Source organism: Pseudomonas sp. BMW13, from assembly GCF_013357275.1.
Lineage (GTDB): Bacteria > Pseudomonadota > Gammaproteobacteria > Pseudomonadales > Pseudomonadaceae > Aquipseudomonas > Aquipseudomonas khazarica.
Genome location: NZ_SUKD01000021.1, coordinates 1 through 53,761 on the forward strand (window position 1 = coordinate 1; position 53,761 = coordinate 53,761).

At 65.8% G+C, this 53,761-nt stretch carries 48 protein-coding genes; 25 read left to right on the forward strand and 23 right to left on the reverse strand.

Features of this window, described 5'->3' with window-relative positions; genetic code table 11:
- Positions 1 to 287: 287 nt before the first annotated feature.
- The 3 genes from E4487_RS16425 to E4487_RS16435 are packed head-to-tail and all read left to right on the forward strand — an operon-like array spanning position 288 to position 3,829.
- Positions 288 to 932 carry a paraquat-inducible protein A gene (locus tag E4487_RS16425; RefSeq protein WP_037056020.1) on the forward strand — a complete coding sequence of 215 codons (645 nt, stop codon included), beginning with the start codon at positions 288 to 290 and terminating at the stop codon, positions 930 to 932.
- Positions 919 to 1,536: a paraquat-inducible protein A gene (locus tag E4487_RS16430; RefSeq protein WP_037055940.1), complete on the forward strand. Its 618-nt coding sequence runs from the start codon at positions 919 to 921 to the stop codon at positions 1,534 to 1,536. The genes E4487_RS16425 and E4487_RS16430 overlap by 14 nt, the downstream gene beginning before the upstream one ends.
- Complete coding sequence (locus E4487_RS16435) at positions 1,529 to 3,829, forward strand: PqiB family protein (protein ID WP_037055942.1); 2,301 nt, start codon at positions 1,529 to 1,531, stop codon at positions 3,827 to 3,829. Before E4487_RS16430 ends, E4487_RS16435 begins: the two co-directional genes overlap by 8 nt.
- A 201-nt stretch (positions 3,830 to 4,030) precedes the next feature.
- On the opposite strand, the gene mksF is transcribed toward E4487_RS16435, so the two are convergent.
- From mksF to mksB, 3 genes are all read right to left on the reverse strand, one after another.
- Positions 4,031 to 6,862, reverse strand: coding sequence for an Mks condensin complex protein MksF (gene mksF / locus E4487_RS16440; protein ID WP_175253866.1), 2,832 nt, complete (start codon positions 6,860 to 6,862; stop codon positions 4,031 to 4,033).
- The gene (gene mksE / locus E4487_RS16445; protein WP_037055946.1) at positions 6,859 to 7,551 is read right to left on the reverse strand and encodes an Mks condensin complex protein MksE; all 693 of its coding nucleotides are present in this window, start codon (positions 7,549 to 7,551) and stop codon (positions 6,859 to 6,861) included. Before mksE ends, mksF begins: the two co-directional genes overlap by 4 nt.
- 168 nt (positions 7,552 to 7,719) lie before the next feature.
- Positions 7,720 to 8,961, reverse strand: coding sequence for an Mks condensin complex protein MksB (gene mksB / locus E4487_RS16450; RefSeq protein ID WP_175253867.1), 1,242 nt, complete (start codon positions 8,959 to 8,961; stop codon positions 7,720 to 7,722).
- 224 nt (positions 8,962 to 9,185) lie between these two features.
- Here mksB and E4487_RS16455 point away from each other — a divergent pair, with 224 nt between their 5' ends.
- The 7 genes from E4487_RS16455 (at position 9,186) to E4487_RS16485 (ending at position 17,732) form a co-directional block, all read left to right on the forward strand.
- Positions 9,186 to 9,791, forward strand: a complete 606-nt coding sequence (locus tag E4487_RS16455) for a hypothetical protein (protein WP_134678210.1) — start codon at positions 9,186 to 9,188, stop codon at positions 9,789 to 9,791.
- 187 nt (positions 9,792 to 9,978) lie between these two features.
- Complete coding sequence (locus E4487_RS16460) at positions 9,979 to 11,007, forward strand: DUF6160 family protein (RefSeq protein ID WP_175253868.1); 1,029 nt, start codon at positions 9,979 to 9,981, stop codon at positions 11,005 to 11,007.
- A 2-nt stretch (positions 11,008 to 11,009) separates the two neighbouring features.
- Positions 11,010 to 12,065, forward strand: coding sequence for a hypothetical protein (locus E4487_RS16465; protein WP_257229444.1), 1,056 nt, complete (start codon positions 11,010 to 11,012; stop codon positions 12,063 to 12,065).
- Complete coding sequence (locus E4487_RS16470; RefSeq protein ID WP_175253869.1) at positions 12,052 to 12,642, forward strand: DUF6160 family protein; 591 nt, start codon at positions 12,052 to 12,054, stop codon at positions 12,640 to 12,642. The genes E4487_RS16465 and E4487_RS16470 overlap by 14 nt, the downstream gene beginning before the upstream one ends.
- Positions 12,643 to 12,652: 10 nt before the next feature.
- On the forward strand, positions 12,653 to 14,980 hold the full coding sequence (locus E4487_RS16475; RefSeq protein WP_175253870.1) for a DUF6160 family protein: 2,328 nt from the start codon (positions 12,653 to 12,655) through the stop codon (positions 14,978 to 14,980).
- Positions 14,981 to 15,246: 266 nt separating this feature from the next.
- Positions 15,247 to 16,344: a carboxynorspermidine decarboxylase gene (locus E4487_RS16480; RefSeq protein WP_175253871.1), complete on the forward strand. Its 1,098-nt coding sequence runs from the start codon at positions 15,247 to 15,249 to the stop codon at positions 16,342 to 16,344.
- Positions 16,345 to 16,487: 143 nt separating this feature from the next.
- A complete protein-coding gene (locus E4487_RS16485) occupies positions 16,488 to 17,732 on the forward strand; it encodes a saccharopine dehydrogenase family protein (RefSeq protein ID WP_037055960.1) in 1,245 nt (414 codons plus the stop codon).
- A 60-nt stretch (positions 17,733 to 17,792) separates the two neighbouring features.
- Here E4487_RS16485 and E4487_RS16490 read toward each other — a convergent pair whose 3' ends face one another.
- From E4487_RS16490 to E4487_RS16500, 3 genes are read right to left on the reverse strand one after another with little or no spacing between them, the layout of a single operon-like run.
- The gene (locus E4487_RS16490; protein WP_037055962.1) at positions 17,793 to 19,100 is read right to left on the reverse strand and encodes a CitMHS family transporter; all 1,308 of its coding nucleotides are present in this window, start codon (positions 19,098 to 19,100) and stop codon (positions 17,793 to 17,795) included.
- A gap of 50 nt (positions 19,101 to 19,150) precedes the next feature.
- Complete coding sequence (locus E4487_RS16495; protein WP_175253872.1) at positions 19,151 to 19,471, reverse strand: hypothetical protein; 321 nt, start codon at positions 19,469 to 19,471, stop codon at positions 19,151 to 19,153.
- Positions 19,471 to 20,820, reverse strand: a complete 1,350-nt coding sequence (locus E4487_RS16500; RefSeq protein ID WP_134678215.1) for an acyclic terpene utilization AtuA family protein — start codon at positions 20,818 to 20,820, stop codon at positions 19,471 to 19,473. The genes E4487_RS16495 and E4487_RS16500 overlap by 1 nt, the downstream gene beginning before the upstream one ends.
- Before the next feature lie 110 nt (positions 20,821 to 20,930).
- On the opposite strand from E4487_RS16500, the gene E4487_RS16505 reads away from it, so the two are divergent.
- From E4487_RS16505 to rimI, 3 genes are read left to right on the forward strand one after another with little or no spacing between them, the layout of a single operon-like run.
- Positions 20,931 to 21,869, forward strand: coding sequence for a LysR family transcriptional regulator (locus tag E4487_RS16505; RefSeq protein WP_134678216.1), 939 nt, complete (start codon positions 20,931 to 20,933; stop codon positions 21,867 to 21,869).
- A 20-nt stretch (positions 21,870 to 21,889) separates the two neighbouring features.
- Positions 21,890 to 22,681, forward strand: a complete 792-nt coding sequence (locus E4487_RS16510) for an energy transducer TonB (protein ID WP_175253873.1) — start codon at positions 21,890 to 21,892, stop codon at positions 22,679 to 22,681.
- 31 nt (positions 22,682 to 22,712) lie between these two features.
- Complete coding sequence (gene rimI / locus E4487_RS16515; RefSeq protein ID WP_037055967.1) at positions 22,713 to 23,165, forward strand: ribosomal protein S18-alanine N-acetyltransferase; 453 nt, start codon at positions 22,713 to 22,715, stop codon at positions 23,163 to 23,165.
- A gap of 19 nt (positions 23,166 to 23,184) precedes the next feature.
- On the opposite strand, the gene E4487_RS16520 is transcribed toward rimI, so the two are convergent.
- The 3 genes from E4487_RS16520 to hmpA are packed head-to-tail and all read right to left on the reverse strand — an operon-like array spanning position 23,185 to position 25,801.
- Positions 23,185 to 24,363 (reverse strand): NnrS family protein, encoded by a 1,179-nt coding sequence (locus E4487_RS16520; RefSeq protein WP_175253874.1) that lies wholly within the window; start codon positions 24,361 to 24,363, stop codon positions 23,185 to 23,187.
- Complete coding sequence (locus E4487_RS16525) at positions 24,350 to 24,601, reverse strand: transmembrane sensor/regulator PpyR (RefSeq protein ID WP_175253875.1); 252 nt, start codon at positions 24,599 to 24,601, stop codon at positions 24,350 to 24,352. The genes E4487_RS16520 and E4487_RS16525 overlap by 14 nt, the downstream gene beginning before the upstream one ends.
- Positions 24,602 to 24,619: 18 nt before the next feature.
- Positions 24,620 to 25,801, reverse strand: coding sequence for an NO-inducible flavohemoprotein (gene hmpA, locus E4487_RS16530; RefSeq protein WP_175253876.1), 1,182 nt, complete (start codon positions 25,799 to 25,801; stop codon positions 24,620 to 24,622).
- Between the two features lie 193 nt (positions 25,802 to 25,994).
- Between hmpA and norR the strand changes: the two genes are divergently transcribed.
- Positions 25,995 to 27,545: a nitric oxide reductase transcriptional regulator NorR gene (gene norR / locus E4487_RS16535; protein WP_152489486.1), complete on the forward strand. Its 1,551-nt coding sequence runs from the start codon at positions 25,995 to 25,997 to the stop codon at positions 27,543 to 27,545.
- Between the two features lie 74 nt (positions 27,546 to 27,619).
- Here norR and E4487_RS16540 read toward each other — a convergent pair whose 3' ends face one another.
- The 3 genes from E4487_RS16540 to E4487_RS16550 are packed head-to-tail and all read right to left on the reverse strand — an operon-like array spanning position 27,620 to position 29,308.
- The gene (locus tag E4487_RS16540) at positions 27,620 to 28,546 is read right to left on the reverse strand and encodes a class I SAM-dependent methyltransferase (RefSeq protein WP_175253877.1); all 927 of its coding nucleotides are present in this window, start codon (positions 28,544 to 28,546) and stop codon (positions 27,620 to 27,622) included.
- Positions 28,539 to 28,877: an FKBP-type peptidyl-prolyl cis-trans isomerase gene (locus tag E4487_RS16545; RefSeq protein WP_037055976.1), complete on the reverse strand. Its 339-nt coding sequence runs from the start codon at positions 28,875 to 28,877 to the stop codon at positions 28,539 to 28,541. The genes E4487_RS16540 and E4487_RS16545 overlap by 8 nt, the downstream gene beginning before the upstream one ends.
- Positions 28,874 to 29,308, reverse strand: a complete 435-nt coding sequence (locus tag E4487_RS16550; RefSeq protein ID WP_134678224.1) for a group II truncated hemoglobin — start codon at positions 29,306 to 29,308, stop codon at positions 28,874 to 28,876. The genes E4487_RS16545 and E4487_RS16550 overlap by 4 nt, the downstream gene beginning before the upstream one ends.
- Before the next feature lie 163 nt (positions 29,309 to 29,471).
- On the opposite strand from E4487_RS16550, the gene E4487_RS16555 reads away from it, so the two are divergent.
- From E4487_RS16555 to E4487_RS16565, 3 genes are all read left to right on the forward strand, one after another.
- Positions 29,472 to 31,835, forward strand: a complete 2,364-nt coding sequence (locus E4487_RS16555) for a DNA polymerase II (protein WP_175253878.1) — start codon at positions 29,472 to 29,474, stop codon at positions 31,833 to 31,835.
- Between the two features lie 199 nt (positions 31,836 to 32,034).
- Complete coding sequence (locus tag E4487_RS16560; RefSeq protein ID WP_175253879.1) at positions 32,035 to 33,024, forward strand: TerC family protein; 990 nt, start codon at positions 32,035 to 32,037, stop codon at positions 33,022 to 33,024.
- Between the two features lie 60 nt (positions 33,025 to 33,084).
- Complete coding sequence (locus E4487_RS16565; protein ID WP_175253880.1) at positions 33,085 to 33,396, forward strand: hypothetical protein; 312 nt, start codon at positions 33,085 to 33,087, stop codon at positions 33,394 to 33,396.
- A 7-nt stretch (positions 33,397 to 33,403) separates the two neighbouring features.
- Here E4487_RS16565 and E4487_RS16570 read toward each other — a convergent pair whose 3' ends face one another.
- The 6 genes from E4487_RS16570 to E4487_RS16595 form a co-directional block, all read right to left on the reverse strand.
- A complete protein-coding gene (locus tag E4487_RS16570) occupies positions 33,404 to 34,531 on the reverse strand; it encodes an FAD-binding oxidoreductase (RefSeq protein WP_175253881.1) in 1,128 nt (375 codons plus the stop codon).
- Between the two features lie 72 nt (positions 34,532 to 34,603).
- Complete coding sequence (gene rhlB / locus E4487_RS16575; protein WP_175253882.1) at positions 34,604 to 36,046, reverse strand: ATP-dependent RNA helicase RhlB; 1,443 nt, start codon at positions 36,044 to 36,046, stop codon at positions 34,604 to 34,606.
- 110 nt (positions 36,047 to 36,156) lie between these two features.
- Positions 36,157 to 37,320, reverse strand: coding sequence for a dipeptidase (locus E4487_RS16580; protein WP_175253883.1), 1,164 nt, complete (start codon positions 37,318 to 37,320; stop codon positions 36,157 to 36,159).
- A 76-nt stretch (positions 37,321 to 37,396) separates the two neighbouring features.
- Complete coding sequence (locus E4487_RS16585) at positions 37,397 to 38,335, reverse strand: GGDEF domain-containing protein (protein ID WP_037055992.1); 939 nt, start codon at positions 38,333 to 38,335, stop codon at positions 37,397 to 37,399.
- 191 nt (positions 38,336 to 38,526) lie between these two features.
- Complete coding sequence (locus tag E4487_RS16590; RefSeq protein ID WP_175253884.1) at positions 38,527 to 40,428, reverse strand: acyl-CoA synthetase; 1,902 nt, start codon at positions 40,426 to 40,428, stop codon at positions 38,527 to 38,529.
- 24 nt (positions 40,429 to 40,452) lie between these two features.
- Positions 40,453 to 41,112 (reverse strand): alpha/beta hydrolase, encoded by a 660-nt coding sequence (locus E4487_RS16595; protein ID WP_037055996.1) that lies wholly within the window; start codon positions 41,110 to 41,112, stop codon positions 40,453 to 40,455.
- Positions 41,113 to 41,590: 478 nt separating this feature from the next.
- Between E4487_RS16595 and E4487_RS16600 the strand changes: the two genes are divergently transcribed.
- The 4 genes from E4487_RS16600 (at position 41,591) to E4487_RS16615 (ending at position 45,965) form a co-directional block, all read left to right on the forward strand.
- Positions 41,591 to 42,619, forward strand: a complete 1,029-nt coding sequence (locus tag E4487_RS16600) for an amino acid ABC transporter substrate-binding protein (protein WP_037055998.1) — start codon at positions 41,591 to 41,593, stop codon at positions 42,617 to 42,619.
- 139 nt (positions 42,620 to 42,758) lie between these two features.
- Positions 42,759 to 43,943: an amino acid ABC transporter permease gene (locus tag E4487_RS16605; protein ID WP_037056000.1), complete on the forward strand. Its 1,185-nt coding sequence runs from the start codon at positions 42,759 to 42,761 to the stop codon at positions 43,941 to 43,943.
- Between the two features lie 9 nt (positions 43,944 to 43,952).
- Entirely contained in the window at positions 43,953 to 45,050 is a 1,098-nt protein-coding gene (locus tag E4487_RS16610; RefSeq protein ID WP_037056002.1) for an amino acid ABC transporter permease, read from the forward strand.
- A 153-nt stretch (positions 45,051 to 45,203) separates the two neighbouring features.
- Positions 45,204 to 45,965: an amino acid ABC transporter ATP-binding protein gene (locus E4487_RS16615; protein WP_037056004.1), complete on the forward strand. Its 762-nt coding sequence runs from the start codon at positions 45,204 to 45,206 to the stop codon at positions 45,963 to 45,965.
- 66 nt (positions 45,966 to 46,031) lie between these two features.
- On the opposite strand, the gene E4487_RS16620 is transcribed toward E4487_RS16615, so the two are convergent.
- Entirely contained in the window at positions 46,032 to 46,976 is a 945-nt protein-coding gene (locus tag E4487_RS16620; RefSeq protein WP_175253885.1) for a GlxA family transcriptional regulator, read from the reverse strand.
- Positions 46,977 to 47,096: 120 nt separating this feature from the next.
- Between E4487_RS16620 and E4487_RS16625 the strand changes: the two genes are divergently transcribed.
- The 4 genes from E4487_RS16625 to E4487_RS16640 all read left to right on the forward strand — a co-directional run bounded on the left by E4487_RS16625 (position 47,097) and on the right by E4487_RS16640 (position 49,743).
- The gene (locus tag E4487_RS16625) at positions 47,097 to 47,567 is read left to right on the forward strand and encodes a nuclear transport factor 2 family protein (protein WP_150606391.1); all 471 of its coding nucleotides are present in this window, start codon (positions 47,097 to 47,099) and stop codon (positions 47,565 to 47,567) included.
- A gap of 99 nt (positions 47,568 to 47,666) precedes the next feature.
- A complete protein-coding gene (gene pcsA / locus E4487_RS16630; protein WP_134678233.1) occupies positions 47,667 to 48,386 on the forward strand; it encodes a phosphatidylcholine synthase in 720 nt (239 codons plus the stop codon).
- Complete coding sequence (locus E4487_RS16635) at positions 48,383 to 48,700, forward strand: GIY-YIG nuclease family protein (protein WP_037056025.1); 318 nt, start codon at positions 48,383 to 48,385, stop codon at positions 48,698 to 48,700. Before pcsA ends, E4487_RS16635 begins: the two co-directional genes overlap by 4 nt.
- A 107-nt stretch (positions 48,701 to 48,807) precedes the next feature.
- Positions 48,808 to 49,743, forward strand: a complete 936-nt coding sequence (locus E4487_RS16640) for a glutathione S-transferase family protein (RefSeq protein ID WP_047585067.1) — start codon at positions 48,808 to 48,810, stop codon at positions 49,741 to 49,743.
- Between the two features lie 162 nt (positions 49,744 to 49,905).
- Here the strand turns inward: E4487_RS16640 and eutC are convergent, their stop codons facing one another.
- The 4 genes from eutC to E4487_RS24915 form a co-directional block, all read right to left on the reverse strand.
- Positions 49,906 to 50,715 (reverse strand): ethanolamine ammonia-lyase subunit EutC, encoded by an 810-nt coding sequence (gene eutC / locus E4487_RS16645; protein ID WP_037056013.1) that lies wholly within the window; start codon positions 50,713 to 50,715, stop codon positions 49,906 to 49,908.
- 15 nt (positions 50,716 to 50,730) lie between these two features.
- Positions 50,731 to 52,125 carry an ethanolamine ammonia-lyase subunit EutB gene (locus tag E4487_RS16650; RefSeq protein ID WP_175253886.1) on the reverse strand — a complete coding sequence of 465 codons (1,395 nt, stop codon included), beginning with the start codon at positions 52,123 to 52,125 and terminating at the stop codon, positions 50,731 to 50,733.
- A gap of 46 nt (positions 52,126 to 52,171) precedes the next feature.
- The gene (gene eat, locus E4487_RS16655) at positions 52,172 to 53,620 is read right to left on the reverse strand and encodes an ethanolamine permease (RefSeq protein ID WP_037056018.1); all 1,449 of its coding nucleotides are present in this window, start codon (positions 53,618 to 53,620) and stop codon (positions 52,172 to 52,174) included.
- A gap of 63 nt (positions 53,621 to 53,683) precedes the next feature.
- On the reverse strand, positions 53,684 to 53,761 hold a 78-nt coding region (locus tag E4487_RS24915; protein ID WP_369812106.1), incomplete at its 5' end, for a hypothetical protein.

Sequence of the window (53,761 nt, forward strand, 5' to 3'; positions counted from 1 at the left end):
CTATACGAAACCCCAGATCTCTAACGAGGTCTGGGGTTTCTTCTTTGCGCGGCAGAAAGTCGGGCGTGGGCAGCGCCGGGCATGTGGGCGAAGGCTGATCGCCGGCAAGCCGGCTCCTACGCGGCGGCGCCTAAGCCTGAGTGCCACGAAATTCCCGTAGGAGCCCGCTTGCGGGCGATGCGGTAGTCGCCGGCTAGCCAGCTCCTACGGGGGCGGAAAGTTACAACCTTGCCGGATACGGACGAAATGGCTCGGTTAGAATGCGCGCATGCATTCAGGGGACCTTCATGTCTGCTCCGTTATCCTCCTTGCCTGTGCACGAGCTGGTTGCCTGCCATGAGTGCGACCTGCTCATGCGCAAGCCACAGCTTGCCGATGGCGAGAGCGCTCAATGCCCGCGCTGCGGCTACGAACTGTTCAGCCACCGCCATCAGGTAGTGCGCCGCAGCCTGGCTCTGGTGATGGCGGCGTTGCTGCTGTACATCCCGGCGAACTTCCTGCCGATCATGCAGCTCAATCTGCTGGGCCAGACCTCTCAGGATACCGTCTGGAGCGGTGTGCTCGGGTTGTACGACAGTGGCATGCAGGCGATCGCCGTGGTGGTGTTTCTTTGCAGCATGGCGGTGCCGCTGCTCAAGCTGCTGTGCCAGTTGCTGGTGTTGCTGAGCATTCGCCTGGACTTCGGACGCAGCTATGGCCTGCTGCTGTATCGGATTTACCACCACCTGCGCGAGTGGGGCATGCTCGAGGTCTACCTGATGGGCATCCTGGTGGCGATGGTCAAGCTGATGGACCTGGCAGATCTCAGCCTGGGCCTGGGCCTGTTCTGCTTCATTGCGCTCCTGTTGATACAGATCTGGCTGGAGGTGACGATGTCGCCACAGCAGATCTGGCAGGCGCTGTCCGGGGAAGACGTTCATGCGTGCGATTGATGCCGGCCTGCTGGTCTGTCACGAGTGTCACCAGCTCAATCCGATCGAGCCCGAGGTCGAGCACCAGCACTGCAGCCGCTGTGGTGGTTTGGTGCATGCGCGCAGGCCCAACAGCCTGGTTCGGACCTGGGCGCTGCTGCTGACCTCGGCATTGCTGTACATCCCGGCCAACGTGCTGCCGATCATGACGATCAACAGCCTGGGCAAGGGCGCACCGGCGACGATCATGGAGGGGGTGGTCGAGCTGCTCCAGCACGGCATGCTGCCGATCGCTGCCGTGGTCTTCATCGCCAGCATTCTGGTGCCGACCTTCAAGCTGGTCGGTATCGCCTTGCTGCTGTATTCGGTGCAACGGCACCAGCCGATGTCGGCCCGGCAGCGTATTCTGATGTATCGCTTCATCGAGTGGATCGGGCGCTGGTCGATGCTCGACATCTTCGTCATCGCCATCCTCGTGGCTCTGGTCAACTTCGGCAGCCTGGCCAGTATCGAGGCCGGTGCCGGTGCGGCTGCCTTCGCCAGTGTGGTGATCCTCACCATGCTGGCTGCACTTACTTTCGATCCCCGCCTCATCTGGGACAACACGGAAACCAACCATGACTGATCTTCCTATGGCCAAGACGCGTCCTGCTTCCAACTGGTCGGCCATCTGGGTCCTGCCCCTCATCGCCCTGCTGATCGGCGGTTGGCTGGCCTGGCGCGCCTACAGCGAGGCCGGCATCCAGGTCGAGCTGATCTTTGTCAGCGGCGAAGGCATCCAGGCTGGCAAGACCGAGTTGATGTACAAGGGCATGGCCGTGGGCAAGGTGGTCTCGATCAGTCTTGATCAGACCGGCAAGAATCGTGGTGTGGTGGCGCAGCTCGAGGTCAACAAGGATCTGGAGCAGTACCTGCGCAAGGGCACGAGCTTCTGGCTGGTCAAACCCAATGTCAGCCTGGCCGGGATCAGTGGGCTGGAGACGCTGGTGTCGGGCAACTACATCACCTTCAACCCGGGTGACGGCGAGGCGAGCCGTACCTTCACCGCGCTGACGCAAGAACCGCCGATGGGCGACGACGTGCCAGGCTTGCACCTGACCCTGAAGGCCGATCGGCTGGGGTCGCTCAACCGTGACAGCCCGGTGTTCTACAAGCAGATTCAGGTCGGCCGGGTGAAGAGCTACACCCTGGGGGACGATGAGAGCACCGTCGAGGTCAAGGTCTTCATCGAGCCCGAGTACGCCAGCCTGGTACGCAAGCACACGCGCTTCTGGAACGCCAGCGGCATCAGCATCGATGCCGACCTGTCCGGCTTCAAGCTGCGCAGCGAGTCGCTGGCCAGCATCGTCGCCGGTGGCATCGCCTTCGCCACGCCGGAACATCGCAAGGACAGTCCGCCGACCGATCCGTCGCTGCCTTTCCGCCTGTACGAGAGCTACGACGCCGCACAGGCCGGCATCAAGGTGGTGGTCAAGCTCACCGACTTCGATGGTCTGCAGGAAGGCAGAACGCCGGTCATGTACAAGGGGATCGAGGTCGGCACCCTGAAGACCATGAAGATCGACCGCGACCTCGCCAGCGCCACTGCCGAGCTGACCATCAACCCCTTGGCCGAGGACTATCTGGTCGAAGGCTCCGAGTTCTGGGTGGTCAAGCCTTCCATCTCGCTGGCGGGCATCACCGGGCTGGAGGCACTGGTCAAGGGCAACTACATCGCGGTAAGGCCGGGTGAGAAGGGCAGCCCGCCCGCTCGCAGCTTCGTCGCGCGGAGCAAGGCGCCGCCCCTGGACCTCGGCGCACCGGGGCTGCATCTGGTGCTGTTCAGCGATCAGCTGGGCTCCATCGAGGTTGGCAGCCCGGTGCTCTATCGCCAGATCAAGGTGGGCTCGGTACAGAGCTATCAGCTGTCCAGGGACAATAGCCAGGTGGTGCTCGGCGTGCATATCGAGCCGGACTACGTGCATCTGGTCAACACCTCGACACGCTTCTGGAATGCCAGCGGTATCACCCTCAAGGGCGGGCTCTCCGGGGTGGAGGTGAAGAGCGAATCCCTGCAGACGCTGTTGGCTGGCGGTATCGCCTTCGAGACCCCGAACCCCGAGGCCCCCGCTTCGGGGCGCCAGGTGCAGCGCTTTGCGCTGCATGCGGATCGGAACAGTGCCCTGCAGCCCGGCACGCAGATTCGCATCCGGGTGAACGATGGCGATGGCCTGCAGCCGGGGACCCTGATCCGCTACAAGGGACTGGAAGTCGGCAAGGTGGAAAGCCTGGCCCTGACCGATGACCTGCAGGCGGTGATGCTCGATGTGCGCCTCACCCAGGCGGCAGCGCAGATCGCCCGCGAAGGCTCGCGCTTCTGGGTGGTCAAGCCCGAGCTGAGTCTGACCCGCGCCGCCAACCTCGGCACGCTGGTCAGTGGCCAGTACCTGGAGGTGCTGCCGGCGTTGCAGGGCGGTGCCCAGCGCCTGCAGTTCACGGCACTGGATGGCCCGCCCAATCAGGCGGTACGCGAGCAGGGCCTGCGTCTGGTGCTGAGCGCGCCACGACGCGGCTCGATCAAGCCAGGGGTGGTGGTCAGCTACCGTGAGGTGCCGGTGGGCAAGGTGGTGGATTTCGAGCTGGGGCCGACCTCGGATCGGGTGTTGATCCACGTGCTGATCGAACCGCGCTATGCGCCGCTGGTGCGTTCGGGCAGCCGCTTCTGGAACGCCAGCGGCATCGGTGTGGATGCGGGGCTGTTCAAGGGCGTGAAGGTGCGTACCGAGTCGCTGGAGGCGCTGATCGAAGGCGGTATTGCCTTCGCCACGCCGAACAATCCGGAGATGGGCGGCCCGGCGCAGCCGGGGCAGACCTTCGCGTTGTTCGATGAGCCGCAGGACGCCTGGATGCAGTGGGCGCCGAAGATCGTCCTGGAGTAGGACGGCGCGCGCGGCGGTTGCCGGGAGGGATGTAAGAACGACATCCTCCCTGCGCAGTAACAGGAAGGGCCGCATTGTGCGGCCCTTTCTTTTGGGGGATGTGAACAGCGGCATCCAGCCGGCTGGTAGAGACAAGCTCGCGGCTGAAGCCGCTCCTACGCTCATGTCCCGAGCCGTGGGAGCTGCTTCGGCCGCGACGAGTCAGGCCGGCTCGGCGGTTTCTGTCTGCTCGGGCGCCTGCGCCTTGGCATTCTCGCGGGGCTTGATGAACTTCCAGTCCGCCTCGTCGATGTAGATACCGTTGGGGCCGCTGCCGCCTTCCAGGTCGATGGCCACATGGGCCGAGACCTGCGGCTTGACCGAGGCCAGGATGGGCACGAAGCCCAGCTGCAGGCTGGTCTCGATCAGCGCCTGCTGGTTGCGTTCATCGATGTCCGCCGCCTCGTCGAGGTAGTAGGGCAGGCGCACGCGCCCGGCCTGCTCGCGATCCATCAGGTGCAGCAGCAGGTACATGTTGGTCAGCGCCTTGATGGTCATGGTGGTGCCGTTGCTGGCTGCGCCATCGATGTCGGTGTGAATCACCGGCTGGCCATGCACCTTGGTGATCTCGAAGGCCAGTTCGAACAGGTCCTTCAGGCCCAGCTGGTTGCCGTTGGCGGCCACCAGGCGCGACAGGTAGTCCTTGGCTTCTTCGTTCCTGGCGTCCTGCTCGGCCGACTGCGACAGGTCGAACACCGACAGGGTCTCGCCTTCCTCGTACTGGCCGGCGCTGTGGATGATCTGGTCGATGTGGCGCAGGGCTTCCTTGTTCGGCGCGAGGACGATGCGGAAGCTCTGCAGGTTGGAGACCTGACGCTTGTTGATCTCGCGGTTGAACAGGGCCAGCTGGTGTTCCAGGTTGTCGTAGTCGCTGCGGATATTGCGCAGGGTACGGGCGATATCGGTGACCGCTGCGCGTCTGGCCTTGGCCAGCGTGAGGGCTTCGTCCTGGCGGTGGGCGTAGGCGTTGACCAGCAGTTGCAGGCGGCGCTCGACGTCGTCTTCGCTGTCGAACTTGGCCACGCCCTTGAGGCGAACCTGGGCGTACAGCGCCTCGATCTGGCCGTCGATGCGTTGCAGCGCCTGCCAGGTGTCCTGGTAGTCGTTGAGCAGCGGCAGCAGGTTGTCCAGCGAGTCGTCCACCGGCTCCATGAACGGTGTGCCGAATGGCAGGTCGGCCGGCAGCAGCTGGCGACGGCGCAGGGCGTCCTCCAGGGTGCGTTCCTTGGCTTCCAGATCGGCCAGTTGGCGACCGACCAGCTGCAGCTTGGCGGAGAGCTGCTGCACCCGCTCGGCGAAGGCGTCGCTGGCGCGCTTGAGTTCGTCCTGGGCGCCTTCCAGTTCGGCCAGACGTTCCAGCTTCTGCGGCTCCTCGGCGGCCAGGGTCTGACTCTTGCGGAAGTCTTCCAGGGCTTTCTGCGCGTCCAGCACGGCCTGGTACAGGGTTTCGGCCTGGGCCTTGCTGGCGGCGCGGTCGGCGGCGACCGACTGCTGGGTCTTGAGCTGCTTCAGCTCGCGCTCCAGGCGATCCTTCTGGTCGCGCAGGGCGGCGCGGTCAGCCAGCGCCTGCAGGGCCGGCGGTTCGATATGGCTGAGCTCGATGGACAGGCCGGGCACGGCGAAGGTGTCGCCCTTGAAGCGGTCGAGCACGGCTTCGACCGCCTTGACCCAATCGTCGCCGTCGGCCTGGATGCCTTTCTCGCCCAGCGGCAGGCTGAACAGCTGGCCGTTGAACAGGCGCATCAGGCGGTCGACGTCGGCCTGGCTGAATTCCTCGCGCAGGCGCGAGTAGCTGTTGTTGTCGGCGTGGTCGAGCTGCTGCCGGACCGACTTGAGGCGTTTTTCCAGATCGCGCAGACGCTCGTCGAGGTCCTCGCTGGAGAACTGCCGCGACTGCGCCAGGGCGCCAGCCAGCTCGTCGTGGGTGTCCTTGGCGGCGAGCAGTTGCTCTTCCAGCACCTTGGCGTCTTCGACCAGGGCGAAGCGGTTCTTCAGCACCGCCAGTTCGCCCAGCCAGCGTTGGATTTCGCTGATCTCGCGCTCCAGGCGCATCAGCTCGCTGGTGCCGCCGCGCTGTTCGTTCTGCAGGCCGTCCTGCTCGTTGCGGTAATGCTCGGCCTGGATCACCAGCTCTTCCTTGCGCGCATCGGCGTAGTCGTGCCAGGTGCCCAGCAGGTTGTCGAGCAATGGCGACAGGCGATGCAGCTTGCCGCGCAGGATCTCGCGCTGGCCGACGCCGGTGGCCAGCGCTTCGATCAGCGGGCCGGCAGTGACCAGTGCCTGGTAGTCCTGCTCCATGCGGCGCACGTCGCGGTAGGCTTCCTCGGTGGCGGCGATGTAGTCGACGCTGCCCGAGCGCAGGCTGTGCTCGAAGGCATCGAGGAACAGCTGCTTGAGCTTGGCCGCAGTGATTTCGCGCATGTGCAGCAGGTTGATGAACAGCGCGCGGAAGGTCTTCAGGCTCTGTTCGCTGGTCGAGCGCAGCGGGATCAGGGTCAAGTCCAGCGGGATGCTGGTGTGCCCACCCACCAGCAGGCGGCGCAGTTCGTCGGGCTTCAGCTCGTAGGCGGTGATGCCGGCCTGGCCGAGGTTCTTGAACAGTTCGCGCTGACGCAGGCAGGTGCCGTTCTGCTGGTAGTGCTCCAGGTCCAGCTCGCCGGCGTAGGCGAAGAACTGGTGGCCGAAGCCGCCGCCCGGGCCGCGTCCGGCCACGCCGATGACGTGCGGGCCGTGGGGCAGGGCAACTTCGACGAGGATGTAGCTGGTGTCGCTGGCGAAGTAGAACTTGCGCGAGGCTTCCAGGCTGTACTTGCCGAAGCTCATGTCCGACATGCGCGCCAGGATGGGGAACTGCAGGGCGTTGATCGAAGCGGACTTGCCCAGGTTGTTGGCGCCGTACACCGACAGCGGGTTTTCCAGCGGGAACAGGCCGAGGCTGTAGCCGGCGGTGTTCAGCAGGGCGAAGCGGCGGATGCCGTAGCGTTCCTGGCTCATGCGTCCATCTCCTGTGCAGCGCGTTCTTCTGCCATGGCGCGGGCCAGGGCGTCTTCCTCGGATTCCTCGGTGTCGCTGGCCTCGGCCACTGCGGCATCACCGTCATCGTCCAGCAGCACCGGTGCCGGCAGCGGCAGGTCGCTGCTGTGCAGGCTGGCGGCCAGGTCACGGTCGTGCTGCACCGACAGGCAGACGTCGAGGAAACGGTGCATCGGCGGCAGGAAACGGTACACGCCGTTGCTGTCCTCGGCGAAGCCGAGCTGGGTCAGGCGGCGGATGATCTTGTCTTCCAGCTCCTCGAAGGTGGTCACCTCGGCCTGCAGGAACAGGTCGCGGTACTTCTCCAGCAGAGCCGGCAGTTCGTCACGGCCTATGCTGCCGCCGTCGAGCACGGAGAGCGGGTCGCGGCCCTGGTCGGCCAGGTGCTCGACCAGGATGAAGGTGAACAGCGCCAGGCGCTGGGCGGTCTTGTTCACCTGCGGTGCGACCTGCTCGGGGACGAAGTAGTAGAAGCCGCGCGGGTCGCAGACCAGCTCGAAACCGAGGGCGCGGAACAGGGCACGGTACTGGTCCTGCATGCTCGACAGCTGGGCGTAGCACTCCGGCTCGCTGCGGGAGATGTGGTAGCCCTTGAACAGATCGCGAAACGCGGCTGCCAGCTGGGTCATTTCTTTCAGGTCGATATTCATAGACGGTGCTCACGGGCAAGCATTGGGTCGAGTGCGCCTGGGCGCGCTCCACCTGAGAGTTCGGGGTGGCCGATGGCGGGCAGGCGCAGGGTGGACGACGCTTGATGCCTCCACGGCCCGGCCAGCGGCGAGATGGACAAGCAGAGCGTTGTCCACCCTACGAGGTGCTCATGCATCGGGGTGACCCACCAGGGCGTAGGAGCTGATACTGATTTCATGCTCGCGGGTCAGGTAGGTCTGGCGCTGCAGGCGGTCACGCTGGAAGCGCGATTCGCGCGACAGGCGCGAGAACCAGTAGAGCAGTTCGTCGGTGGCGCCTTCCGGTTCCTGCTCCAGCAGCCAGGTCATCAGGTCCGGCAGCGGCAGGGCCTGTTCGCAGCGTTCGATCATCTCCCGTGCGGTCTTAGGCGCCTTGGGCGCGCCGCCCTTGCGGCTGCTGCTGGCCTTGGGGAAGTGCGCCGGCTTGGCTTCGAAGCGGGCCAGGGCGTAGACATAGGCCTCGACCTGGCTGGCCGAGCCCAGGAAGTTGCTCTGCGGTCGGGTGAACAGTGGCATGGCGGCCTGGGGCACGGCGTCGATGCCCTTCTTGCGGATCACCGACAGGGCCAGCGCCGCGCCACGGGTCACGGCGTTGTGCCGGCGCGCTTCCTCGCGCAGTGGCAGCAGCAGTTCGCGGGCCTTGCGCAGGGTCAGCTGGGCGGTGGTCTGCATTTCCAGGATGCGCGCGTGGGTACGCAGCAGCAGGTCGTCGTCGACCAGTTGGCCGAGGCGCTGCTGGTCGCCGAGCAGGCGCAGCAGCACCTGTTCGACCCGGCGTACCCCTTGCTCGAAGGCGCCATCGGCGGCGACCAGCTGGATCATCGGCTCGACGTATTCGTCCCAGGTCGCCAGTACCTCGGCGTAACGCTGGCGCAGGGGAATCTGCCGGTCGCTGGTCTTGGCCCGGTCGGCCACGCCGACCAGCGCCTGTTCGTCGTTGCCGAGTTTCTTCAGCACGTCGCGCACGCGCATGTCGAGCAGGCGCAGCTGGCGTGCCAGGTCGTTGGCGTCGCGTACCTCGAAGGCGTCCTGGATATAACCGGCCAGGCGCTCCAGATGGCGCAGGTAGGCCTCGATCTCCAGGCACAGGCCCAGGCGGTGCTCGCGGCGCAGATAGGCGAGGAAGTCGTGGATCTGCGCGTTGAGCTCGAAACGGTTGGGGCTCTTCGCCACCGGCACCAGGATGTCCAGGCGAATCCAGGTGTCGAGCAGGGCGGTGGTGTCACTGGGCGTCGCGTCGGGCAACTGGGCCGCGAGCTGGCCGCGCAGCTCGACCAGGCTCAGGGTGCCCGCGTCGAAGCGCTCGCACAGCGGTTCGAGCAACGTCCAGTGTTCGGCGAGGGCGCGCAATACGCGCTTGGGATCGATCATCGAGGCGCCGGGTTCCAGGCAAGTGAAAAGGAGCGATTGTACTGCAAGGCGGATGCCTGTTTTGAGCCCGAATCGATCAGTTGCAGGTGACGTTATTCGGCACATTGGGACGGGCTGCGGTTCGCTGGTAGCTGCAAACCCTTGAAATGCCGCAGAAATCGGCACTCTGGCGGATGGCACGCTTTCTGCCATGTCCCTGAGGAGAACCTGCCAGTGGAGTCACCATGTCCGCCCTTGCCCTAAATGTCGATGCCCGTTGGCACGAGTTGCAGCATCAGCGCGACCTGGATTGGGACCTTCACGCCATCACCGACCGTGCCCAGGCGATCGCGTTCCTGCGGCGTTTCGAAAACCGCCTGTGCATCTACTCCAGCTACGTCGAGAAGCTCTACAGCAACTACAGCTTCGTGGTGCCGCAGGACGAGCAGGGCGGCATCACCATCCTGCCCGACGAGATGGCCTGGCACGACATCTTCCATGACATCCCCGCCGACGCGGTGGAGCCTACCGGCGTGCACGTCCTGCCGGGTGAGGCCATCGGCTGTGACGGGTTATACATCAAGGTTCCGGGGGAGTCGCGGCTGGTGGCCTCGCGCGAGCTGCCGTTCCAGGAAGGATTGCGCCTGCTGATCGAGCGCTACCGCCAGCGCGGCGAGCATTTCCTGCCCGTGCTGGTGAAGGGGGATCTGCGCGAGTACGAGGCGCGCATGCCGTCGTTACACCTGCACCGCATCAACCCGAGCAAGCTCGGGCACTGCTCCCGGCTGAGCATCGACGCCATTCGCAGCGCGATCGCCGAGCACCTGCTGAGCCTGTTCCGCCAGCGTTGACCGGCAGTGGTGTTACGCCGATGTGACAGCTGGTAACACCCGCCTTGCGGTCATTCTCCCGCTGCAGGCCGTTTGCCAGCCTTTTCTCGACTATGGGTCGGGCCGCTTTTGCCGGTGCCCTTCTATAGTGGCTTCAAGAAATCGAGTCGGAGCGCTCGATGCCACCATAAGAAAAAGGGGGTTTGCCATGCGTCGGTCCTTTCGCTTCGCCAGACATGCCCTGGCGCTGGTTTGTGCTGGAGCTCTGAGTGCCCAGGTCCAGGCCAAGATGGTCGAGCTCGAGGACAGCGAGCTGTCGGACATCACCGGGCAGGCCTTCATCAACCTGACCACCGACAGCAATGCCGGCATCAATTACACCCGCGTCAATTTCGGCCTGAACATCGACACCCAGCTGAACGTCAAGAAACTGCAGCTCGGCCAGTACACCCGTCCCGGTGAGGCCGCCGGTTCGTCCGACATTCTGATCAACAACTTCGCGCTGGGAACGGTGGGGCCGAACGACACGATCAACCCGTTCAAGATCTCCAATCCCTTTCTCGAACTGGCTTACGAAGGCGATCGCGTCGTCGGGGTGCGCATCGGCTTCGGCGAGGCCAAGGGTACACTGTCCGGGGATATCCGGAGTCTGACGGGCAATATCCCGGTGCATATCAAGGGTACTGGCGATGCCATCTACGACAAGGCGACCTTCGCCCAGCGCGCAGCGTTGCTGCTCGCCGGGGTGTATCGCAGCAGTACCGTCGAGGCCGACGCCATGTTGGTCAACTCCGGTGGCAAGGCAGACCCGGTCAGGGGCACCATGGCCGGTATCAAGAATGGCGATGGCCTGACCTGCACCTCCGGCTGTGCCGGCGGCTGGACCGATGCCCTGCTGGGGGTCTTCGCCTCGGGCAATTGCAGTATCCTCGGCATCCAGACCTGCTTCAATCTGTCCCAGTTCCAGTCGCTGCCGGTGGGTAACACCAGCGACATGAGCAACATGCAGAACGCCGCCAAGGGCTTCTTCATCTCTCTGCAGACCCAGGACGTCGCCTGGCGAGACATGGACAGCAATGCCTTCATCACCGCGCTGCAGGGCGCGTTCATGAACCTGCCCAAGTACCGTGACGCCAACGGCAACCTGGTGTCGCCGATCAATATCGACTTCGACCAGGCCTTCAACGGTATTCCCCGGCAGGATACCTGCGTCGGTAGCGCCACTGCGGGGTGCTGAACATGCGTAACGGGGTGCTGCTGATGGCGCTGCTCCACGCCGGAACCACGTTGGCGATGGAGCCGCTGAGCGACGCGGAAATGTCCGACGTGCAGGGCGCCGGCCTGGGCTTCGTGTTGGATCAGGTGCTGCTGGATGGTTCCGGTGCGCAGATCGTGATCAACGACATCACCGACGGTCAGGGGCGCAACGTGCCCATCTCCCTGAAGAACCTCTATCTGGGGGCCGCCGGCAGCGACAAGGGCAGCAATCTCAATCCGGTGACCATCGGCAGTCTGGACCATCCCTTCGAGCTGGAGCTGGCCAAGGGGGAGGAGCTGCGCAGCCTGCGTGACGACGGGCAGTGGGTGCAGACCACACCGAACAACATCACCGTGCTGTCACTGAAGTTCCCTGAGCGTCTCGTTTCGGGCGGCAATCCCTGCATCGCCGGCTATGCCGGTGCCGGCTCCAACTGCTCGACCGGCCCCAGCGGGCGTGCTGACCTGGGCATGCGTTTCGATTTTCAGGTATCGGCCGGACGTACCGAGATGCTCGCGCTGGACATCCACCAGTTGGTGATGGACGGCTCCTACCTGCGGCTGTGGGGTGATCCTGGGCAGAATGGCAATGGCGAGCTGGTCGGCGAGGCGCGGATCAACATCTTCGCCAAGACCCTGGAGGTGATGTCCTGCGCCCAGGCCAACTGCGATACCGCTGGCGAAACCGCTGCGCAGCGCGGCGCGCGCACCCTCTATATCACCAACGGTTACGCCAACATTGCCCTGGGCTACGGCAAGTCGCAGCCGCTGCGGTTGCGGGCGAGCGCTGACGGCCAGTTCGTGCTGGAGTTGCAGAACCCGACGGCGACCGGCACCACGGCGGCACAGCGCCAGGCCCTGGCCAGCGACTTCTATGCCAATGCGCCGCGGACCAACCTGGTGTTCGAGAACCTCACCATGGGCGGCACGCGCAGCAGCCCCACGGCGGTTCCCACCGGCGGCTACAACTTTGGCCGCAACGAGATCTCCGGGTTGAGCTTCAACTACCTGAAGGTGAGCAGCTATGACCTGCATTAGTCGAGCGATTGCCGTGCTGGCGCTGCTGCCAAGCCTGGCGCTGGCGGAAATGCAGGCTCTGGATGACGACACCCTGAGCGAGCTGAGCGGCCAGGGTGGTGTCTACCTCTCCGGCGAATTCAGCATCAACAAGAACGGTGGCGTGCTCTGGGATACGCCCGCCAGCAACAACCCCGCGCAGTGGACGGCCAACCAGCGCAGCTGTGCCCTGGTCGGTGCCAGCAGCCCGGAGAGTTGCGGCATGCGGGTGGCAGTGCGCTCCGGTGCCAATGCCGGCTGGTATGTGCTGGACAACATCAAGGGCATCTTCAGTTTCGAGGGCCTGACCCTGGATACCCGTACCCTCACCAGTGCTGGCGGTGAGCGTGAGGTGCTGGCGTTGGGGCTGCCCAACGAGATTCGCTTCAAGGACGGCAACTTCGCCTTTGCCGTGGCCAGCCAGGGCGGTTGGAAGAACAAGGCGCTGAGCGCCGCCAATGGCGGTGACCCGAGCTACCAGCAGACCACGATCTTCTCCGCCAAGATCGATGGCAGCATCCGCATGCAAGGCAGCGTGCTGGTGTTCCCGACCAACTGAGGAGGCCGTTATGCAGCGTTACGGATGGCTTTCTGCGCTGCTGCTCGGCAGCACGCCGGTCTGGTCGATGCAGGCGCTGGACGATGCCGGCCTGGCCAGTGTCAGTGGTCGTGGCGGCATCAGCATCGAAACGAGCGGTGGCGGCTGGTCCGCCGATAGCCTGGAGTACCGCGAGGACGGCCAGAGCCTGCGCGTCGAAGGCATCTCCAGTCGTGCGCAGCAGGCTGGCAGCCGCTCCACGACGCAGATCGACGTGATCGACGACCGCTTGCATGTCGAGCACCAAGGCCGAGCGAACGAACTGGCGGTGAAGGGTATCGGTTTTGCCGGCAGCGACAGGAGCTTTGGCGCCTTCCGGGCCTTCTATACCCTGGGGGCCAGCCTACAGTTGCGCGGTGGCGGCGCCAGCGGTGTCGCCGGGGTCAGCGTCGATGACAGCCGCCTGAGCCTGGATGCGGTGACCTTCTACTACCGCGACAACGGCTTCGACCTGATCGTGCGCAACGCTTCGTTCGATGCCTACCTGAACAACGCCTATCTGGACATCGTCAGCGGCGGCAACGGCTCGGCGGTGCGGCTCGATCTCGGGGACACGCGCTTCGTCGCGCAGATTGGCGGCATCGGTCTGGATCTCGCCCATGGTGACCCTGATCCGGGTGTCGCGGTGACACCGAGTGCGCCGGATACCCGTCATGTCGACCATGCGCGCAGCTTCGGTCAGCTGGATATGGATCTGCGCCTGGGCGGCAGTGTCCGCATCGCCGGCGGCGGCGCGAGTGGCCAGGGCGTGCGCCTGATCCCCCAGATCACCATCGCCAACAGCCTGTTCCAGTACAAGGATGATGGCGTGCTGCGCGCCGAGAATTTCGCCGGAGTGCTCAGCAGCCAGAATGGCATCACCCTCGACCTGGGTGAGGACGGCAGCGGGCGCTATGCCCAGTTGGCCTTCCAGGACCTCAAGCTGAACGCCAGCCTTGGCGGGTTGATCATCGGTAACCCGAGCAATCAGAAGATCGGCAGCCTGGCCCTGGACCTCAACTTCCAGGATCAGGGCGCGCGGCAGAACTGGTTCAAGCTGCGCCCCGGCGGTGACCCCAATTCCGGCTTGCAGGGCATCAGCGCCGATGTGTCGTGGAACATGGTCAGCAGCTCGGTCTCGCTCACCGATAACGGTAACAGCATGTGGTTCAGCGGCCTGCGCACCCATGGTGTCGGTCAGCTCACGCTCGATCTGACCCGTAGCTGTGCCGGCGGCGTCAGCACCGGCTGCTACGCCGGCAGTGTCGACACGCAGCCCGGCAGTGGCGGCTATGACGGACATTTCGACGGCCTGCGCCTGGGGCTGAAGAACGTCAGCGGTGGCTACAGTTTCGATGGCCTGCGGGTCGGCGGGGCCGACGCGCCGTTGCAGGGTGGCACCGAACTGCTGGTTCTGCTGGAGATCTTCCCAGCCTACGATTTCACCCTCAACGGCCAGCTTACGCTGCGTCCCGGCGGCGCCAGTGGCGACGGTGTGCGCTACAACGCCGACTTCTTCGTCACCGATGCCAACGCGGCGATCACCGTCGATGAGACCGGTCGCGGTCTGTGGCTGGCGGGTACGCGCTACGACATGCACTTTCGCGATGGGTCGCTGGACGTGACCCAGGCCGGTGTGCAGTTGAGCAAGGGCACCTACTGGTCGACCCTGGATGTGCACGATGTACGCTGGGGCGACCGAGCCGCTGGACAGAGTCTCGGCCGCATCGTGCTGCGCCGCTACGAACAGGGCTCCACCCTCAGCCTCAGTTCCGGTGGCGCCGGCGCGCTGTGCGTCGGCGGCAGTGGCAGCAACGCTTCGGCGTGTGCCGCCAGCGGCGGGCGCTGGGAGGATCGCGGCAACGAAGGCCTCACCGCCGGGCTGAAGAACGTCTTCGTCCGCGATGCTTCGGGCAACCCGGCGGGGAGCGTGTCGAACAGCGAGAAGCGCAACCAGCTGATCATCGAGACGGACCGGGTGAACGGCGTCGACGGCACCGGTGCGCAACTGGTGGTGGACAACTTCTACACCTCCGATGCCAACCCCGGCGATGCCAATGCCAACAGCTACGGGGTACGGGTCGACCTCAACCTGGATGTGGCGCCGACCAGCGTCTGCGACAAGAGCACCAGCGGCTGCCCCCCGGTGTCGCCGGATCCGTTGGGCTTCGCCGTCAACGGGCGGGTGCATTTCAAGGAGATCAACATCGACCGTATCCAGAACGTTCACCCGAGCGGCGGGGCGGTCACCTCCATGTACGGCATCAAGCTGCAGAACGCCGATATCCGCGCCAACCTCACCGCCACCCCCATGAACTGAAGCGGAGCCTGCAACGCATGGCCCCTGCCGCCATGCGCTCGTCGCGGCCGAAGCCACTCGCACGGGCCAACCGGGCGCCCCGTCATACCGCTGTAACCGCGCTGTCCTAGCGTGCTCGTCCAGGCGGGCCAGCTTCCGGTCATCACCGGTTGTACAAAAAATCTCCAATGCCCTTTCGATATGCGCCGGTTATCGGCACAATTCGCGTCCACTTTTTTCCGGGGGGCAGAATGTCCCTCACTGGCTGACCTTGCTGGGGCGACGAGATGATCCAGACGCCGTACTACCTCATCGACAAACAGAAGCTGCTGGTCAACCTGGAGAAGATCGCCTACGTGCGCGAAAACTCCGGTGCCAAGGCGCTGCTGGCGCTGAAATGCTTCGCCACCTGGTCGGTCTTCGACCTGATGCAGCAGTACATGGACGGCACCACGTCGTCCTCGCTGTACGAGCTGAAACTGGGGCGGCAGAAGTTCGCGGGCGAGACCCATGCCTACAGCGTCGCCTGGGCCGACGACGAGATCGAAGAGATGGTCGCCAACTGCGACAAGATCATCTTCAACTCCATTGGCCAGCTGGAGCGTTTCGCCGAGCGGACCTCGGGCAGCATCCGTGGCCTGCGCGTCAATCCGCAGGTGAGCAGCTCCGACTATCTGCTGGCCGACCCGGCGCGTCCGTTCAGCCGCCTGGGCGAGTGGGACCCGGCCAAGATCGAGACGGTCATGGGGCAGATTTCCGGTTTCATGTTCCACAACAACTGCGAGAACGGCAGTTTCGAGCTGTTCGACAAGATGCTGGGCACCATCGAGGAGCGCTTCGGTCATCTGCTCGCGCAGGTGGAGTGGGTCAGCCTCGGTGGCGGCATCCACTTCACCGGCGAGGGCTACCCGATCGATACCTTCTGTGCGCGACTGAAGGCCTTCTCCGAGAAGTACGGCGTGCAGGTCTACCTGGAGCCGGGCGAAGCGGCGATCACCCTCAGCGCCTCGCTGGAAGTGACCGTGCTCGACACGCTGTACAACGGCAAGAACCTCGCAGTGGTCGACAGTTCCATCGAGGCGCACATGCTCGATCTGCTGATCTACCGCCTCAACGCCAAGATGGCGCCCAACGATGGCGAACACACCTACATGGTGTGCGGCAAGTCCTGCCTGGCTGGCGACATCTTCGGCGAATACCAGTTCGACAAGCCGCTGCAGATCGGTGATCGCCTGTCGTTCATCGACGCCGCCGGTTACACCATGGTCAAGAAGAACTGGTTCAACGGCCTGAAAATGCCGTCCATCGTGGTGAAACAACTCGACGGTAGCGTCGAGGTGGCTCGCCAGTTCGAGTTCGACGACTACCTGTCCAGCCTGTCGTGATATCCCCTGGGGTGGATGAGACTTTGCTCGTCCACCCCGGTGCGGCGGTGAGGTGGACGCTGAAGCGTCGTCCACCCAACGGCCCGCACTTCCCTTGCAACGCAGTACCTATCTAGAAACGCAGTACTCAGGAGGTGAAACAATTGAAGAAGAACGTTCTTATCATTGGTGCAGGAGGTGTCGCCAAGGTGGTGGCCCACAAGTGCGCGCAGCATAACGACGAGCTGGGTCGTATTGCCATCGCGTCACGGAACATCTCCAAATGCCAGGCCATCATCGACAGCGTACAGGCCAAGGGCAGCCTCAAGCAGCCCGGCGAGATCAAGGCCTATGCACTGAACGCCCTGGACGTGGAAGCGACCAAGGCGCTGATTCGTGAAACCGAGTCGCAGATCGTCATCAACGTGGGCTCAGCCTTCCTCAACATGTCCGTGCTGCGCGCCTGTATCGATACCGGCGTGGCCTATCTGGACACCGCGATCCACGAAGACCCGAGCAAGATCTGTGAAACCCCGCCGTGGTATGGCAACTACGAGTGGAAGCACCTGGCCGAATGCCAGGACAAGGGCGTGACCGCCATCCTCGGTGTCGGCTTCGACCCGGGCGTGGTCAATTCCTATGCCGCACTGGCGCAACAGCAGTACTTCGACAAGATCGAGTCGATCGACATCCTCGACGTCAACGCCGGCTCGCACGGCAAGTACTTCGCCACCAATTTCGACCCGGAAATCAATTTCCGCGAATTCACTGGCACGGTCTACAGCTGGCAGAACAGCCAATGGACCAGCAACAGCATGTTCGAAGTCAAACGCACCGACGATCTGCCGGTGGTTGGCGTGCAGAACCTGTACCTGACCGGCCATGACGAGGTGCACTCGCTGTCCAAGCACCTCGACGTGCCGAACGTCCGCTTCTGGATGAGCTTCGGCGACCACTACATCAACGTCTTCACCGTGCTGAAGAACCTCGGCCTGCTCTCCGAGCAACCGGTCAAGACTGCCGAAGGTCTTGAAGTGGTACCGCTGAAGGTGGTCAAGGCCGTGCTGCCGGATCCGTCTTCGCTGGCGCCGGGCTACAGCGGCAAGACCTGCATCGGCGACCTGGTCAAGGGCACCAAGGATGGCCAGCCGCGCGAGCTGTTCATCTACAACGTGGCCGACCACAAGGAAGCCTACGTCGAGACCGACAGCCAGGGCATTTCCTACACCGCCGGTGTACCGCCGGTTGCCGCCGCCCTGCTGGTGGCGCGTGGCGAGTGGGACGTGTCGCGCATGGTCAACGTCGAAGAGCTGCCGGCCGAGCCGTTCCTCAAGCTCCTGGATGTGATGGGCCTGCCCACCCGCATCAAGGACGAGCACGGCGATCGTCCGTGGGACCAGGCCATCTGAGCCCGTCCCCAGCATGAAAAAAGGATCGCCTCGGCGATCCTTTTTCGTTTCAGGCCAGGCTCAGAGCGTGACCACGCCCAGCAGCACGGCGGCGGCCAGCATCACTAGGCTGATTCCCCAGGCCCACAGCAGGGTGTAGCGAATGTGCCGGTACAGTTCGACCCCCGCCAGGCCGATGGCCAGGTACACGCTGGGCACCACCGGGCTGATGCCGAAGCCGGTGTTCTCGCCGATCAGCAGGGCCTTGGCCACCGCCGCCGGGTCGACCCCGGCCGCCACGGCGACGTCGCGGATCACTGGCAGCAGGGCGAAGTAGTAGGCGTCCGGGGAGAACAGCATGCCCAGCGGTACGCCGAAGGCGCCGATGATCAGGTGCAGCCAGTTCGCCGAGCCGTCGGGCAGGATGTTGATCATCCAGTGCGCCATGCCGTCGGACATCCCGGCGCCGGCCAGCACGCCGAGCAGAATGCCGGCCGCGAGCATCACCAGGGCCATCTGCATGGCGTCGCTGGCGTGACGCAGCACGGCCTGGTTCTGCTCTGCCAGGCTCGGGTAGTTGAGCAGTAGCGCGACACCGAGGCCGACCATGAAGCAGGCGAACAGCGGGAAGGCGCCGGTGAACAGGCAGGCGAGGATGATCAGGGTCAGCGCCAGGTTGGCCCAGTAGCGCCAGTGGCCGAGACTCAGCTGGCGGCTGTCGTCGGGCTGTTGCGCGGTCTCCGGCAGCGGCCCGCCGGCCACCCGGCTATCGCCGCTAATGCTGCGTTGGGCTCGCAGGCCGAGAAACGCCGCCAGCGCCAATACCAGGGCCAGACCCACCGCTTGTACCGGAATCAGCGCGATCCACAGTTGCGAGGCGTCGATGCCGGTCACCGCCGAGGCGCGTGCAGTGGTGCCGCCCCAGGGCACCATGTTCATCACCCCGGCGCTGAGCACGACCAGGCACAGGAGCATTTCGCGCGGCATGCCCAGGCGCAGGTACAGCGGCAGCAAGGCGGGAATCACCAGCAGGAAGGTGGCGGCGCCGATGCCATCGAGGTGGGTCACTGCCGTCACCGCGACGGTGACGAGTGCCACGGCCAGCGGCTTGCCGCCCGTGCTGCGCAGCAGGAAGTTGACCAGCGGGGCGAACAGGCCACGCTCGCGCATGACCCCGAAGTAGAGGATGGCGAAGATGAACAGGGTGGCTGTGGGCGCCACGGCCTTGAGCCCGTCGGTGGCGAACTTGCCGATCTCGCTCGGGGTGAAACCGGCCATGGCGCAGGCGATCACCGGCAGGGTGACGAAGGCCACCAGCGGGCTGATGCGGCGCAGCAGAATCAGGGTGACGATGAGGAACATCAGGCCGAAGCCCAGGGCGGTGATCATGATGATCTCTCCGGTGTTGTTATTGTTGGAGACAGGGTGAGAGTGCGCGCTCAGTCGGGAGGCGGCAGCCTCAGGCCGAGCAGGGCGTAACTCAGGCTCTTGCCGTGACGGTCCAGGCCGGGACTGGCATTGACGCCACCTTCCAGGGCGTTCTCCACGACGAAGTTGAAGCCGCCCAGGTTGGGCAGCGCGTAGCGTGTCACCGCGCCGATGGCGCGATGGCCCAGGCAGGCCGCCACGCGCTCGCAGGTCAGCTCGCGCTCCAGCCAGGCGTAGTGCTCGGCGGCGAAGGCGAATACCGCCACGCTGAGGGTGTTGCCCTTGTCGCCCGCGCGGGCATGGGCGTAGTCGCACAGCAGGACGTCGATCATCAGAACCACTCCAGTCGTTGTTGCACCGCTGTGCGTTCGATAAGGAAGCTGGCCGTAGCGAGCGATTCGCCGATATGCCGGCGTACCCCGCCACCGCCGGCAGGGCCGTTGGTGTAGAGCGATTCGGCATCGAGCAGCAGGCGCTCCAGCAGCGCCTTGTCGTGATCCAGGAAGCTGATGCGCAGGCGCGCGTCCTGGCAGTCGGATGCCTGTGCCAGGCGCTGCTGCAGCCACTGGCCGGCGGCATCGTTGAACAGGCTGGCAACACCGATGACATCGATCCATGGCGTGAGCCGAGGGGCCAGCCTGGCGCAGCGTTGCAGCAGGATGTCGCGTGCCAGTGCGGCGCGGGCTGCCGCGCCTGGGCCGGCGTAGGAAATCTCCGCCTCGGCGAACCACTTGCCGCGCAGGCCGATCAGCCCCTTGAGCTGCGTGGGGCGTGGTTTGCCCTGCACGCCGCTCACCTCGACCTGGTCGATGGCGACCTGGCGCACGCGCACCTGGCTCAGGTCCATGACCACGTCCGGCGTCAGGTAGGCGGCCGGATCATGCACTTCGTAGAGCAACTGTTCCTTGACCGTGCGCTCGGTGACGCAGCCGCCGGTACCGGCCGCCTTGCCGATGACCACGCGGCCATCGGCCGCGACCGTGGCGATGGGGCAGCCGACGTTGGCCAGGTCCGGCACGTCCTTCACGCCCGGATGGGCGAAGTAGCCGCCGCTGACCTGAGTGCAGCATTCGAGTAGATGGCCGACCGCCGTGGCCTGGGCGATGCGTTGCCAGTCATCGGCCGCCCAGCCGAAGGCATGACGCAGCGGGCCGACCGCCAGGCTGGGGTCGGCGACACGACCGCAGAGCACGATGTCGGCCCCCTGGTCCAGTGCCTCGGTGATGCCATCGGCCCCGCTGTAGACGTTGACCGAGACCACCTCGCCATCGAGCGACGCGGGCAGCCAGCGTTGCAGCTCGATGCCGGCATCCAGCAGGTCGTCACCCAGTACGCAGGCGATGCGTGCCGCTGCGTGGCGCGTGGTGTCCAGGCGCTGGCGCAGGCGGCGGGCTGCGGCAACCGGGTTGGCGGCGCCGCCGTTGGTGATGATGGGGATGCCGGCGTCCAGGCAGGTCTCCAGCACCGGCTCGAGGAAGTCGAACAGGCGCAGGGCGTAGCCGCTCTGGGCGTCGTTGAGGCGGCGCAGCTGGGATTCGGCCAGGGTGCGTTCGGCCAGCAGCTCGAAGAACAGAAAGCGCCGACCATCGCGAGCGGCGAGGTCGTTGGCCAGGGCCAGCGCGGCATCGGGACGGTCGTTGGCGAAGCCCGCCCCGCACCCGATATGGACTGTTGTGGTCATTGTCGATCCATTTAACGGTCAGGTCTGGGGCAAGGTTGACCTGTGGCGATTTAGTTGTGAATTCGAAATGTGATATGAATTAATAAGCATGTTTTATAAGTTGCCTCGTCATGGATATCAGCTTCCGTCAGCTTCAGGCGTTCGTCCTGATCGCCGAACAGCGCAGTTTCAGCCGCGCCGCCGAACAGATTCACCTGTCGCAACCCGCGTTGAGCTACAGCCTGCGCAAGCTCGAGGACGCCCTCGGCCTGTCGCTGCTGGCGCGCAACACGCGCAGCGTGGAGCTGACCGATGCCGGCCTGCGTTTTCTCGAGCAGGCGCGGCGCCTGCTGCGCGACATGGACAACGCCGTGCACGATGCCCGCGAGCAGTTGCATCTCGAGAGTGGCTCGCTGCGCATCGCCGTGTTGCCGTCGGTGGCGATCGAGCCGTTGCCACGGGTGCTGCAGGAGTACCGACGGCGCTATCCCGGCATCGACATCAGCCTGTGCGATGGCCGTGCCGGAGAGATCCGCCAGTGGGTGAGCGCCGCCGAGGTGGATTTCGCCATCACCTCGGCGGCGGACGATCTCGGGGCGCTGGATTTCCGGCCGCTGTACGACGACAGCCTGGTGCTGCTGGTACGTGGTTCGGCTCGCCTGCACGGCAAGGCCCTGCTGTCTGCGCTGCGCGAGCAGGACTATATCGCCACCACCCGTGACACCAGCCTGCGCGGCATGGCCGATGCCACGTTGCAGCGCATGGGCCTGCTGCGCGAGCCGGCGTGGGAGGTGGCCTACATGAGCAGCGCCGCAGCGCTGGCACGCTCCGGGCTGGGCTATGCGCTGCTGCCGGCGAGTGTCGCCGATACCTTCAACGGCGATGGCAGCCTCGCCGTGCACGTTCTGGCCGAGGCGCCCGTGCGCAGCATCGGCCTGCTGCAGCGCAAGCCCTGCTACCTGAGTCCGCCGGCGCAGGCCTTCGTCACGCTGCTGCAGCAACTGACGCGGGGTGCTCAGGGACTATCCGCAGGCGTCGATTCACGCGACAATCCCACCTCTTTCAACTGACTGCACTGGATACCGCTGGTTTGAACACCGAGCTGCGCCGTCGCGCCTACCTCGATGCCATGCAGGTGGCCACCTGGCTGCCGCGTACCGAGCTGCCTTTCGCCGCGCCGTCGCGTCAGGAACTGCTCGCGCCGCCGCCCGCTGAAGAACCACAGCCGGCGCAGGCCGAGGCGCCGCTGGCGGCCGTCGAAGCGGTACGCGAGGCGCCTGCCGAGCGCCCCAGGATCGAGATTCCACGACCAGCTGCTCAGCCGCGTCAGGCGGCTGTCGAGACGCCCGTCGCCGCGCCGGAGGCGCTCGAGGAGAAGCCGGCGCGGGTCAACGTCCCGCCGCCGCGCTTCGCCCTGCAGCTGCTGCGTGCCGGCGACTGCGCGCTGCTGGTGGAGCTGCCCACTGGCGAGCCCTTCCAGAGCCGTGACCCGGCCTACATTCTGCTCAAGGACCTGCTGCGTGCCGCCGGCCTGCCGGACAGCCCGCAGCTGCTGGGCGAGCCGGTGCGCTGGCCGCTGCTGGTGCGCGGCAACATGGACCAGGGCCCGCAGGCGGCGCTGGAGTTCGTGCAGAGCTTCGTCGCTGCACGCCTGGAGGAGCAGCCAAGCACCTGCCTCTGGCTGGTCGGCCTGCCGGCCATTCGCTTCGCCGGTGAAGCTGACGAGCACAGCTACAACCGCGAGTTGCAGATCGATGGCCTTGGCGCCTGCTGGGCGTTGCCGGGCCTGGAGCTGCTGATGGAAGAGCCCACGCGCAAGCGCGAACTGTGGCAGGCCATGCGGCGTGTCCGGCAGCGCTGGCTGGCACCTGCTCGTTCCTGAGAATCCCACCTTTGCGCCCGAGTGACGCCCCATGAGCGATGCGATTTCCTTCCGCCCGATGACCGAGGCGGATCTCGATGCCGTGCTGAAAGTGGAGTACGCCGCCTTCAGCCACCCGTGGACGCGCGGCATCTTCAGCGACGCACTGAAGTCCTACAACTGCTGGCTGATGTTCGAAGGCGGGCAGCAGGTCGGTCATGGCGTGATCAACCTGATCCTCGATGAAGCGCACCTGCTCAACATCACCGTCAAGCCCGAAAGCCAGGGCCGTGGCCTTGGCCTGTGCCTGCTCGAGCACCTGATGAAGGAGGCCCACGAGCTGGGCGGGCGCGAGTGTTTCCTCGAAGTGCGCGCCAGCAACCAGGGGGCCTACCGCCTGTACGAGCGTTTCGGCTTCAACGAAGTGGGGCGGCGCCGCGACTACTACCCGGCCGTGGGTGGTCGTGAAGACGCCCTGGTGATGGCCTGCACCCTGGTCGAGTGAGACGTTTCGGCGTTGCCGTTCAGCCGGGATGCCCGTCCAGCCGCGCCCGGCACAGCATGGGCGCGTAGTTCAGGCTGAACAGGGCGAACGCCATCCCCCAGCACAGCGCCGCCAGCCACAGCCAGTCGCCGCCGGCCGCGACCCGGAGCAGTGCACCCAGGTTGAGCAGGGCGAAGGCCCAGGCCATGGCCCTGGGAGGCTGCAGCGGACGCCCGGTATGCCCGAGGCTGATCCGCGCCATCATCGCCAGGATCAACCCACCCATCGCCCCCACTGCCAGTGCGTGGCTGGCCAGGCTGGCCTGAGGCAGCCAGCCCAGGTGCCAGGCTGCCATGCCGAGGGCGGCTAGCAGCAGCCAGGCATAGGCCAGGTGCAGCGACCAGAGCAAGGGCACGCGCCAGATGCCGGGCAGGTACCAGCGCCACAGGCGCAGGCCGTGCAGCGTGGCCAGACCGACGAACAGCGTGGTCAGCCAGGGCTGCGCCTGCAGGCCGTATCCGCTGGCATTCAGCGCAGCGGCCAGCACGCCGCCGAGCAGCAGCGCGCGGTCCTGCCAGGGATGGGGGGCGAAGGCTTCGCTGCGACCCAGGCCGCGCAGGGTGAAGAAGGGGATCACCCGCCCGCCGATCAGGCTCAGCAGCACAGCGATCAGCCACAGGGCGGCCAGTGCCCCGCGACGTTGCAGGTCGTCGTCGCCCTGCGCCAGGCCGGCGAGGGTCAGTGACTGGCACAGGGCGAGCAGGGCCAGCACCAGCAGGATCGGGTAGTTGTTGCGCTGCCTGGCGCTGATCAGCTGGCGCGCCATCTGCACGATGAACAGGCCGACGAAGGCCAGTTGCAGGCCGATCAGGACAGCCGGCGGCACGGGCACGAACCAGGCCAGGCGTGCTGCCAGCCACAGCCCGAACAGGGCGATCAGTGGCCGCCCGCTGAGACCGGGGCGCCCCGTCCAGTTCTGTACGGCCGTGAGCAGGAAGCCGGCGATGATCGCCAGGGCGAAGCCGAACGGCATCTCGTGGCGGTGCCAGGCCAGCATGCCGCCGGGCACCGCCACGAGGCTCACCGCACCCTGCAAGGCCAGGGCCCAGAGGGCGATGGCGAGCAGGGCGAAGACGGCACCGGCGAGGAAGAAGGCGCGAAAGCCCAGGCGCCAGAGCGGCAGCACCGCCAGCGCCTGTTTGCGATCAAGCAATTGCATGCGTACCCGCTCCTTCTGCCAGCCGCGCCTGGGCGATCAGGCGCAGCACGTAGCCGATCTTCAGCACGCTCGGGCCGATCAGCGTCAGGCTGTGTGCCAGTACCAGCGCGGCCAGGTTCAGCTGCTTGTCCAGGCCGTAGGCCGCGACCAGGCCCAGGATCAGAAGCAGCAGGCCGGCCCAGAGCAGGCGGGTGGACAGCAGCAGGATCTGTACGGGTGGAAGATTGAGCGGGTACATGATTCACCTCCTGATCGATCAGCTGTCCAGTGCCGAAGCCGGGCCGAAGAACTCGTAGCGGCTCTGTTCATCCGGGACGCCCAGTGCCTGCAGATGGCGCCTGACCTGGGCCATGAAGGGTTTGGGGCCGAGGAAGTAGGCGTCCAGGTCGCGTTCGGGGGGCAGCCACTGCTCGAGCAGCTCCTGGCTGAGGTAGCCGGTGGCATCGGCCTGGTCAGCGGCGCCTGGCTCGCTGTAGCAGACGTAGTGGCGGATCTGCGGGTGCTCGGCGACCTGGGCGTCGACCCAGTCGCGGAAGGCGTGCACGTCCGCATTGCGTGCGCAGTGGATGAAATGGATGGGCCGCCCGGAGTGGCGCGCCGCGTCGAGCATCGCCAGCGCCGGCGTGATGCCCACGCCTGCAGTGATCAGTGCCAGCGGTTTGTCCGACTCGCTCAGGGAGAAGTCGCCGGCAGGTGGGAACAGGTCCAGCTCATCGCCTTCCCGGACGTTGTCGTGCAGGTGGTTGGAGACGCGCCCGCCCACTTCGCGCTTGACGCTGATGCGGTACTCGCGGCCGTTGGCCAGAGCCGACAGCGAATAGTTGCGGCGGACCTCCTCGCCGTCCAGCAGCAGGCGCATGCCGATGTACTGGCCCGGCAGGTAGTCGAGCAGGGGCCCGCCATCGACCGGTACCAGGTGGAAGGAGGTGATCTCGTCGCTCTCGCCGACCTTGCGAGCCACCCGGAAGCGGCGCGCGCCACGCCAGCCGCCGGGGGCTGCGGCGTTCTGCTGGTACAGCTGTTCCTCGGCGCCGATGAAGATGTCGGCCAGTTGCTGGTAGGCCACGGCCCAGGCGTCGATCACCGCATCGGTGGCGACTTCGGCGCCCAGCACTTCGCGGATGGCGCGCAGCAGGCAGCCACCGACGATAGGGTAGTGCTCCGGCAGGATCTGCAGGGCGACGTGCTTGTTCACCACCTGCTTGACCAGCGGTCCCAGGGTCTCGAGGCGGTCGATGTGACGGGCGTACATGAGCACGCCGTTGGCCAGGGCGCGGGGCTGATCGCCGCTGGCCTGGTGGGCCTGATTGAACAGCGGGCGCACCTGCGGAAACTCGCTGAGCATCATCCGGTAGAAGTGAGTGGTCAGCGCTTCGCCGCCGCTTTCCAGAAGCGGGACGGTGGCTTTGATCAGGTCGCGTTGGGTGGTGGTGAGCATGGGGAGGGTCTCCGCAAGGCAAATAAAGGCGCCGGGGTGGCTCGTCTGGCCATTGCCGACGTGCTAGCGTTAGCGCTCTATTCATTCCATTAAGCGTGCCATTTATTTTGTTGTTTAAAATCAATGGCTTATATGTTTTGCGGTATTTATGACAGCAACTCTTCTTGTGTCATAAAGACTTCTGGTAGTCGATATGACCACTAATCCCTTGCTCGAAACGCTGATCCCCCTGGTCGCCGACCTGTCCCGCGAACTGGACGATGGCGAGCGCTACCGGCGCTTGCTGGCCGCATTGCGCCGGCTGTTCCCCTGCGATGCAGTGGCGCTGCTCAAGTTCGATGGCGAACTGCTGTTGCCGGTGGCGGTGGAGGGGCTGAGTGCCGATACCCTGGGGCGGCGTTTCAGGATCAGTGAGCATCCCCGCCTGGCGGCACTGGTGGAACATCGTGGCCCGACCCGTTTCGCCGCCGACTGTGGCTTGCCCGACCCCTACGATGGGCTGGTCGACGGCCTGCACGGTCACCTGGAGGTGCACGACTGCCTGGGCTGTCCGCTGTACCTGGATGACCAGCTGTGGGGCCTGCTGACGCTGGACGCGCTCGACCCGTCGAGTTTCGCGCGCGTCGACCTGGACAGCCTGGATGCGTTCGCCAGCCTGGCGGCCGCCACGGTCAAGGCCAGCGAGCGCATCAGCGGCCTGGCCCAGCGCGTCGAGACCGAGCGCCAGCTCACTGAACTGTACAAGCAGGCACGCCAGCAACCGCGCGAGCTGGTGGGGCAGAGCGCGGCGTTGCGCAAGTTGCAGGATGAGATTCGCCTGGTGGGCGACAGCCCGCTCACCGTGTTGATCACCGGCGAAACCGGCGTCGGCAAGGAGCTGGTGGCCGAGGCCATTCATGCGGCGTCACCGCGTGCGCGGCGGCCGCTGGTCAGCCTCAACTGCGCAGCGCTGCCCGATTCGCTGGTGGAAAGCGAGTTGTTCGGCCACGTGCGTGGCGCCTTCTCCGGCGCGGTGAACGAGCGCAGCGGCAAGTTCGAGCTGGCCGACGGCGGCAGCCTGTTCCTCGACGAGGTCGGCGAGCTGCCACTGGCGGTGCAGGCCAAGCTGCTGCGCGTGTTGCAGAGCGGGCAGCTGCAGCGGGTCGGCTCGGACCGCGAGCATCGTGTCGACGTGCGGGTGATCGCCGCCACCAACCGTGACCTCGCCGCCGAGGTACGCGCCGGGCGTTTCCGCGCCGATCTGTACCACCGCCTGAGTGTCTACCCGCTGCCTGTGCCGCCGCTGCGTGAGCGCGGCCGTGACGTGCTGCTGCTGGCGGGGTATTTCCTCGAAGAGAATCGCGCGCGTCTCGGCTTGCGCAGCCTGCGCCTGGCGGCCGAGGCGCAGAAGGCGCTGCTGGCGCATGACTGGCCGGGCAACGTGCGCGAGCTGGAGCATCTGGTGGGCCGCGCCGCGATCAAGGCGCTGGCACGGCATGACGAGCGACCGCGCATTCTCAGCCTGGAGGTGCAGGACCTGGACCTGCCGACGGGGGCGGCGAACAGCGCCGTGGAGGCGACGCTGGCCAGTGCAGAGCCGGTGCCGGCAGGCCTGGAGCTGCGCACGGCGGTGGACGCCTTCCAGCGCCAGCTGATCGAACAGTGCCTGGCGCGTCATCACGGCAAGTGGGCCGATGCGGCGCGTGAGCTGGGGGTGGATCGAGCCAACCTCAGCCGCCTGGCCAAGCGCCTGGGCATTCGCTAGCAGGCTGCTAAGTCGGGGCCGATGCTCGGCGTAGCCCGGATGCTTCCGGGGGCAGGGCGCCGGGTTGCACCTGGCTACCGCTCGAACACCAGTGCCTTCAGGCCGCTTTCCGGCGAGATGTCGGGAAACTCCGGCGGGTTGTCCAGGCGCTCGACGAAACGCAGCTGTGGCGCCTCGGCGGCCATGCCGGCGATGAGGAAGTCCGGGCCGGTGTCCGGGTCATTGACGCAGGCCAGTACCGTACCCCGTTCGCCGAGCAGCTCCGGCAGGCGTCGGAGGATGCGGGCGTAGTCCTGGGTGAGGGCGAAGCTGCCTTTCTGGAAGCTCGGTGGGTCGATGATGATCAGGTCGTAAGGCCCGCTCTTGCGCACCTTGCCCCAGGACTTGAACAACTCGTGGCCGAGAAACTCCACCTGGCTCAGGTCGTGCTGGTTGAGGCGGTGATTGTCGCGTCCACGGGTCAGGGCGGCGCGCGCCATGTCCAGGTTGACCACCCGCGTCGCACCGCCGGCAATGGCTGCCACGGAGAAGCCGCAGGTGTAGGCGAACAGGTTGAGCACTCGCTTGCCGGCCGCCTGCTGGCGCACCCACTGGCGGCCCAGGCGCATGTCGAGGAACAGGCCGCTGTTCTGTTTGCTGCCCAGGTCGAGCAGGTAGCGCAGGCCGTCCTCGCGGATCGTCCACTGCGCCTGCTCCTCGCCGGCCAGCCATTCACTCTCGCTGCCGTGCACGTAGCGATGCTGCAGCAGCAGGCCACGGGCGCCGCTGGCCTGCCACTCTGGCGTGTCCAGCAGTTCCAGCAGCAACGGGCGCAGGGCGGCATCCGGCTCGCGGAACAGCATGACCAGGACGATGCCCGACAGCCAGTCGACGGTGATCTGCTCCAACCCCGGCCAGCAACGGCCACGGCCATGGAACAGCCGCCGGGTCTCGTCGCCGGGCGGGTTGTGCAGCGCCTGCAACAGGTGCTGGCGCAGGGTGGCGAGGGGCGCGTCAGTCATCGCGGGTCAGCACTTCCAGCAGTTCGATTTCGAAGGTCAGGTCGGCGTTGGCAGGAATCGAGCCGACGCTGCGTTCGCCGTAACCCAGGTGCGCCGGCACCTGCAGCTTGCGCTTGCCACCGACCTGCATGCCCATCAGGCCCTGGTCCCAGCCCTTGATCACCCGCCCGGTGCCGATCACGCACTGGAACGGCTTGCCGCGCGAGAAGGACGAGTCGAACTCGCTGCCGTCGGCCAGCCAGCCACGGTACTGGGTGGTGATCAGGGCACCCTTGACCACGGCCTTGCCGTCGCCGGGTTGCAGGTCTTCGATGATCAGTTCGTTGCTCATGTCGGGGTTTCCTTGCGGTGACGATTCTGACTGGCCTGCACCGAGCGTTCGGCAGGCACGCGCAGTTGCCTCAGCAGGTAGTCGGCGAATGCCGGCGCATAGCCCTGCAGGGCGATGGCGCCGGCCATGCAGCTCAGCCAGCTCTCGGCCAGGGCCTGGTCGATCGGCCACTGCGAATGGAAGGCCGGAATGCTGATGCTGCCGTATTTCTCGGCGAACAGGCGCGGCCCGCCCAGCCAGCCGCTGAGAAAGCACGCCAGCTTGTCCCGCGACGCGCTCAGGTCGGCCGGATGCAGGGCGCGCAGGGCAGCGGCCTCGGGACGTTCGTCCATCAACCGGTAGAAGTCGTCGACCAGCCGGCGCAGGCCATCGATACCGCCGGCAGCCTGGTAGGACGCGTCGAGAGTGCCGTAGGGCAGGGTGTCGCTCATCGCGTCCCTCCTGAAAAAGGCGCCATTGTAACCGCTGGCGTAGAATGGCCGGCCATTTGAAGTGCACCCCCTGTGGGAGGCGCTTTAGCGGCGACGGTCGCGGCTCAAGCCCCTCCCACACGTAGCACGTAAGCACCGAGTTTGAATCCGCAGCCCATTCCCGATGACCCAACCCCGACAAGGCTTCGTGCTCAGCCGCCATTGGCGCGATACGCCGCAAGGCACCGAGGTGGCCTTCTGGCTGGCCACCGATGCCGGCCCGCTACAGGTGCGCCTGCCGTTGCAGGAGTCGGTGGCGTTCATTCCGCTCGAGCAGCGCGCCTGGGCCGAGCCGTTGCTGCGTAATGAACAGGGCGCCGAGTTGCGCGAGCTGGCCCTGCGTGATTTCCGCCAGCGCCCGGTGCTGGGCCTGTATTGCCGTCAGTACCGCCAGTTGCTGCAACTGGAGAAGAAGCTGCGCCAGGTCGGTGTGGATGTCTACGAGGCCGATATCCGTCCGCCGGAGCGTTACCTGATGGAACGCTTCATCACCGCCAGCGTCGCCTTCGAGGGTGTCGAACAGGCGGACGGCAGCCTGCTGTGCAAGTCGCTCAGGCCGGCTGCCGACTACCGCCCGCGCCTGCGCCTGGTCTCGCTGGATATCGAGACCAGCGCCCGTGGCGAGCTGTACTCCATCGCCCTGGAGGGCTGTGGCCAGCGTCAGGTCTACATGCTCGGCCCGGCCAACGGTGACGCCAGCGGCGTCGACTTCGACCTCGCCTACTGCGACAGCCGCAAGGCGCTGCTCGAGTGCCTGAATGCCTGGCTGGAGCGGCATGACCCCGACGCCATCATCGGCTGGAACCTGGTGCAGTTCGACCTGCGCGTGCTGCGCGAGCATGCCGAGAAGCTCAAGGTGCCGTTGCGCCTGGGGCGTGGTGGCGACGTGCTCGGCTGGCGTCAGCACAACAGCAGCCAGCACTACTTCGCCGAGGCGGCCGGGCGGCTGATCATCGACGGCATCGAAGCCTTGCGCTCGGCCACCTGGAGCTTCCCTTCGTTCAGCCTGGAAGCGGTGGCGCAGACCCTGCTGGGCGAAGGCAAGGCGATCGACACGCCCTATGCACGCATGGACGATATCCAGCGCATGTTCGACGAGGACCGGCCGGCGCTGGCGCACTACAACCTCAAGGACTGCGAGCTGGTCACGCGCATCTTCGCCCACACCGAACTGCTCGCCTTCCTGCTGGAGCGCTCCAGCGTCACCGGCCTGGCCGCCGATCGCAGTGGTGGCTCGGTCGCGGCGTTCACCCATCTGTACCTGCCGCCGATGCATCGCCTCGGCTTCGTCGCGCCCAACCTCGGCGACATCCGCGGCGAGAACAGCCCGGGCGGTTTCGTCATGGATTCGCGTCCGGGGCTCTACGACTCGGTGCTGGTGCTGGATTACAAGAGCCTGTATCCGTCGATCATCCGCAGCTTCCTGATCGATCCGGTGGGGCTGGTCGAAGGCCTGCAGCGCCCGGACGACGCGCATTCGGTGGAAGGCTTTCGCGGCGCGCGCTTCTCGCGCACGCAGCACTGCCTGCCGAGCATCGTCGAGCGCGTGTGGCAGGGGCGCGAGACGGCCAAGCGCGACGGCAATGCGGCGCTGTCGCAGGCGCTGAAGATCATCATGAACGCCTTCTACGGTGTGCTTGGCTCCAGCGGCTGCCGCTTCTTCGACCCGCGCCTGGCGTCGTCCATCACCCTGCGCGGGCACCAGATCATGAAACGCACCCGCGAGCTGATCGAGGCCGAGGGGCACGCGGTGATCTATGGCGATACCGACTCCACCTTCGTCTGGCTCGGTCGGGCGCATGACGAGGACGAGGCGGCGCGCATCGGCCGCGCGCTGGTGGCTCGCGTGAATGCCTGGTGGCGCGAGCACCTGCAGCACGCGTACGGGCTGGACAGTGCGCTGGAGCTGCAGTTCGAGACCCACTACCGGCGCTTTCTGATGCCCACCATCCGTGGCACCGAAGAGGGCAGCAAGAAGCGCTATGCCGGCCTGGTGCGCGACGCCGCTGGCGCCGAGCGCATGGTGTTCAAGGGCCTGGAAACGGTGCGCACCGACTGGTCGCCGCTGGCGCAGCGCTTCCAGCAGGAGCTGTACCGGCTGGTCTTCGCCGGCGAGCCCTACGAGGCGTACGTGCGCGACTACGTCGAGCGCACCCTGGGCGGTGAGCTGGATGAACTGCTGGTCTATCGCAAGCGCCTGCGCCGGCGCCTCGACGACTACCAGCGCAACGTGCCGCCGCATGTGCGCGCCGCGCGTCTGGCCGACGAGCACAACCAGCACCTGGGACGGCCGCTGCAGTACCAGCGCGGCGGCTGGATCAGCTACCTGATCACCAGGGGCGGGCCGCAACCGCTGGAGCGCCTGCTGTCACCCGTCGACTACGAGCATTACATCAGCCGCCAGCTGAAACCGGTGGCCGATGCCATCCTGCCGTTCGTCGGCGGCGACTTCGAGCGCCTGCTGGACGGGCAGTACAGGCTGTTCTGAGTGCTGCTGGCGGCCGCTCTGGCGGGCGTCTCCCGCGCGTGAGGCGGATGCCGCTGGCAGGAAATAATTTGCAAAGCTCGTCCCGTTGAGCGGCGTTCACGGCCTGAATATATTGGCGCCCGTGATGCCGGGCCCCTCTGGCGGTTAACACCGCGATGTCGGAATCACAGTCTGTTCAATCTGACTGTAGGAGGGGCTCATGACTGCCCTCGAACCGTTCCTCTTCGCCGACTTCCTCGGTACGGCCACCTGGTTGTGGCTGGTCTTCATCGCTGTCGTCATCTCCCTGCTGGCCTTCGACCTTGGCGTGCTGCATCGCGACAATCGCGAGATCGGCGTGCGCGAGAGCCTGTTGCTGTCCGCCGGCTACATCAGCGCCGGCCTGCTGTTCGGCGTCTGGGTGTTCTTCCAGAAGGGCGGCGACGCCAGCATGGATTACCTCACCGGCTTCCTGATCGAGAAATCGTTGTCGATGGATAACGTGTTCCTCATGGCCATGATCTTCAGCTTCCTGGCGATCCCGCGGCAGTACCAGCACAAGGTGCTGTTCTGGGGAATCATGGGGGTGCTGGTGCTGCGCGCGATCATGATCGGCCTGGGTGCGGCGCTGATCCATGAATTCAGCTGGGTGCTCTACCTGTTCGGTGCGTTCCTGTTCTTCACCGGGGTGAAGATGCTGTTCTCCAGGTTGGACGACGCACCGGACCTGCAGAACAACCTGCTGGTCAGGTTCCTGCGCAAGCACCTGCGCGTGACCGACGACCTGCACGGCCAGCGTTTCTTCGTGCGCCAGGACGATGGCAACGGACGCCGCGTGCTGTGGGTGACGCCGCTGTTCCTCGCGCTGATCCTGATCGAGTGTGCCGACCTGGTGTTCGCCATCGACAGCGTGCCGGCGATCTTCGCCATCACCCAGGATCCGTTCATCGTCTACACCTCGAACATCTTCGCCATCCTCGGCCTGCGCGCCCTGTACTTCGCCCTGGCCGCGCTGATCCACCGCTTTGCCTATCTCAAGTACGCACTGGCCCTGGTGCTGGTGTTCATCGGCACGAAGATCTTCCTGGTGGGCATCATCGGCAAGATCCCGGCGGCCGTATCCCTCAGCGTGACCCTCGGCCTGCTGGTCGGTGGCGTGGTGCTGTCGCTGTACAAGACCCGTGGCCAATCGCAGCCACACGAACATTGATGCTCGCCCCGGCCACGCCGCTGGCGTGGTCGGAGGCAGCCCGAAACTGGAGAATCACTGATGAATAGCTGCCGCAAACGCCCCCTGGCATTCGCTGCCTTGGGCGCCATTGTGTTGACCCTGGCCGGCTGCGAGGCCGCCGAGCAGTCGGCGCAGAAACTGGCCGACGAGGCGAAGAAGGAAGCGCAGGCGTTGATCGAGGGCTCGGTCGGAGAGGTGGTGGACGAGGTCAACCGCCAGGTGGACGCCTTGCAGGACTCCACCAACCGCGCCCTGGGCAAGGCCGAAGCCGAGGCCGAGGAGGAGGGCAGCGACAGGCCGCACGACGAACCATCCGCCGAACGTCCCGTCGAGCCAGGCGTGGAAACCTGATGAGGCGTCAGCCGAGCAGCCGCTGCGGGCTGAGCATGGCGGCGGTCAGGCCGGCGGCGATCAGCTGTTCCGGCAGCGGCTGCTTGCGGATCAGCGCGGCGCAGGCCTGGCCCATGGCCGCGCTGGTCTGGATGCCGTAGCCGCCCTGTGCGGCGACCCAGAAGAAGCCCGCCGCCTGCGCATCGAAGCCGCCGACCAGATCACCGTCGGCAACGAAGCTGCGCAGGCCGGCCCAAGTGTGCTCCGGGCGGCGAATCTGCAGGCTGGTATGGGTTTCGATCTGGTGGATGCCGAGGGCGATGTCCAGTTCTTCCGGCTGCACGTCGTGGGCTGCCACCGGGTCGGCATTGGCCGGTGAACCCAGCAGCAGACCGGCATCGGGCTTGAAGTAGAAGGATTCGTCCAGGCTGACCAGCGCCGGCCAGTTCTGGCAGTCGATGCCCGCGCCGGCTTGGAAGGTGAAGGCGGCGCGTCGTCTGGGTTGCAGGCCGATGCCGGGCAGCCCGGCCAGCTGGGCGATCTGGTCGCACCAGGCGCCGGCGGCGTTGATCAGCAGCGTGGCGCTGTAGCGTTGCCCCGCACAGTCCACCTGCCAGCCCTCGGCGCTGCGGCTGATCGCCAGCACCTCGCGGTCGCAGTGTATTTCGCCACCCTGCTGACGGATGCCGCGCAGGTAGCCCTGGTGCAGGGCGGCGGTATCGATGTCGGCGGCACTGGGGTCGTACAGCGCCCCCCGGACCCGTTCGCGACGCAGCACCGGCACCATGGCGCAGGCCTGCTCGGCGCTGAGCAGGCGCGCCTCGGCGACCTGTTGGCGCGCCTGTTCGAACTGGCGCTGCAGCTCGGCCGCATCGCCGCTGAAGTCCACCACCAGTTCGCCACGCGGGGTGAGCAGCGGATGGTCGCTGAAGCCTGCGGGTGGCGCGTCGTAGAAGGCGCGGCTGGCGGCGGTCAGTGCGCGCACCTGAGGCGTGCCGTAGGCCACGGTGTAGAGCGCGGCCGAGCGACCGGTGGAGTGGTAGCCCGGTTGCGCCTCGCGCTCCAGGACGATGGTCTTGCCGTGGCCGGCGAGAAAGTAGCCGGTGGAGGCGCCGGCGATACCGCCGCCGATGATGAGGTAGTCGCAGTGCTGCATGTCGTGTCGTTCGATGGGGTCAAATGAAAAAGGCGAAGCCACAGGCTTCGCCTTTGTTCGCTCGCCGTCGCTTCAGTGCTTGCGCGGCACGGCCTTGAGCAGCTCGTCCGGCGGCATCTCGCACTGGATCTTGCGCCCGATCAGTTCTTCGATGGGCGGCAGGGCGAAGGCGTCGTCCTCGCCGGCGAAGCTGATCGAGGTGCCACTGGTGCCGGCGCGGCCGGTACGACCGATGCGGTGCACGTAGTCGTCCGGGTCTTCCGGCAGGGTGAAGTTGATCACGTGGCTGATGCCGTCGACGTGGATGCCGCGGCCGGCCACGTCAGTGGCGACCAGTACGCGGATGTGTCCGGCACGGAAGCCTTCGAGCACCTTGATGCGCTTGTGCTGCGGCACGTCACCGGACATCTGCGCGGCGCTGACGCCGTCGCGGGTCAGGCGTTCCTCGATGCGGCGCACTTCGTCCTTGCGGTTGGCGAAGACCATCACCCGGTCCCAGGCGTTCTGCGTGACCAGGTTGTACAGCAGCTTGTACTTGTCGCTGGAGGCGACGGCGTAGACGTGCTGCTCGACGGTGTCGCTGGCGACGTTCTCCGGCTCGATCTCGACGATGGCCGGGTTGACCGTCCACTGCTTGGCCAGGTTCATCACGTCTTCGGTGAAGGTGGCTGAGAACAGCAGGGTCTGGCGGTCACCCTTCATCGGCGTCTGGCGGATGATCTGGCGCACCTGCGGGATGAAGCCCATGTCGAGCATGCGGTCGGCTTCGTCGAGGACCATCACCTCGACCATGTCCAGGTGCACTTCGCCACGCTGGTTGAAGTCCAGCAGACGGCCCGGGGTGGCCACGAGGATGTCGCAGAAGCGCGACTCCAGCTGCTTGAGCTGCTTGTCGAAGTCCATGCCGCCGACGAAGCTCATGACGTTGAGCCCGGTGTACTTGGTCAGCTCGGCGGCGTCCTTGGCGATCTGTACCACCAGCTCACGGGTCGGCGCGATGATCAGCGCGCGCGGCTCGCCCATGTAGCGCTCTTTCGGCGCTGGGGTCTGCAGCAGCTGGGTGATGATCGAGATGAGGAACGCGGCGGTCTTGCCGGTGCCGGTCTGGGCGCGGCCGATGGCATCCTGGCCCTTGAGGGTGTAACCGAGGACGCCGGCCTGGATCGGTGTGCAGTAGGGGAAACCCAGGTCGTGGATGGCATGCATCAGCTCGGGCGCGAGCCTGAAATCATGGAAGCGTACCTTGCCTTCGGCGGGCTCGACCACGAAGTCTTCCAGTTTCCAGGTGTCCACCGGCTTGGCCGGGCGTTCGCGACGGGGCTTGTCGGCCTTGGCGGGGCGTGGTTGTTGCTGCGGGCTGGGCGTGCCGGCGTTGTTGCTGGCGGCACGGGCGGGTTTGTTCTTGCGGGAGCGCTGGTCGTCTGTGCCGCGGGCCGGGCTGGGCGCTGCTACGGGGGACGCTTGTGGCTGCTCGTCTTCGGCCTTGCCGAACATTTTCTTGAGTGCTTTGAGCACGGGCTTCTCATCGACTGGTTAAGGAGTGAACGCTCGCCAGTGTAATGCAAGACGCGAGCGTGGCGAAGTGCTTCGCTCGCGTCTGTCAAGGGGACCGAGTGGTCAGCGCCTCATTGCTCCGGCAGGCTGGCCAGCAGCAGGCGCTGCACGTTGCCGCCCATGATCGCGGCGATGGCGCTGTCATCGAAGCCGGCCTGCTGCAGGCCTTCGGTGATCTGCGCCAGGCCGGTCACGTCGAACGGCGTATGCACGGTGCCGTTGAAGTCCGAGCCGAGGGCGACATGCTCGACCCCGACCTGGTCGACAGTGTAGCGGATGGCCTTGACGATGGCCGCGACCGAGGTGTCGCACACGGCGGTGCTCCAGTAGCCGATGCCGATGACCCCGCCTTTGGCGGCAATGGCCTGGATATGCTTGTCGCTGAGGTTGCGGGTGCCGGGGCAGGTGCCTTCGACCCCCGTATGCGACACCAGCACCGGGCGCGTGGCCATGGCCAGCACGTCATCGATCAGCGGGCGCGAGGCGTGGGCCAGGTCCACCAGCATGGCCTTTTCTTCCAGGCGTGCGATCACCTGGCGCCCCAGCGGCGTCAGGCCGCCCTTGTTCAGGCCATGGGCCGAGCCGCCGACTTCGTTGTCGAAGAAGTGCGTGAGGCCGGCGATGCGAAAGCCGGCGTCGTACAGCACGTCGATGTTCTCCAGCTTGCCCTCGATGGGTTGCAGGCCCTCGGTGGCCAGCAGCCCGGCGACGCGGCGAGGGTCCTGCTGCCAGGCGGCGATGAAGCCGGCGAGGTCCTCGCGGCTGCGGATCAGCACCAGGCGTCCGTCGCTGCCGGCCGCGGCGTCGCGCAGTTTCTGCGCCTGGTACAAGGCGCGCTGCAGCAGGCTGCTCCAGGTTTCCCGTGGCCAGCGCTGGGCCATCGCCAGCAGGGTGATGTTGTCGCTGTCGGCGCCATTGCTCTCCATGTTCAGCCCGCGCGGGGTCTTGGTCACGGTGGAGAACACCTGCAGGCCGAGACGCCCCTCGAGCATGCGCGGCAGGTCCGAGTGCCCGTAGTCGTAGCGCTTGAGCAGGTCGCGCTCCCAGAGCAGGGCGTCGTCGTGCAGGTCGGCGACGAACAGGCCCTGGTGCAGTCTCTGCGCGCTGGCGCTGGTGCTGTAGGGCGGCGGGCTGGCGACGCTGTTCATCTTCGCGTCGAGCAGCGACGGCAGGCCGAGAACGGCCAGGGCGCAGAGGGGAACGAGGAGCAACAGGGCGAGCAGGAGTTTGCGCATGAGTGGCCATCCAGGCGTGTTGTTATGCCGGGCACTCTAGCAGGGAAGTTCTACTGCGGGCGTGTGCGGGGGCGATTCAGCCGCAGAGGCAGTTGCGCCCCTGCTGCTTGGCCTGGTACAGCGCGGCGTCGGCGCGGGCAATCAGTCCCGACAGGCTGTCGCTGTGCTGCATCTGCGCCAGGCCGATGGAGATGGTGACGCCCGGCAGCACGCCGACCGGCGAGTAGAACGAGTCGATCTGCTCCAGGCTGGCACGCAGTCGCTCGCCGATGGTGCGGGCATCCTGATCGGCGATCTCCGGCAGCAGGATGACGAATTCCTCGCCGCCGAAGCGTATCAGGCTGTCCTTGGGGCGGAGCTGGTTGCGCAGGGTGTGGGCGACCAGGCACAGGGCGTAGTCGCCGGCGAGGTGGCCATGCTGGTCGTTGTAGGCCTTGAAGTGGTCGACATCCAGCATCAGCAGCGACATCGGCTCGTCGTTGAAGGCGCAGCGGGTGCTCTCGCGCTCGAATACATGCTCCAGCCAGCGCCTGTTGAAGCAGCCGGTGAGGGTGTCGACATTGGCATTCTGCTCGCTGTCGAGAATCTGCCGGTTGCCCTGGCGAACCCGTTCGCAGAGCAGCTCCAGCAGGTTCTGCATCAGCTGCGGCGATTGCTGGAACAGGGCGATCAGCGACTCACGGTGCAGGCGCAGGACAACCGAGGGACGCTCGGCCACCACATAGGCGGAAGGGTGCTCGTTGTCGATGAAGCTGATCTCGCCTGCGCAGTCGCCCACTTCCAGGGTGCTCACTGCCTGGTTGTCCAGTGAGCCGAGGTAGACGCGCAACTGGCCTGAAATCAGCAGGTAGAGGTGTTGGTTGCGATTGAAGGGGGAGAGCAGGACTTCGCCTGCTTCCAGCTCACAGGCACGAAACTCCCGCAGCAGCTGATCGAGGCTGCTGGCCGCGACGTTGTGAAATAGCCGCAGTTGCTGAACTTGCTGCAGGTCTGCCTGCCAGTGCGCCGATTTCATCGCGATCTCGTCGTGCCAGACCGGGCAAAAACGCCGGAAGGCAAAACCAACGCTCCCTGTCATGTCCACGAATAATCTCTGACATTATTCTTGGGCCGCAGGCCTGGCAATGCTCGGGCAAAGCCTCACCGACCAATGGTTGTACCTCGGTGCGAAGCTGTTAACTGATGCCTGTTCGTGTGTGCTCGAGATCACGGCGCGAAATGAATGCGGTGGCCGACGGCGTAGCCGGCCAGACGCTCGCCGATGGCCGATGCCAGCGCCTCGTCCTGGTTCGGCACATGGACATGGGCCAGCTGCCCGGCCTGGTCATCGCTCAGCACCTCGACGCGGATGGCGGGATGCAGCGCGGCGAGGTCACTCTGGTAGACACGGGCGATGGCGTCGAAGCGCAGTGCCGGCTTGAACGTCTTGCCCACCGCGGTCAACGGGATGGCGTCGACGATCCAGGCGTTCTTGGGGATGGCCGCGCGCTCGGGGATGTGCGCCGCCGCGTGCTCCAGCAGCTCCGCCTCGCTGGCCTGGTTGCCGGGTTTCAGTTGCACGTAGACCACCGGCAGCTCGCCGGCTTTCTCGTCCGGTTTGCCGACGGCTGCGGCCATGGCTACGGCAGGGTGCTTGTGCAGCGCTTCCTCGATCATCTGCGGGTCGATGTTGTGCCCGCCACGGATGATCAGGTCCTTGCTGCGGCCGGTCAGCCAGATGTAACCATCGGCATCGACGCGGCCGAGGTCGCCAGTGTTGAACCAGTCACCGTCGACCCAGATGCCGGCATTCTTGCTCGTCTGCAGGTAGCCCTTGAACACCGTCGCGCCACGGATGCACAGGTTGCCGATCTCGTTCTGCGCGGCGTCACGCAGGTAGCGGCCCTGGTCGTCGAGGACCTTGATGCTCACCTCGCAGTAGGGCATGCGCAGGCCGATGGAGCCCGGGCGCCGTTCTCCGGCCGGCGGGTTGGCGCAGCTGCCGCAGGTGCCTTCGGTCAGGCCGTAGCCTTCGATCAGGGTCAGGCCGGTCTTGGCCTCGAACTGACGGATCAGCTCGACCGGCATCGGCGCCGCACCGCACAGCGCGTACTTCAGCGAGGACAGGTCATGGCCTTCGCTGGGCACCTGCAGCAGCCCGGCATAGATGGTCGGTACGCCACTGAAGAAGCTGACCCGGTGACGCTCGATGACTTTCCAGAAATTGCCGATCAGCGTGGTGTTGCGATAGCCCTGTGGCGTCGCCAGCAGCACCTCGGCACCGCCGATGAAGGCAGCCAGGCCGGTGACCACCACGCCGTTGACGTGGAACAGCGGCAGGCCGCAGAGCGTCACGTCGCCCGGACCGAAGCGGGTGACCAGGTTCATGCTGTAGGCCATCGCCACTTCGTTGCCATGGCTGTGCGGGGCGAGCTTGGGCGTGCCGGTGGTGCCACCGGTGTGGAAGTAGCTGGCGACGTCGTTCGCGGCGATGACGCGGCCGCTTTCCAGGTGGTCGTTCGGGCAGGCGGCGATGGTCTCGTCGAAGTCCAGCACGCCTTCCGGCCATGCGCCGCGCTGGGCCTTGAGCGCACTGCGTTGCGGCTCGGGCAGCAGGTTGGCCATGTCCACGCAGAGAATCGCCTTCAGCTCGGGCAGTTGCCCGCGCAGGGCCTGCACCTTGTCCCACAGGTCGGTACCGGGGAAGGGGGCGAGGGTCACCAGCAGTTCGGAGTTCGAGGCGTGGATCAGCTCGGCGATATGCTCGGGATCGAGCAGCGGGTTGATCGCGTTGACGATCCCGGCCGCTTCGCCGCCCCAGATGGTGTAGTGGGTCTGCGGCAGGTTCGGCAGGAGGAACGACACGGCCTTCCCCGGGCGCAGGCCCAGGCGGTGGAAGGCGTTGGCGGTCTGGGTGACCTTGCCCAGCAGCTCGGCGTAGCTCAGGCGCAGCGGGGTTTCCTCGCCACTGCCCTGGAGAATGAACGACAGCGCCGGGGCATCGGGTCGCGCACTGGCCGTCCGGCGGATCAGCTCGAAGGTGCTCGGCGGCAGGTCGCGTTCGCTCAGTGCGACGGCCTCGATCTGCTCGATGTCCTGCAGGGTGCGAATCAGGGGCGCTGTGCTCATTTATTGTGCATCTCTTCGGTTCGGTCAGCCGGCTTGCAGCTGGCTCAACCAGTCGGCGATATCGCGAATCTCCTCCGGCAGTACCTCATGCGCCATCGGATAGTCGCGCCATTGCACCGGCACTCCGCAGGCGTGCAGGCGATCATGCGCGGCGCGTCCCATGTCGGGCGTCACCACGTCATCGAATTTGCCATGCAAACACAGCACCGGCAGTTGTCTTTTTGTATCCGTCAGCTGCATTTCATCGCTGAAGGTCGGGGCGTAGGTCGACAGCGCCAGCACGCCGCCGAGCGTTTCGGCGTAGCGCAGGAAGGCGGTATGCAGCACCACCGCTCCGCCCTGGGAGAAGCCGGCCAGGACGATGCGTTCGGCGGCGATGCCGCTGTCCCGCTCGGCTTCGATCAGGGCGATGACCTGGTCGGCGGAGGCCTCCAGTTGCGCCTGGTCGATGGCGCGGGCCGGGCTCATGGCGAGGATGTCGTACCAGCTGGGCATGCTCCAGCCGCCATTGATGGTCACCGGGCGTGTGGGGGCCTGCGGCAGGATGAAACGGGTGGTTGCCAGCCGCTCCTGCAGCATCTCCGCGACCGGCAGGAAATCGTAGCGATCGGCCCCCAGCCCGTGCAGCCAGATCACACTGGCATCGGCGGTTTGTGGGGGTTGCAGAATCATGGGTGCGGTCATTGGTAGCTCCAGTGTGGTGCGAGTGCCCGATGTTGGGGCGGCGCTATGTGCCAGTCTCGACTAATCTGTGAATAAGTTGTCGCAAGGGTGAACATTTTGCTCTTGACCCTTGTTCATCCTGCATTTTGCAGGCTGCTGGTACGGGGCTTGCTAAGGCAGATGTGGACTGACGATGCAGTGCGGCAAAGGTAACACTGTGCCATTGCCGACTGCTCAACAGGCAGGAATCTGCTGTGTGGGGTTCCTTAGTAGACCGTCCGGGCGGCACGCCGCCCAGGCGGATGACGATCCGTCTCTGGCCCGTTCAACCAATGGGCAGGGCAGGGGCAGTTGGCCAGCAGAGGGCATTGCCGACTAGACTCCCGCCTGACGTCCGATTTTCTCGCCGACCTCGTTGCTGCCAGCGGGGCGTGCACCTCAAAAGGGTTGGGAAGCCGGACTGAGACTCCAACACAACAAGAGCAACTGGAGGTTTTTGATGAAGATGGTGAAATCCACCCTGGCTATGCTGACCACCGCTGCGGTGCTTGGCGTCAGTGGCTTCGCTCAGGCGGGCGCCACTCTGGACGCCGTGCAGAAGAAAGGCTTCGTGCAGTGCGGTATCAGCGACGGTCTGCCGGGCTTCTCCTATGCAGATGAGAAAGGCAACTACCTGGGTCTGGACGTCGACGTCTGCCGCGCTGTTGCTGCCGCGGTCTTCGGTGATGCCAGCAAGGTCAAGTACAGCCCGCTGACCGCCAAGGAGCGCTTCACCGCGCTGCAGTCCGGCGAGGTTGACATCCTGTCGCGCAACACCACCTGGACCAGCTCGCGCGATGCGGCACTGGGCCTGAACTTTACCGGCGTGACCTACTATGATGGCCAGGGCTTCCTGGTGAACAAGAAGCTGGGCGTTTCCAGCGCCAAGGAGCTGGACGGCGCTACCGTCTGCATCCAGGCCGGTACCACCACCGAACTGAACCTCTCCGACTACTTCCGTGCCAACGGCATGAAGTACACCCCCATCACCTACGATACCTCCGACGAGAGCGCCAAGTCGGTCGAGGCCGGCCGCTGCGACGTGCTGACCTCCGACCAGTCGCAGCTGTACGCGCAGCGCATCAAGCTGGCCAACCCGAACGAGTACGTGGTGCTGCCGGAAGTCATCTCCAAGGAACCGCTGGGCCCGTCCGTCCGTCAGGGTGACGAGGAGTGGTTCGACATCGTGCGCTGGACCCTGTTCGCCATGCTCAACGCCGAAGAACTGGGCGTGACCTCGGCCAACGTCGAAGAAACCGCCAAGACCACCAAGAACCCGGACGTCGCTCGTCTGCTGGGTGCCGAGGGTGAGTTCGGCAAGGACCTCAAGCTGCCGAAAGACTGGGCCGTGCAGATCGTCAAGCAGGTCGGTAACTACGGCGAGTCCTTCGACCGCAACGTGGGTGCCGGTAGCGAGCTGAAGATCGAGCGTGGTCTCAATGCCCTTTGGAACAAGGGTGGTCTGCAGTACGCACCGCCGGTGCGTTGACCGTCCACAGCGGCAGGCGGGAATCTGTTCATAGGCTCGTGCGCGCCTATGGACCGGTTCTCGGAGTCTGCCGCTGTCGTTTCCGCTGATGTGAACTCCGGCCAGCTTGCGTGCGGCCGGGGCTTCCAAGAGGGTTGTTATGCAAACGACTGCTAATGCCCCGCGCCCGCGAGGATCGTTCCTGAACGATCCGCAGGTGCGCGCGTGGCTGTTCCAGATCATCGCCGTTGTCGCTGTCGTGGCGCTCGGCTGGTTTCTCTTCCAGAACACCCAGGCCAACCTGGAGAAGCGCGGGATCATTTCCGGCTTCGCTTTCCTCAACAACAGTGCCGGCTTCGGCATCGCCCAGCACCTGATCGATTACACCGAGAGCGACAGCTACGTCCGCGTCTTCGTGATCGGGCTGCTCAATACCCTGCTGGTATCGGTCATCGGTATCGTGCTGGCCTCCATCCTCGGCTTCCTGCTCGGCGTGGCGCGCCTGTCGCCGAACTGGCTGATCAACAAGCTGGCCACCGTCTACATCGAGATCTTCCGCAACATCCCGCCGTTGCTGCAGATCCTCTTCTGGTATTTCGCCGTGTTCCTCGCCCTGCCTGGTCCCCGGCAGAGCCTTGATGTGGGTGAAACCTTCTTTCTCAACAGCCGCGGCCTCTACCTGCCTGCGCCGAGCCCGTCGGAGAACTTCGGGCTGTTCGCCGTGGTGCTGCTGGCGACCATCGTCGGCATCGTCGCCCTCGGGCGCTGGGCCAAGAAGCGGCGTGAGGCCACCGGCCAGATATTCCCGCTGCTGTGGACCTCGCTGGCGCTGATCGTGGTGCTTCCCGGCCTGGCCGTGCTCGTCGGCGGCAACCCGCTGCAATGGAGCGTGCCGCAGCTGGCCGGTTTCAACTTCCGCGGCGGCTGGGTGATGATCCCCGAGCTGATGGCGCTGACCCTGGCCCTGACCATCTACACCGCCGCCTTCATCGCCGAGAACGTGCGCTCCGGGATCATGGCCGTCAGCCATGGCCAGACCGAGGCCGCCCGCTCGCTGGGGCTGCGTCCGGGCATCACCCTGCGCCTGGTGATCATCCCGCAGGCCCTGCGGGTGATCGTTCCGCCGCTGACCAGTCAGTACCTGAACCTGGCGAAGAACTCGTCGCTGGCCGCCGGCATCGGCTATCCGGACATGGTCTCGCTGTTCGCCGGCACGGTGCTCAACCAGACCGGCCAGGCCATCGAGGTGATCGCCATCACCATGAGCGTCTACCTCGCCATCAGCATCAGCATTTCCCTGCTGATGAACTGGTACAACAAGCGCATTGCGCTGACCGAGCGGTAAGGAGCAGCCATGCAATCCCATACTTTTAAACCGGACCTGCCGCCGCCGCGCATGAGCGTTGGCGTGCTGGGCTGGCTCAAGGCGAACCTGTTCTCCAACTGGTTCAACAGCCTGTTGACCGTCTTCGCGATCTACCTGATCTGGCTGGTGGTGCCGCCGCTGCTGCAGTGGGCGATCATCGATGCCAACTGGGTCGGCAGCACCCGCGCCGACTGCACCCAGGAGGGCGCCTGCTGGGTGTTCATCCAGCAGCGCTTCGGCCAGTTCATGTACGGCTTCTACCCCAGCGAACTGCGCTGGCGCGTGGACACCACCCTGTGGCTGGCAATCGTCGGCGCGGCGCCGCTGTTCGTCCCGCAGATGCCGCGCAAGGCGCTGTACGGCCTGGCGTTCCTGGTGCTCTATCCGCTCATCGCCTGGAGCCTGCTGCATGGCGGCGTGTTCGGCCTGAGCGTGGTCGCCACCAGTCAGTGGGGCGGCCTGATGCTGACGCTGGTGATCGCCTCCGTCGGCATCAGCGGGGCATTGCCGCTGGGCATCCTGCTGGCGCTGGGGCGACGCTCCAACCTGCCGGCGATCAAGGTCCTCTGCGTCACCTTCATCGAGTTCTGGCGTGGTGTGCCGCTGATCACCGTGCTGTTCATGTCCTCGGTGATGCTGCCGCTGTTCCTGCCCGAGGGCATGCACTTCGACAAGCTGATGCGCGCACTGATCGGGGTGATCCTGTTCCAGTCCGCCTACATCGCCGAAGTGGTGCGTGGCGGTCTGCAGGCCATTCCCAAGGGCCAGTACGAGGCCGCTGCGGCCATGGGCCTGGGCTACTGGCGGATGATGGGCCTGGTGATTCTGCCGCAGGCGCTCAAGCTGGTGATTCCGGGCATCGTCAACGTGTTCATCGCCCTGTTCAAGGACACCAGCCTGGTGATCATCATCGGCCTGTTCGACCTGCTCAACAGCATCAAGCAGGCGACCACCGATCCGGCCTGGCTGGGCATGGCCACCGAAGGCTATGTGTTCGCCGCACTGATTTTCTGGATTTTCTGTTTCGGCATGTCCCGCTACTCCCAGCGACTGGAGAGGAAGCTGGATACCGGCCACAAGCGTTAGGAGCTGATCAGTATCTGCTGCGCGTCGGTCAGGCGGCGTTGAAAACGGTCCCGGAATGCTCAGGTACACCAGTACGCTGCGCATCCTCACCTGTTTTCGCCTTGCCTGGCTGCAGCGCCAGATCCTGAATCGGTCCCACGAGAGGAGTGAATTATGAGTGAAGCAGTCAAGCAACCCAGCGCCGAGCCGATGATCCTGCTGCAGGGCGTGAACAAGTGGTACGGCCAGTTCCACGTGCTCAAGGACATCAACCTGAGCGTGCAGGCGGGTGAGCGTATCGTGCTGTGCGGGCCTTCCGGCTCGGGCAAGTCGACCACCATCCGCTGCATCAACCGCCTGGAGGAGCACCAGCAGGGGCGCATCGTGGTCGATGGCACCGAGCTGACCGGTGACCTCAAGCACATCGAGGCGATTCGTCGCGAGGTGGGCATGGTGTTCCAGCACTTCAACCTGTTCCCGCACCTGACCGTGCTGCAGAACTGCACCCTGGCGCCGATGTGGGTGCGCAAGATGCCCAAGCGCCAGGCCGAGGAAATCGCCATGCACTTCCTCGAGCGCGTGCGCATCCCCGAGCAGGCGGGCAAGTACCCGGGACAGCTCTCCGGTGGCCAGCAGCAGCGTGTGGCGATCGCCCGTGCGCTGTGCATGAAGCCGAAGATCATGCTGTTCGACGAACCCACCTCGGCACTGGACCCGGAAATGGTCAAGGAAGTGCTCGACACCATGATCGGTCTGGCCGAGGACGGCATGACCATGCTCTGCGTGACCCACGAGATGGGCTTCGCCCGTACCGTGGCCAACCGGGTGATCTTCATGGACAAGGGCGAGATCGTCGAACAGGCCGATCCGGATACCTTCTTCACCAACCCGCAGAACGAGCGTACACAGCTGTTCCTCAGCCAGATCCTGCACTGAGCCAGCGCCACGCGATTCATCAGGGAGCCTGCGGGCTCCCTTTTTTGTGGTCGCCCGGCGGGCGGGTCAGCTGCTGCGGCGCATGCGTTTGCGGAACGTGCCGGGCGTTTCGCCGCACAGCTGCTTGAAGCGCTTGGCGAAGGTCGCGCGATCACTGAAACCGACCTGACAGGCAACCTGCTCCAGCGACTGCGTCGACTCGGCCAGCGCCTGCTGCGCCTGGCTGATGCGCAGGCGTTGCAGGTATTCGCCCGGAGTCATCCCGGTGGCCAGACGGAAGCGGCGCAGCAGGGTGCGCGAGGAGCAGTGCGCCTGCCGGGCGAGGCGGGGCAGGTCGAGTGCCTCGGCATGGTGCTCGCGCAGCCACTGCAGCAGCGGCACCAGCGTTCGGTCTTCGCTGTGCGGCAGCAGCGGGGCGAAGCGGGTCTGCGTGCCGCGCTGGCGTTCGATCACCATGGCGGCGGCCACCTGTTGGGCCAGCCACTCACCGGCGTGCAGGGCGATCAGGTGCAGGCACAGGTCGAGTCCCGCCTGGGCGCCGCCCGAGCAGAACAGCGGGCCATCCTCGGTCAGCAGCAGGTCGCTGCGCAGATGCACCTGGGGGTAGTGTCTGGCGAAGGCATCCGCCAGCGCCCAGTGCGTGGTCGCCTGGCGCCCGTCGAGCAGGCCGGCGGCGGCCAGCAGGAAGGCGCTGCTGCACAGGCTGGCGACTTGCTGGCGGTCGCGGCGTGCCAGCCAGGGCAGCAGCCTGGCGTTGCTTTCCAGGGTCAGGCCGACCGCGCTGCCGGTGGCCGGCACGATCAGCAGGTCGGCCTGCTCCGCCAGCTCCAGTCCGCCATCGACCTGGATCTGGGCGAACTCCAGCTGCACGGGACGGGCATCGAGGCTGAAGCGCTGGAGCCTGAAGCAGGGCGCGGCTGCCAGGCGGTTGGCCAGGGCGAAGGCGTCCTGCGCCATGCTCAGGCTGGAGCAGATGGTCTGGGGGCAGACGTACAGCGCGATGCGCAGCATGGCGGTATCCGATGAAAAGGTTGGCGATTATTGACACAAAGTTGTCCTGATCGCCAATCGTCTTCAGAGCGGGCGACGCACAGACTAGGCTGCATTCATCAGCGATTCGCAGGAACGCCCATGAGCCACCCCAATGCCGAACTGATCCAGCGCTTCTACAGCGCCTTCCAGCGTCTCGACGCCGAGAGCATGGCCGGCTGCTACGCCGAGGACGTGCACTTCTCTGACCCCGTGTTCACCGATCTGCGAGGTGCGCTGGCGGGGGACATGTGGCGCATGCTGTGCAGCCGAGCCGAGGGCTTCTCGCTGACCTTCGACGGGGTGGAGGCCGACGAGCATGGCGGCCGCGCGCGCTGGGTGGCCAGCTACCGCTTCAGCGCCACGGGGCGACAGGTGGTCAACCGTATCCAGGCGCGCTTCGTGTTCCGCGATGGCCTGATCGTCGAGCACCACGACCACTTCGATCTCTGGCGCTGGTCGCGCCAGGCGCTCGGCCTCAAGGGCCTGCTGCTGGGCTGGGCGGCGCCGGTCCAGGCGGCCATCAGACGACAGGCTGCACGTGGTCTGGAGCAGTTTCGCGCGTCGCGCTGAGGCGGGCGAAGGAACGCAGTGGTAGGCTAGCCGGTCTCAATTGCCAATAAAGCGTGCGCACACGGTGTGCTGCACCACCACTGCCCATCGAGACCTGCCGTGACCGAACTGATCGTTGCCGTTAAACAGGCCAAGGCCTGGGGGGTTCATGCCGTCACTGCCAGTGGCGTGATCCTCGCCCTGCTGGCCCTGCTCTCCGTACTCGATGGCCAGCCCAAGCAATGCCTGTTGTGGCTGGGCCTGGCCCTGCTGGTCGACGGCCTGGATGGTTCGCTGGCGCGGCGTTATGACGTCAAGAGCGTACTGCCGCACTTCGATGGTTCGACCCTGGACCTGGTGATCGACTACCTGACGTACGTGTTCATTCCGGCGATCTTCCTCTACCGCTTCATCCCGTTGCCCGATTACACCCCGTTGTTCGCGGTCGGGCTGATCCTGCTGTCGTCGCTGTTCTGTTTCTGCAACCTGAACATGAAGAGCCAGGACAACTACTTCGTGGGGTTCCCGGCGGCCTGGAACGTGGTGGTACTGTACTTCTACATCCTCGATGTGCACCCCTGGATCACCCTGGGCATGATCGTGCTGCTGGCCGCGCTGACCCTGACCAAGATGAAGTTCCTGCACCCCTTCCGGGTGCGCCAGTTCATGCCGCTGAACATCTTCGTGACCTTCGTCTGGATGCTCTCCAGCGCGCTGCTGATCCTGCAGTACCCGCACGACTCGGTGTGGATACTGGGCCTGTGGTTCGCCGCCTCGACCTATTTCGTCGGCATGTGCCTGTGGCGCTCGGCGCGCGAATGGTTGCCGCGGCGCGCATGAGTGCCGCGCCGGACAAGGCCTGGTTCGTCTACCTGGTACGCGCCGCCAACGGTGCCCTGTACTGCGGCATCAGCGATGACCCGCAGCGGCGTTTCGCCCAGCATCAGGCCGGCAAGGGCGCGCGTTTCTTCCATACCAGCCCGGCGCTGGCGCTGGCCTACGTCGAGGCCTGTGCCGGCAAGGGCGATGCCCTGCGTCGCGAGCGGGCGATCAAGCGCCTGAGCAAGGCGGCCAAGGAATCGCTCATTCTGGCCATTGATGGCGACGCATCAGCCCAAGGCGGTGTGCGCGACCCCCTGGCGCGGGTAAGCTGACGGCTTGGAGTCTTTTCAACGTCTGCGAGCCTGAGTCGCTGCCAGCGTCACATGGCTGAGAGAGCGCAGACCTTGAACGGGCATTCGGACCTGATACGGAGCGCCTCATGCACGAGTTGATTCTTCACCATTACCCCACTTCGCCGTTCGCCGAGAAAGCCCGCCTGATGCTGGGCTTCAAACAGCTGTCCTGGCGCTCGGTGATGATCCCTCCGCTGATGCCCAAGCCCGATCTCACCGCGCTGACTGGTGGCTATCGCAAGACCCCGGTGCTGCAGGTCGGTGCCGACATCTACTGCGATACCGCGCTGATCGCCCGTCGCCTCGAGGCCGAGAAAGCCGCGCCGGCGCTGTTTCCCGAAGGGCAGGAGTTCAATGTCGGCCTGCTGGCCCAGTGGGCCGACTCGGTCCTGTTCCAGCATGCCGTGGCGCTGGTGTTCCAGCCCGAGTCCATGGCCCTGCGTTTCGCCAAGGTGCCGCCGGAATTCGCCAAGGCCTTCGCGGCTGACCGCAGCGCGCTGTTCTCCGGTGGCACGGCCACCCGCGTGCCGCTGGAGCAGGCCAGGCACCAGTGGCCGGCCCTGATGGGGCTGTTGCAGCAACAGCTGCAGCGCGAACAGGGCGACTTCCTCTTCGGTGAACCCTCGCATGCCGACTTCGCCGTGGCCCACTGCCTGTGGTTCCTGCGTGGTACCCCGGTGACCTCGCCGCTGGTCGACGACTACCCGGAAGTCGCCGCCTGGCTCGGCCGTGTGCTGGGCTTCGGGCATGGTTCGTTGAGCGAGATGAGCAGCGAGCAGGCCATCGCCATCGCCAGCGAGGCAAGCCCGGCGGCGCTGCCGGACGAGGCGTTCAGCGACCCCAACGGCTTCGTGCCCGGTCAGGCGGTGAGCATCGCGGCGGTGGACTATGGCGTCGATCCGGTGCAGGGCGAGCTGGTCTTCGCCGGGCGCGACGAGCTGATCCTGCGTCGTGAGGACGAGCGCGCAGGCACCGTTCATGTGCATTTCCCGCGCCTGGGCTTCCGTATCGAAGCACGCTGATCGCTCGTAAGGATCGCGGCTAAGCCGCTCCCACAAAAGCCCCTGCCACTGCCGCGGAGGGGCTTTGGCCGCGACAGGTGCGGTCTTCGCCCACCCCACGGCGGCCAGCAGTGCGCAGGGTTCATCCTGCACCCTGTTCGCGGTACGCGGTGAGCGACCGCCTCAGCGCTGATCGGGCAGCAGGAAGTTGCCCGGCCCGCTGTCTTCGAGCGTCGGCACCTCGGCCTCGTCCTTGAGGTCGACCCCCGAGAGCTGGCGCCGGCAGGCTTCGCGCATCAGGTACATCAGGCGGAAGGTGGCCATGCCGTAGCTCAGGCCCTCCAGGCGCACGTTGGAGATGCAGTTGCGGTAGGCGTCGTTGAGGCCGACTTTCGGCCCGTAGGTGAAGTACAGCCCCAGGCTGTCCGGGGAGCTCAGCCCCGGCCGTTCGCCGATCAGGATCACCGTCATCTTCGCCCCGAGGCGTTCGCCGATCTCGTCCGCCACTGCGACCCGACCCTGTTCGACCAGGGTGATCGGCGCCAGCGACCAGCCTTCTTCCAGTACCTGCTCCAGCAGACGATCGAGAAACGGCAGGCTGTGCCGCTGCACCGCCAGCGACGACAGGCCGTCGGCGATGACGATGGCCAGGTCGTAGCCCCGGCCGTGCTCCTCGGCATAGTCGACCAGCAACTGGGCCGCGTCTTCGTGCAGGCGCCTGCCGAGGTCCGGGCGCTGCAGGTAGGTGTGGCGGTCGGCGGCGGCGCTGTGCAGCAGCAGGGTCGGCAGCTGGCGGTCGTGCAGCGCTTCGCGCAGGGCCGTGTGGTCGAACGGCAGGTGCACGGCGTCACGCGCCTGGGCGTGGGCGAACTGGAAATCCAGCTGGGCGCTGGTCGGCAGGCTGGTGCCGGCCCGGCCCAGGGCAATGCGCGCCGGTGTCAGCTGGCGCAGCTGCTGCCAGGGGTTTTCGGTAGCGGGGGACTTTTCGCTCATGACAACCTCGAATGATCAGGCCAGCTGGGCCAGGGCCTTGCGGAACGCCGGGGGCAATTCGTCGCCCATGCGCAGCTGCCCGCCCTGTTGCTGGAAGATGCCCATGCGTGCCAGCCACGCCTCGAACTCCGGCGCGGCGTGCAGGCCGAGGACCTTGCGCGCGTAGAGCGCGTCGTGGAACGAGGTGGTCTGGTAGTTGAGCATCACGTCGTCGGAGCCGGGAATGCCCATGATGAAGTTGATGCCGGCCGCGCCGAGCAGGGTCAGCAGCATGTCCATGTCGTCCTGGTCGGCCTCGGCATGGTTGGTGTAGCAGATGTCGCAACCCATCGGCACGCCGAGCAGCTTGCCGCAGAAGTGATCTTCCAGCCCGGCGCGGATGATCTGTTTGCCGTTGTACAGGTACTCCGGGCCGATGAAGCCGACCACGGTGTTGACCAGGAACGGATTGAAGTGACGGGCCACCGCATAGGCACGGGTCTCGCAGGTCTGCTGGTCGACGCCATGGTTGGCGTTGGCCGACAGCGCGCTGCCCTGACCGGTCTCGAAGTACATCAGGTTGTTGCCCAGGGTGCCGCGCTTGAGGCTCAGGCCGGCTTCGTAGCCTTCCTGCAGCACCTTGAGGCTGACGCCGAAGCTGGCGTTGGCCGCCTCGGTGCCGGCGATGGACTGGAATACCAGGTCCAGCGGCGCACCGCGCTCGATGGCGGCGATGGAGCTGGTGACGTGGGTCAGCACGCAGGACTGGGTGGGAATCTCGTAGCGCTGGATGACCGCGTCGAGCATCTCCAGCAGGGTGCACACCGCGCTCATGCTGTCGGTGGCCGGGTTGATGCCGATCATGGCATCGCCGTTGCCGTAGAGCAGGCCGTCGACCACGCTGGCGGCGATGCCGGCCGGGTCGTCGGTCGGGTGGTTGGGCTGCAGGCGCGTGGACATGCGCCCGCGCAGCCCCTGGGTGTTGCGAAAGCGGGTGACCACGCGGGTCTTCTGCGCCACCAGCACCAGGTCCTGCACGCGCATGATCTTCGATACCGCGGCGACCATCTCCGGCGTCAGCCCCGCGGCCAGGGCGGTGAGGGAGGCTTCGTCGGCGGCGTCGCTGAGCAGCCAGTCGCGCAGACCGCCGACCGTGAGGTGGCTGACCGGGGCGAAGGCTGCGCTGTCGTGGCTGTCGATGATCAGCCGGGTGACCTCGTCCTGCTCGTAGGGAATCAGCGCCTCCTGCAGGAAATGCTTGAGCGGCACCTCGGCCAGGGTCATCTGTGCGGCGGCGCGCTCGGCGTCGCTGCTGGCGGCGACGCCGGCCAGGTAGTCGCCGGAGCGCGCCGGGGTGGCCTTGGCCATCAGCTCGCGAAGGCTGTCGAAGCTCCAGGTCATGCTGGCGATGGTATGGGTGAAGCGGGCCATGCAAATCCTCCTGTCGCGGCCGCCCGTGGGCGGCCGCTTGAGCCTGTCAGCGCAGCGAACGTTCGGCGGCCTGGATGGCGGCGAACTCTTCCTCCGGTGTGCCGGACACCAGATGATGACGGCTGTACAAGGCGAAATAGGCGATGAACAGAGCGTAGATGACTGCCGCACCGATCACGACCCGTGGATCGACCAGGAAACCGGCGACCAGTGCCACCGCCGCCAGTACCAGCGCGACCGATGAGGTCAGCACTCCACCGGGCGTACGGTACGGACGCGGCATGTCCGGGCGGCGGATGCGCAGGGTGATGTGCGCCGCCATCATCAGCACGTAGGAGATGGTCGCGCCGAACACCGCTACCAGGATCAGCAGGTCGCCCTGGCCGCTCAATGACAAACCAAAGCCGATAATTCCAGGCACGATCAGTGCCAACACCGGCGCCTTGTTGCGGTTGGTCAGCGACAGGCTGCGTGGCAGGTAGCCCGCGCGGGAGAGGGCGAAGATCTGCCGCGAGTAGGCGTAGATGATCGAGAAGAAGCTGGCGACCAGCCCGGCCAGGCCGACCAGGTTGACGAACTGGCTCATCCAGGTGGAACCGCCGTAGACCTTCTCCAGCGCCTCGACCAGCGGGTTGCCCGAGGCCATCAGCGCCTGGGCACCAGCGCCGCCCGGACCGACCAGCAGGATCAGGCCGGCGAAGGCCAGCAGCACCAACATGGCGCCGATCAGGCCACGCGGCAGGTCGCGTTTCGGGTTCTTGGTTTCCTCGGCGGCCAGCGGCACGCCCTCGACCGCCAGGAAGAACCAGATGGCGTAGGGCAGGGCGGCCCAGATGCCCAGGTAGCCGAACGGCAGGAAGGTGCTGGCGCCGGTCGCTTCGGTGGCGGGGATGTCGAACAGGTTGGCCAGCTGGAAGTGCGGCACCATGGCGACGATGAACACCCCCAGGGCGATGGCCGCCACGGCGGTGATGACGAACATCAGCTTCAGCGCCTCGCCGGCCCCGAGCACATGGATGCCGATGAAGACCACGTAGAAGGCCAGGTAGACCACCCAGCCGCCGATGCCGAACAGCGACTCGCAGTAGGCACCGATGAAGCAGGCGATGGCAGCGGGGGCGATGGCGTACTCGATGAGAATCGCCGTGCCGGTGAGAAAGCCGCCCCAGGGACCGAACGCGGTACGGGTGAAGCCGTAGCCGCCGCCGGCCGTGGGGATCATCGACGACAGCTCGGCCAGCGAGAAGCACATGCACAGGTACATGGTCGCCATCAGCAGCGTGGCGACGAACATGCCGCCCCAGCCGCCCTGGGCCAGGCCGAAGTTCCAGCCGGCATAGTCGCCGGAGATCACGTAGGCCACGCCCAGGCCGATCAGCAGGATCCAGCCGGCGGCGCCCTGTTTCAACTGGCGACTGGCGAAGTAGTCGGCGCTGACCGCTTCCGTTTCCACGCCGCCTGCCGAGGCAGGCGTGGCAAGGGTTTCTTTGCTCATTGAGGTAACTCCTTGGCACCCCGTGACGAGGTCACGGGGTGAGGTTGTCGGGGGAATGGCAGATCAGAAGAACCCCAGCGGATTGATGTCGTAGCTGACCAGCAGGTTCTTGGTCTGCTGGTAGTGATCGAGCATCATCTT

Coding starts and splice junctions, on each gene's coding strand:
- E4487_RS16470 (WP_175253869.1), top strand. CDS start 12,052: ATGACCTGCATTAGTCGAGCGATTGCCGTGCTGGCGCTGCTGCCAAGC.
- E4487_RS16600 (WP_037055998.1), top strand. CDS start 41,591: ATGAAGATGGTGAAATCCACCCTGGCTATGCTGACCACCGCTGCGGTG.
- E4487_RS16435 (WP_037055942.1), top strand. CDS start 1,529: ATGACTGATCTTCCTATGGCCAAGACGCGTCCTGCTTCCAACTGGTCG.
- mksE (WP_037055946.1), bottom strand. CDS start 7,551: ATGAATATCGACCTGAAAGAAATGACCCAGCTGGCAGCCGCGTTTCGC.
- hmpA (WP_175253876.1), bottom strand. CDS start 25,801: ATGCTCACCACCACCCAACGCGACCTGATCAAAGCCACCGTCCCGCTT.
- E4487_RS16560 (WP_175253879.1), top strand. CDS start 32,035: ATGACTGCCCTCGAACCGTTCCTCTTCGCCGACTTCCTCGGTACGGCC.
- E4487_RS16430 (WP_037055940.1), top strand. CDS start 919: ATGCGTGCGATTGATGCCGGCCTGCTGGTCTGTCACGAGTGTCACCAG.
- E4487_RS16550 (WP_134678224.1), bottom strand. CDS start 29,308: ATGAGCGACACCCTGCCCTACGGCACTCTCGACGCGTCCTACCAGGCT.
- E4487_RS16505 (WP_134678216.1), top strand. CDS start 20,931: ATGGATATCAGCTTCCGTCAGCTTCAGGCGTTCGTCCTGATCGCCGAA.
- E4487_RS16590 (WP_175253884.1), bottom strand. CDS start 40,428: ATGAGCACAGCGCCCCTGATTCGCACCCTGCAGGACATCGAGCAGATC.
- E4487_RS16480 (WP_175253871.1), top strand. CDS start 15,247: ATGATCCAGACGCCGTACTACCTCATCGACAAACAGAAGCTGCTGGTC.
- E4487_RS16460 (WP_175253868.1), top strand. CDS start 9,979: ATGCGTCGGTCCTTTCGCTTCGCCAGACATGCCCTGGCGCTGGTTTGT.
- E4487_RS16625 (WP_150606391.1), top strand. CDS start 47,097: ATGAGCCACCCCAATGCCGAACTGATCCAGCGCTTCTACAGCGCCTTC.
- E4487_RS16570 (WP_175253881.1), bottom strand. CDS start 34,531: ATGCAGCACTGCGACTACCTCATCATCGGCGGCGGTATCGCCGGCGCC.
- E4487_RS16605 (WP_037056000.1), top strand. CDS start 42,759: ATGCAAACGACTGCTAATGCCCCGCGCCCGCGAGGATCGTTCCTGAAC.
- E4487_RS16620 (WP_175253885.1), bottom strand. CDS start 46,976: ATGCTGCGCATCGCGCTGTACGTCTGCCCCCAGACCATCTGCTCCAGC.
- E4487_RS16640 (WP_047585067.1), top strand. CDS start 48,808: ATGCACGAGTTGATTCTTCACCATTACCCCACTTCGCCGTTCGCCGAG.
- E4487_RS16615 (WP_037056004.1), top strand. CDS start 45,204: ATGAGTGAAGCAGTCAAGCAACCCAGCGCCGAGCCGATGATCCTGCTG.
- E4487_RS16525 (WP_175253875.1), bottom strand. CDS start 24,601: ATGTACCCGCTCAATCTTCCACCCGTACAGATCCTGCTGCTGTCCACC.
- E4487_RS16465 (WP_257229444.1), top strand. CDS start 11,010: ATGCGTAACGGGGTGCTGCTGATGGCGCTGCTCCACGCCGGAACCACG.
- E4487_RS16595 (WP_037055996.1), bottom strand. CDS start 41,112: ATGACCGCACCCATGATTCTGCAACCCCCACAAACCGCCGATGCCAGT.
- rimI (WP_037055967.1), top strand. CDS start 22,713: ATGAGCGATGCGATTTCCTTCCGCCCGATGACCGAGGCGGATCTCGAT.
- eutC (WP_037056013.1), bottom strand. CDS start 50,715: ATGAGCGAAAAGTCCCCCGCTACCGAAAACCCCTGGCAGCAGCTGCGC.
- mksB (WP_175253867.1), bottom strand. CDS start 8,961: ATGATCGATCCCAAGCGCGTATTGCGCGCCCTCGCCGAACACTGGACG.
- E4487_RS16520 (WP_175253874.1), bottom strand. CDS start 24,363: ATGCAATTGCTTGATCGCAAACAGGCGCTGGCGGTGCTGCCGCTCTGG.
- E4487_RS16455 (WP_134678210.1), top strand. CDS start 9,186: ATGTCCGCCCTTGCCCTAAATGTCGATGCCCGTTGGCACGAGTTGCAG.
- E4487_RS16425 (WP_037056020.1), top strand. CDS start 288: ATGTCTGCTCCGTTATCCTCCTTGCCTGTGCACGAGCTGGTTGCCTGC.
- E4487_RS16495 (WP_175253872.1), bottom strand. CDS start 19,471: ATGATCGACGTCCTGCTGTGCGACTACGCCCATGCCCGCGCGGGCGAC.
- E4487_RS16475 (WP_175253870.1), top strand. CDS start 12,653: ATGCAGCGTTACGGATGGCTTTCTGCGCTGCTGCTCGGCAGCACGCCG.
- norR (WP_152489486.1), top strand. CDS start 25,995: ATGACCACTAATCCCTTGCTCGAAACGCTGATCCCCCTGGTCGCCGAC.
- mksF (WP_175253866.1), bottom strand. CDS start 6,862: ATGAGCCAGGAACGCTACGGCATCCGCCGCTTCGCCCTGCTGAACACC.
- eat (WP_037056018.1), bottom strand. CDS start 53,620: ATGAGCAAAGAAACCCTTGCCACGCCTGCCTCGGCAGGCGGCGTGGAA.
- E4487_RS16580 (WP_175253883.1), bottom strand. CDS start 37,320: ATGCGCAAACTCCTGCTCGCCCTGTTGCTCCTCGTTCCCCTCTGCGCC.
- E4487_RS16565 (WP_175253880.1), top strand. CDS start 33,085: ATGAATAGCTGCCGCAAACGCCCCCTGGCATTCGCTGCCTTGGGCGCC.
- E4487_RS16650 (WP_175253886.1), bottom strand. CDS start 52,125: ATGGCCCGCTTCACCCATACCATCGCCAGCATGACCTGGAGCTTCGAC.
- E4487_RS16500 (WP_134678215.1), bottom strand. CDS start 20,820: ATGACCACAACAGTCCATATCGGGTGCGGGGCGGGCTTCGCCAACGAC.
- E4487_RS16490 (WP_037055962.1), bottom strand. CDS start 19,100: ATGATCACCGCCCTGGGCTTCGGCCTGATGTTCCTCATCGTCACCCTG.
- E4487_RS16540 (WP_175253877.1), bottom strand. CDS start 28,546: ATGACTGACGCGCCCCTCGCCACCCTGCGCCAGCACCTGTTGCAGGCG.
- E4487_RS16610 (WP_037056002.1), top strand. CDS start 43,953: ATGCAATCCCATACTTTTAAACCGGACCTGCCGCCGCCGCGCATGAGC.
- E4487_RS16555 (WP_175253878.1), top strand. CDS start 29,472: ATGACCCAACCCCGACAAGGCTTCGTGCTCAGCCGCCATTGGCGCGAT.
- E4487_RS16545 (WP_037055976.1), bottom strand. CDS start 28,877: ATGAGCAACGAACTGATCATCGAAGACCTGCAACCCGGCGACGGCAAG.
- E4487_RS16585 (WP_037055992.1), bottom strand. CDS start 38,335: ATGAAATCGGCGCACTGGCAGGCAGACCTGCAGCAAGTTCAGCAACTG.
- E4487_RS16635 (WP_037056025.1), top strand. CDS start 48,383: ATGAGTGCCGCGCCGGACAAGGCCTGGTTCGTCTACCTGGTACGCGCC.